At 28.1% G+C, this 57,671-nt stretch carries 37 protein-coding genes (1 of these 37 only partly in view); 19 read left to right on the plus strand and 18 right to left on the minus strand.

Annotation, left to right across the window (positions count from 1 at the left end; all coding sequences use genetic code 4):
- The 11 genes from MOSC01_RS0102715 to MOSC01_RS0102765 all read right to left on the minus strand — a co-directional run.
- On the minus strand, nucleotides 1–303 hold the beginning of the coding sequence (locus tag MOSC01_RS0102715) for a hypothetical protein (protein ID WP_010321268.1). Its footprint begins 1,182 nt before the window's first position; the window shows 303 of its 1,485 coding nt (coding positions 1–303); it begins with the start codon at nucleotides 301–303; its stop codon lies beyond the left edge, outside the window.
- A complete protein-coding gene (locus MOSC01_RS0102720) occupies nucleotides 293–2,392 on the minus strand; it encodes a S8 family serine peptidase (protein WP_010321269.1) in 2,100 nt (699 codons plus the stop codon). Before MOSC01_RS0102720 ends, MOSC01_RS0102715 begins: the two co-directional genes overlap by 11 nt.
- A gap of 434 nt (nucleotides 2,393–2,826) precedes the next feature.
- Nucleotides 2,827–4,314 carry a hypothetical protein gene (locus MOSC01_RS0102725; RefSeq protein ID WP_010321270.1) on the minus strand — a complete coding sequence of 496 codons (1,488 nt, stop codon included), beginning with the start codon at nucleotides 4,312–4,314 and terminating at the stop codon, nucleotides 2,827–2,829.
- A 474-nt stretch (nucleotides 4,315–4,788) separates the two neighbouring features.
- Nucleotides 4,789–5,274, minus strand: a complete 486-nt coding sequence (lepB, locus tag MOSC01_RS0102730; protein ID WP_029513095.1) for a signal peptidase I — start codon at nucleotides 5,272–5,274, stop codon at nucleotides 4,789–4,791.
- 73 nt (nucleotides 5,275–5,347) lie between these two features.
- Entirely contained in the window at nucleotides 5,348–6,046 is a 699-nt protein-coding gene (locus MOSC01_RS0102735) for a pseudouridine synthase (RefSeq protein ID WP_010321272.1), read from the minus strand.
- The gene (locus MOSC01_RS0102740) at nucleotides 6,033–6,455 is read right to left on the minus strand and encodes an iron-sulfur cluster assembly scaffold protein (RefSeq protein WP_010321273.1); all 423 of its coding nucleotides are present in this window, start codon (nucleotides 6,453–6,455) and stop codon (nucleotides 6,033–6,035) included. Before MOSC01_RS0102740 ends, MOSC01_RS0102735 begins: the two co-directional genes overlap by 14 nt.
- Nucleotides 6,448–7,593 carry a cysteine desulfurase gene (locus tag MOSC01_RS0102745; protein ID WP_010321274.1) on the minus strand — a complete coding sequence of 382 codons (1,146 nt, stop codon included), beginning with the start codon at nucleotides 7,591–7,593 and terminating at the stop codon, nucleotides 6,448–6,450. Before MOSC01_RS0102745 ends, MOSC01_RS0102740 begins: the two co-directional genes overlap by 8 nt.
- On the minus strand, nucleotides 7,586–8,299 hold the full coding sequence (locus MOSC01_RS0102750) for a TlyA family RNA methyltransferase (RefSeq protein WP_010321275.1): 714 nt from the start codon (nucleotides 8,297–8,299) through the stop codon (nucleotides 7,586–7,588). The genes MOSC01_RS0102745 and MOSC01_RS0102750 overlap by 8 nt, the downstream gene beginning before the upstream one ends.
- A complete protein-coding gene (locus MOSC01_RS0102755; protein ID WP_010321276.1) occupies nucleotides 8,300–8,761 on the minus strand; it encodes a hypothetical protein in 462 nt (153 codons plus the stop codon).
- Nucleotides 8,727–9,521 (minus strand): transcription antitermination protein NusB, encoded by a 795-nt coding sequence (locus tag MOSC01_RS04570; protein WP_010321277.1) that lies wholly within the window; start codon nucleotides 9,519–9,521, stop codon nucleotides 8,727–8,729. Before MOSC01_RS04570 ends, MOSC01_RS0102755 begins: the two co-directional genes overlap by 35 nt.
- A 205-nt stretch (nucleotides 9,522–9,726) precedes the next feature.
- Nucleotides 9,727–10,923 carry a phosphopentomutase gene (locus tag MOSC01_RS0102765; protein WP_010321278.1) on the minus strand — a complete coding sequence of 399 codons (1,197 nt, stop codon included), beginning with the start codon at nucleotides 10,921–10,923 and terminating at the stop codon, nucleotides 9,727–9,729.
- A gap of 75 nt (nucleotides 10,924–10,998) precedes the next feature.
- Between MOSC01_RS0102765 and MOSC01_RS0102770 the strand changes: the two genes are divergently transcribed.
- From MOSC01_RS0102770 to MOSC01_RS0102820, 9 genes are all read left to right on the plus strand, one after another.
- The gene (locus MOSC01_RS0102770) at nucleotides 10,999–13,038 is read left to right on the plus strand and encodes an Mbov_0121 family peptidase domain-containing ABC transporter (RefSeq protein WP_010321279.1); all 2,040 of its coding nucleotides are present in this window, start codon (nucleotides 10,999–11,001) and stop codon (nucleotides 13,036–13,038) included.
- On the plus strand, nucleotides 13,010–13,393 hold the full coding sequence (locus tag MOSC01_RS0102775; protein ID WP_010321280.1) for an MAG1140 family protein: 384 nt from the start codon (nucleotides 13,010–13,012) through the stop codon (nucleotides 13,391–13,393). Before MOSC01_RS0102770 ends, MOSC01_RS0102775 begins: the two co-directional genes overlap by 29 nt.
- Nucleotides 13,394–13,413: 20 nt before the next feature.
- A complete protein-coding gene (gene ybeY, locus MOSC01_RS0102780; protein ID WP_029513097.1) occupies nucleotides 13,414–13,866 on the plus strand; it encodes an rRNA maturation RNase YbeY in 453 nt (150 codons plus the stop codon).
- Nucleotides 13,866–14,261 (plus strand): cytidine deaminase, encoded by a 396-nt coding sequence (gene cdd / locus MOSC01_RS0102785; protein ID WP_010321282.1) that lies wholly within the window; start codon nucleotides 13,866–13,868, stop codon nucleotides 14,259–14,261. Before ybeY ends, cdd begins: the two co-directional genes overlap by 1 nt.
- Before the next feature lie 2 nt (nucleotides 14,262–14,263).
- Nucleotides 14,264–15,148: a GTPase Era gene (gene era / locus MOSC01_RS0102790; RefSeq protein ID WP_010321283.1), complete on the plus strand. Its 885-nt coding sequence runs from the start codon at nucleotides 14,264–14,266 to the stop codon at nucleotides 15,146–15,148.
- Between the two features lie 254 nt (nucleotides 15,149–15,402).
- Nucleotides 15,403–16,764 carry a dihydrolipoyl dehydrogenase gene (locus tag MOSC01_RS0102795; RefSeq protein WP_010321284.1) on the plus strand — a complete coding sequence of 454 codons (1,362 nt, stop codon included), beginning with the start codon at nucleotides 15,403–15,405 and terminating at the stop codon, nucleotides 16,762–16,764.
- Between the two features lie 1,093 nt (nucleotides 16,765–17,857).
- Nucleotides 17,858–19,678 (plus strand): GDSL-type esterase/lipase family protein, encoded by a 1,821-nt coding sequence (locus tag MOSC01_RS04245; protein WP_010321286.1) that lies wholly within the window; start codon nucleotides 17,858–17,860, stop codon nucleotides 19,676–19,678.
- Nucleotides 19,679–19,961: 283 nt separating this feature from the next.
- A complete protein-coding gene (locus MOSC01_RS0102815) occupies nucleotides 19,962–21,398 on the plus strand; it encodes an MFS transporter (protein WP_318023786.1) in 1,437 nt (478 codons plus the stop codon).
- Nucleotides 21,391–22,125, plus strand: coding sequence for a glycerophosphodiester phosphodiesterase family protein (locus MOSC01_RS0102820; protein WP_010321288.1), 735 nt, complete (start codon nucleotides 21,391–21,393; stop codon nucleotides 22,123–22,125). Before MOSC01_RS0102815 ends, MOSC01_RS0102820 begins: the two co-directional genes overlap by 8 nt.
- Before the next feature lie 787 nt (nucleotides 22,126–22,912).
- On the opposite strand, the gene glyA is transcribed toward MOSC01_RS0102820, so the two are convergent.
- Nucleotides 22,913–24,169 (minus strand): serine hydroxymethyltransferase, encoded by a 1,257-nt coding sequence (glyA, locus tag MOSC01_RS0102825; protein ID WP_010321289.1) that lies wholly within the window; start codon nucleotides 24,167–24,169, stop codon nucleotides 22,913–22,915.
- A 133-nt stretch (nucleotides 24,170–24,302) separates the two neighbouring features.
- On the opposite strand from glyA, the gene secDF reads away from it, so the two are divergent.
- The 3 genes from secDF to aspS all read left to right on the plus strand — a co-directional run bounded on the left by secDF (nucleotide 24,303) and on the right by aspS (nucleotide 29,983).
- Nucleotides 24,303–26,897, plus strand: a complete 2,595-nt coding sequence (secDF, locus tag MOSC01_RS0102830; RefSeq protein WP_010321290.1) for a protein translocase subunit SecDF — start codon at nucleotides 24,303–24,305, stop codon at nucleotides 26,895–26,897.
- Between the two features lie 94 nt (nucleotides 26,898–26,991).
- The gene (hisS, locus tag MOSC01_RS0102835; protein WP_010321291.1) at nucleotides 26,992–28,278 is read left to right on the plus strand and encodes a histidine--tRNA ligase; all 1,287 of its coding nucleotides are present in this window, start codon (nucleotides 26,992–26,994) and stop codon (nucleotides 28,276–28,278) included.
- Nucleotides 28,271–29,983: an aspartate--tRNA ligase gene (aspS, locus tag MOSC01_RS0102840; protein ID WP_010321292.1), complete on the plus strand. Its 1,713-nt coding sequence runs from the start codon at nucleotides 28,271–28,273 to the stop codon at nucleotides 29,981–29,983. Before hisS ends, aspS begins: the two co-directional genes overlap by 8 nt.
- A gap of 1,013 nt (nucleotides 29,984–30,996) precedes the next feature.
- Here the strand turns inward: aspS and MOSC01_RS0102855 are convergent.
- On the minus strand, nucleotides 30,997–32,949 hold the full coding sequence (locus tag MOSC01_RS0102855) for an ABC transporter ATP-binding protein (RefSeq protein ID WP_010321293.1): 1,953 nt from the start codon (nucleotides 32,947–32,949) through the stop codon (nucleotides 30,997–30,999).
- A gap of 973 nt (nucleotides 32,950–33,922) precedes the next feature.
- Between MOSC01_RS0102855 and MOSC01_RS0102860 the strand changes: the two genes are divergently transcribed.
- The 7 genes from MOSC01_RS0102860 (at nucleotide 33,923) to nrdE (ending at nucleotide 52,586) form a co-directional block, all read left to right on the plus strand.
- Nucleotides 33,923–39,844, plus strand: a complete 5,922-nt coding sequence (locus tag MOSC01_RS0102860; RefSeq protein WP_010321294.1) for an MGA_1079 family surface serine endopeptidase — start codon at nucleotides 33,923–33,925, stop codon at nucleotides 39,842–39,844.
- Between the two features lie 1,134 nt (nucleotides 39,845–40,978).
- Nucleotides 40,979–44,581: a P97 family adhesin gene (locus MOSC01_RS04250; protein WP_010321295.1), complete on the plus strand. Its 3,603-nt coding sequence runs from the start codon at nucleotides 40,979–40,981 to the stop codon at nucleotides 44,579–44,581.
- Nucleotides 44,582–44,608: 27 nt separating this feature from the next.
- Nucleotides 44,609–48,199 (plus strand): P110/LppT family adhesin N-terminal domain, encoded by a 3,591-nt coding sequence (locus MOSC01_RS04255; RefSeq protein WP_010321296.1) that lies wholly within the window; start codon nucleotides 44,609–44,611, stop codon nucleotides 48,197–48,199.
- Nucleotides 48,200–48,320: 121 nt separating this feature from the next.
- Nucleotides 48,321–48,650 carry a hypothetical protein gene (locus MOSC01_RS0102885; protein WP_010321297.1) on the plus strand — a complete coding sequence of 110 codons (330 nt, stop codon included), beginning with the start codon at nucleotides 48,321–48,323 and terminating at the stop codon, nucleotides 48,648–48,650.
- A gap of 264 nt (nucleotides 48,651–48,914) precedes the next feature.
- Nucleotides 48,915–49,967 (plus strand): class 1b ribonucleoside-diphosphate reductase subunit beta, encoded by a 1,053-nt coding sequence (gene nrdF, locus MOSC01_RS0102890; RefSeq protein WP_010321298.1) that lies wholly within the window; start codon nucleotides 48,915–48,917, stop codon nucleotides 49,965–49,967.
- A gap of 1 nt (nucleotide 49,968) precedes the next feature.
- The gene (nrdI, locus tag MOSC01_RS0102895; protein WP_010321299.1) at nucleotides 49,969–50,424 is read left to right on the plus strand and encodes a class Ib ribonucleoside-diphosphate reductase assembly flavoprotein NrdI; all 456 of its coding nucleotides are present in this window, start codon (nucleotides 49,969–49,971) and stop codon (nucleotides 50,422–50,424) included.
- Complete coding sequence (gene nrdE, locus MOSC01_RS0102900) at nucleotides 50,424–52,586, plus strand: class 1b ribonucleoside-diphosphate reductase subunit alpha (protein WP_010321300.1); 2,163 nt, start codon at nucleotides 50,424–50,426, stop codon at nucleotides 52,584–52,586. The genes nrdI and nrdE overlap by 1 nt, the downstream gene beginning before the upstream one ends.
- 34 nt (nucleotides 52,587–52,620) lie before the next feature.
- Here the strand turns inward: nrdE and MOSC01_RS0102905 are convergent, their stop codons facing one another.
- The 5 genes from MOSC01_RS0102905 to MOSC01_RS0102930 form a co-directional block, all read right to left on the minus strand.
- On the minus strand, nucleotides 52,621–53,130 hold the full coding sequence (locus tag MOSC01_RS0102905; RefSeq protein ID WP_010321301.1) for a dUTP diphosphatase: 510 nt from the start codon (nucleotides 53,128–53,130) through the stop codon (nucleotides 52,621–52,623).
- A gap of 678 nt (nucleotides 53,131–53,808) precedes the next feature.
- A complete protein-coding gene (locus MOSC01_RS0102915; protein WP_010321302.1) occupies nucleotides 53,809–54,981 on the minus strand; it encodes an NADH-dependent flavin oxidoreductase in 1,173 nt (390 codons plus the stop codon).
- Between the two features lie 2 nt (nucleotides 54,982–54,983).
- Entirely contained in the window at nucleotides 54,984–56,015 is a 1,032-nt protein-coding gene (locus MOSC01_RS0102920) for a lipoate--protein ligase (protein WP_010321303.1), read from the minus strand.
- 2 nt (nucleotides 56,016–56,017) lie between these two features.
- Complete coding sequence (locus MOSC01_RS0102925; protein ID WP_010321304.1) at nucleotides 56,018–56,881, minus strand: deacetylase SIR2; 864 nt, start codon at nucleotides 56,879–56,881, stop codon at nucleotides 56,018–56,020.
- A complete protein-coding gene (locus tag MOSC01_RS0102930; RefSeq protein ID WP_010321305.1) occupies nucleotides 56,862–57,194 on the minus strand; it encodes a glycine cleavage system protein H in 333 nt (110 codons plus the stop codon). The genes MOSC01_RS0102925 and MOSC01_RS0102930 overlap by 20 nt, the downstream gene beginning before the upstream one ends.
- Between the last annotated feature and the right edge of the window lie 477 nt (nucleotides 57,195–57,671).

A 57,671-nucleotide genomic window follows, 5' to 3' on the forward strand; every position in this document is an offset into this window, starting at 1 on the left:
TTCAATTGTTATTCTACTTTGTTCGCCAAGGAATAAAAATTTGTCTCGCTGCTTTTCGGGTTGATTGTAAAACAGATTTAAGGCTGAAAAAGTTCCGTTTTTTGCATTAAATTCTTCATAATGCTTTGCTAGTAAGTTTAAAAAATAGTGAGAATTGTAATTTTGGGTATTGTTAATTCCGTCATCTTTGTTAAAAATTTGCTTATTAATAAAATGAATTAAATTTCCGCAGGAAGTTAAAAAAAATGTCGGAATTAAAAGGGTTGTTCCCAAAAATTTAGTGAGAATTAGTTTATTTTTCATTATTAACCAAATAAGAAAGTGCTAATTTATCTTCAACAGAATTATCAAAAATTACAGATTTAAATTTTTTGACATAAAGCCGGTAGTAGCCTGATTTTTCTGCTTTAAAATTGATTAATTCATCATTGCTTTTAGAGCTTGTTGACCAAGAAACATCAACTCAATTATTATTCGAATCAAGTTTTTGCAAATACAAATCATAATCTGAAATAAAATCGCCATTTTGATTTTTTTTAGTAGTTTCTAGCTTTAAACGTTCAGAATTGATATGTGTTTCTGACCATTTGTCAAAGTCATTTTTATGTTGGTTCATCTTAGATTTAGCATCTAAAATAGCAGCGGCGCCTGCAACAGGTAAACCAATCGGAGTAAAAGGTGTTAAAAATCATCATCAACTTACGTAGTTGCTCTTGTCAGGAGCGGCTACTTTATTTTTTAAAAGACCAGCGTTAAACATTCAAGATAAAGAAGCTTTAATTCTGTCGTTTGAATTTACTCAGAATGGTTCGCTAGTAAAAATTGTTTCACGGTCTGATTTTTTTTGGTCTCTAATAAAGTAGGTATTTTCACTAGCTTTTAACATATTTTTAAAATCGGGAGTGCCTGAGCCATATTTTTCAAAATAACCACTTCGTTTTATAATTAAATCACTATGATCTGGGGAAATTGCCGAAGCAGATAAAATTGCTTTTAATGCTATTAGTCTATTATCATCATTATCTAAATTTGGTTTTTCTCTTAGGAATGTTGATATTAAACCAGTGACAATAGGGGCAGCAAAACTAGTTCCTCTAACAAAACGATCCTTAAAATTAGTAACAGGATTATAAATCCGTCCGGGAGCGACGACTAAAGGTTTAGCCAATTCATAATATTTTTGATCAGTTTTATAATTTGAATAGTCAGCAATTTTGTTTTTGGCAATTTTTCAAGGCTCAGAATTATCATCGAGTGCACCAACAACTATAGAATTTAAAGATAAACTTTTCTTATCTATTCAAGGGTGATCCACAATTTTCCCATCATTTCTTTCCATTGCACCATTACCCGCCGAAAAAACGTTAATAACACCATATTTTCTTGCTAAAAAATCAAGAAAAAAGGCGTCTTCTTTATAATCGTAAAAATCTTTTCCTGCGCCCCCATAACTGTGATTTATTACCCTAACATTATTGGTTTCAACCATTCATTCAATTGCTTTTTGTCATTGGCTGTGAGTAGTATATATAGACAAATAGGAAGTTGACTTGGTATCAATGCCTAGTTTACTACCTAATATTAATGATACTAAAGTTGAATGATATGGTTCGTTTTCATCATACTTCGTTGTAATTGGTTTAATTCACTTATTAGTAGATCCCAAGTCGTTAATATGAATGTTATTATCATTAAAATAACTCTTAAAATTATAGTTAAATTCATCCTCAACTTCAATTGCACCAACTTTTGTTTGTGGTGTTTTATAAGTTGATTTATCCTTTTTAGCCTGTTCTTCAAAATTAACTATCTTAATATTTTTTGACATTGATTCTTTAAACTTGTCAATTCGACTTTTAGGTCAATATTTAGGTAAATAAAAGTTGTAACCATTTAGAAATTGATCATTATAATGAAACCAACTTAAAGGCTTTATTTTTTTATCTCCTTCATTTTTATATACGATGTAACGACTAATGGACGAGTTTTCTATTGAATTTTTTACAAAAAACTCTCTATCATTCTCGGTATCAAAATAAAACCATACAATCGGTAATATTTCACTGCTCTTAGCTTCTTTGAATTTTAATCTTGATTTTTCTATTTTTTTAATAAATTCAAGATTAAAATTACTGATTTCTTTAGAATCAGTACTCAAGAAATCAGGGTTTAACAATAGTTTTAATTCGAATTGATTATCAAAATCATCAATTTTTGACGAGCTACTTAACTGTTTGGCAAAAGGCTCTCTTATATCAATTTTATTACTAAAATTTGAAGAATATCAATATTTTTTAGTATCAAAATTTATAAGAAAAGAGTGATATATTAAAAAAATTGATGGTCAAAACAGCAATAATAAAATTATTTTTTTAAATTTGGCTAATTTCATTTTTCGCACCTAATTAAAATTATTTATAAAAATTATAACATGTTTTTGCTTTTTAATTTAATTATATTCGTTTTGTTATCACTTTAATTTTTTTATTGAAAACCCGACTTCTATTTTTAAATAAATATTTTATCATTATACTTTTATTAACAAATTATTACTAATAATCATGACCTTTATTTATTAATAATTTTCAATATTCTAAAAAATTTTAAAATTCTCACAATAAATTATTGACCTTTTGCCATAAAAAAGAAAATAAAATTAAACCAGGTCCTTAAAAGTTACTTATCATATAAAAGCGCAAATTTTATATTAGGTAAATTATTTATCCAAATCTTTTAAAATGAACATGAGAGAAAAAATCAGCAAAAGTGGTGCGGTCAAAATCATAGAAAAAAATTATTTGTCTGATTTTTTCTACTAATTTAAACTTATACGCGGTTTTTTTCTTTTGGGTCTTCTTTTTCTTTTTCTTCATATTTATCTAAATAATTGTTTTTTAAATCCTTGATTAGTTCAAGTCGGTTAACGTTTTTATCAAAAACAATATTCTTATCCTTAGGAAAAGCCAGGATTTGGAAAGCAACTTTATCAAAACTAGATTTAGGACTTCTAGCAAAATTTAGTGTTAAATCCGTTTTAAAAATTGGTGTCAAAAAAATATTATTATCTTCTGTTTTTCTAAGAAGTAATTTTTCTCATTCAACTCTTTTTGGATAATTATTAGGATCTGGTATACTATGGGGAACCCATCTTCAAAATGATTCATAACCAATTCGCTCCCAAGTTTCGTAAATAAAAATATTATTATTTTTTAGAAATTCATCAAGTTTTTCGCCGTTTAGAAATTTTTGTTCAAAATCAGAAATTAGATCATTTTGGTCAAGTTTTAATTTAGGATCCAATTTTGAAATTCGGTCAATAATTGTTGTCTTAAATTCGTCAATATCTTTAATAATTGCGTGTTTTCTGTGTAAAAAACTGTTAGATCAAGGATTAATTTTATCTGTAATTAAATCAAGAATTTTTGGCTTTAAAGTTTTAATATTATTAATTTCTTGGCTAAAATCGATAATAATAGACATAAAAGAGGGGGAAGAAGTGCTAATCTTGTTTTTTGGCAAATTGTACTTTTTTGCGAGTTTATTATAAATTTTTCTAGCTTCTCTTTCAATTAATATTTTCAATTCTTTCTGTTCTTCATAATCTATAATGTTATCGCCGGTGTAAATTCCTCCGTCAATCTCCCTAAAAGTGATTGTTTTATTTTTAGGGTAGACTATAACATTAAAAAAAGGCGAATCATCAAAAACAACATCAGGTTGAACTAATTCTCCTTCTATAATATAATCTGGTGTAAATCTTGTAGCTGTAATGTTTGAAAAACCATTTTCTTCAAAATAATAGTAGGTAACACGAGTTGACATTCAATAGCTGCCAGCTTCTGCTATTATAATATTGTTTTTTTCTAAGACTTTTTCAAGAGGCTCTCGCTTTAGAAATTTGTCTTCAAATTCTGACTTGAGTTCAGCGCTATTAACATTGGCAAAATTAGGATTATTTTTTATAATTTCTTCAGCTCTATCAATAATATTTTTTTGAAATTGTTCTAAGTTTTCAATTGTTGTTTCACCTTCTTTACCAAGGAATAAATATCTGCCCCGTTGTTTTTCGGGTTGATTATAAAACAGATGTAAGGCTGAAAAAGTTCCGTTTTTTACATTAAATTCTTCATAATGTTTTGCTAGTAAGTTTAAAAAATAGTAAGAATTATAATTTTTTGGATTGTTAATTCCGTCATCTTTGTTAAAAATTTGTTTAGTAATAAAATGAATTAAATTTCCACAGGAAGTTAAAAAAAATGCCGGAATTAAAAGGGTTGTTCCCAAAAATTTAGTAAGAATTAATTTATTTTTCATCATTAACCAAATAAGCAAGTGCTAATTTATTTTCAACAGAATTATCAAAAGTTGCAGATTTAAACTTGATATAAATTCGATAGTAGCTTGATTTTCTGTTTTAAAATCAATTATTTCATTTTCTGATTTTTTTGGTCTCAAATAAAGTAAGTATTTTCACTAGCTTTTAAGATATTTTTAAAATTAGTAGCGCTTGACCGATACTTTTCAAAATAACCAATTTTGTTTTTGGTTAAATTACTATGATCTGCAAAAATTGGAAAAATAGATAAAATTGCTTGTTACCTTCATTAAATTCTCCTTATAATTTGTTCTTATATTTTTAACAAATTATATCATGATCTTCAAAAACAAGAAAGTAAAAAATAAAAAAATATAATTTCACCATATTTTGTAAAAAAATTATATTTTTTTTATTTTAACAGATGTCTATATTTATAAATTAATAAATTTATATAGAGAAAGAATTAACCCCTATAAAATTCCAATGACATCATCTAGATCAAAAAAACCAAAATCTCTGCTGTCGCTACTGTTTTCCAAATTATCACCAACAGCAAAAAATTTATTTTCAGGCACTGTTCCATCGAATAAAAAAGTCGCGCTTTTAATAAAATCTGCAACTTTTTTATCATTTATGTAAATTTCATTTTCTTTAACAGTTATTTTATCGCTCGGAAGCCCCAAAATCCTTTTAATTAAAACTATTTCTTTGTAATTAAAAGCGACAATATCGTTTCTTTTTGGTGATTTTACCCTATTAATAAAAATTTTTTGCCCGTGTTGAAGAGTTGGAAACATCGAGTTACCTTCAACATCAACTAACCTAAAAATAAAAGTAAAGAGAATAAAAACTGTTAGGGCAATTGAAAAGACTAAAGCTGACAAACCAAATAAAAGGGTTTTTTTATTAAAAAATTTTTTCTTTGGTTTATCAGTTACAATGTTATTTTTTTCCATAGTTGAATCATTTTTCATTTAAGTATTATACGAATAATTATATATAATAGTTGCTTAGCTAAAATTTATTTTGTTAAAAAAGATTCTTTAGTGACAAAATTTCGGCTTGAGATAGTTTACGTTTTTCGCCTGGCTTTAAATTTCCAAGTTCAATAGTTGCAAAACTTAGTCTTCGGAGCATAAGTACTTTTTTGGAAACAAAGATAAAAATTTTTTTAACATGATGGTTTGAACCTTGCCAAACTTTGACAATATATGTCCGGGAAGCAACTTTTTGAACTTTTTGAACAGATTTTACATTATCTAAATAAATTTCATTGTTATTCAAAAAGTTAATTTCTTCATCATTCAAATTAAAATCAGTTTTGACTAAATATGTTCTCTGAATTTTTGAGCTAGGATGAAGTAATTTATTGCTAGTTTCACCGTCATTTGTTACCAAAATTAGCCCGGTTGTTTCAAAATCCAGTCGTCCTACTGGAAACAAATAGGAATTTTTATTAAAAAATTCCATTATTGTCGGCCTATTTTGTGGATCAATTCGACTTGTAATATAATTTTTTGGTTTATTTAGTGCATATCAGACGATTTTTGGTTTTTTATTTATTTTTTGACCGTCAAACTCAACAACATCCAGGTCAGAAATTTTTTGGCCTATTTGTGCAAATTCGCCATTAATTTTTATTCGTTTTTCATTGATTAATATTTCGGCTTTTCGTCTGGAGGCAATTCCCATTTGTGATAAAAATTTATGAATTCTAACTGTTTTCATGATTTTTAATTTGTTTTTGCAACAAAAACAAAGGAAGACTAATACAAATTACTCGGTTTGGGTGACTTTTAACCATAAAAAGTGCATTTAAATCTTCTAAAATTGGAATAATTTTTTGAGTTTTAATCATTTCTTCATAATTTTCAAGCAAAATTTGTGCTTCTTTTATGGTTTTATTAATTAAAATTTTTTCAAATAAATAACAACTTGCGAGCAAAAGAGCACAACCTGAAGCGCAAAATTGTATTTTTTTAATTTTTTTGCCGATAATTTCTAAGTCTAACTGCGCCCAATCATCGCAGTTATTATTCATTTCAGAGTTTGTTGACTTACAAATTCGTCGCTTTTCTTTGAATTTTTCATTAGCTTCGACAATAATATTTCGTCGAATAATAAAATCATTATACAAAATCTAAAAACCTCTTTTCTTCTAAGTTGGTAATCAAGTTGTCAATATCAGCAAAATCATTATAAAAACCAAGCGAAACTCTGATGAAACTATCATTTTTTAGCACTTTTTTTAGTAACGGAACACAAAAATTTCCGCTTCGCACATAAATATCGTTATTTCCTAGGTATGAAGCAACATCTTGAGCGCTAAAACCTTTAATATTGAAAATTATAATATGGTCGCCTTTTTTAGAAAAAATTTCAATATCATCAATTTTTTCTAATTTTTCATATAAATAATTGGCCAAAATTTTAATTTTTTTATAAATTGTTTCAATCCCAATTTTATTTATAAAATCAATAGCGGCATTTAAGCCCCAAATTGCAGCAAAATTTAGTGTCCCTGCTTCAAATTTGCGATAATCATTATAAAAAAACAAATTTTTGTTGTCAAATTTTCTAATTATTCCCCCTCCAAATTTTACAGGTTCTAGTTCTTCCAACAAATAATTTTTTATTGCAAGCACACCTAATCCAGTTGGCCCGTAAAATTTATTAGAACTAAAAGCCAATGCGTGACAAAATTTCATACTAACTTTTTGAAAGTTTATTGATTGTGTTGCATCATTTATTACAAAAGCGCCGTTTTTTAAAGCTTTTTCTCAAATTTTAGCTAAATCTAGATCAACTAAAATTGAATTATTTGCCTGACTTAAAGCAATAACACCTGTTTTTGGTGAAATTTTGTCAATTAATTTTGTGCTATAAACAATTTTTGCGCCCACCTTTTGAGCAATTTTGACTCAAACAAGTAAATTTGAAGAATGATTTAAAGGTGACAACAAAATTTCATCTCCCTTTCTTATGAATTTTTTAATCATGTTGGCAAAAAGATTTATCGATTCTGTTGTTCCAGAAGTGAAAATAATTTCATCGGGAAGACCATCAATTAATTTTGCAATTTTTTCACGAGTTTGATTTAAAATCTGTAAATTTTCAAAGGCGATTTTTGAATTTGATGAATGCGTATTAACAGCACAATTTGTGTAAAAATGGTTAATTTTTTCAATTACAGATATTGGTTTTTGCGTCATTGCTGCAGAATCTAAATAAGTTACCTTATTTAAAAAAGGGAAAAACTGTTTATAATTAGTCATTTTTCTTGATAAAATGCAAAAAATATTCTATATTTTTTGATTTTAGTCCTTTAATTGGTGATTTAGTCGAATTAACAAAATCAAAGTCGTTTTTAGCAAATTCAACCAGTCTGTTAATTAAAAACTCATGAAATTCAGGCGAAACATAACCGCCTTTTTGGACATATTTTGAGCTAGCCTCAAATTGAGGTTTAAATAAAGCAATAAAACTTTGCCCTTTTTTTAACAAATTTTTTACAACACTAACAACAATTTTAAGACTAATAAAGGAAACATCGCAAACAATTATGTCGATTTTTTCATCAAAAAAATCGCTTGTAACATATTTAATGTTGGTTTTTTCTTTTACTGAAACTCTAGGATCAATTCTTAAAGAATAATCTAATTGGTTCAAACCTGAATCAAGAGCATAAACCTTTTTTGCACCTTTTTCAAGGCAAATTTGTGTAAAACCACCTTTAGAAGACCCAATGTCTAGAACAATTTTGTCATTAAAATCAAGTCCAAATTTTTCGTAGGCTCAAAGCAATTTTATGGCACCGCGGGAGACATATTTTTCCTTTATTTCAACTGTTACTTGGTCTAAATTTTTAATTTTATATGCTGGTAAAAGGCATATTTTATTATTAACTTTTACATGACCAGTTTTAATTAATGACTCGGCTTTTTCAAAACCCATGCTTAGAATTTTACTAAGTAGGTTCATTTATTTTCATCTCCTTAAAATTTCAATGATTTTGATATTAAAATTTGGATCACTTTTTATTCATTCAAGCGATAAATTGTTAAAAGCGTCTCTTCGACGGTCTTCAAAGTCGAATAATTTTTGTCTGAATTTAAATCTTTGTAGGTAAATTTGTCAACTATAAAACAAAAAAATTGCTAAATTTTTATGAATTCTTAGGTTGCTGAGTAAATTTAAGTTTAAAAACTGCTTCATGCATGAAATTCAATTTTCAACTTTGTAAATATTATTAATTAATCTTAAATCAAGTTGAGCACATTGTTGATTTGAAACACTAATTTCTAAAATTTTTGAAAGGTTATAAAATAAAAATTTAAATTTTTTTCCAAGTATTTTTTTATATTTTCAAAATTTAACCTCAATTTTGATATGATTTTTTATTTCATGTTTATTTTTGAGGTCTAAGAAGATTCTTGTTTTCATAATAATTGTATACTTTTTGCAAAACAGCATTTACAAAGCTAAATTCATCGCCACCTTCAATGCTAAAAATTTTAGTGATTTCAATAGCCTCATTAAAAATAATTCGGCGAGGTTGGAAAAATAATTCAGCAGCTCCCAAAAGCAAAATTGATCGAATTAATGGCAATATTCTATCTCAACTTCAATTAGATTTTAACTGTAAAGTAATAACTTTTTTCAAAAAAACATAATTTTTCTTGACAAAAGTAAGAATTTTTAACTGATCAAAAGTCACTTCAAAATATTTATTTTTTATTTCATCAATGTCGATATTTTTATCAAAAAGTTGTGAGCCATAAATAATTGAAATATTAGCCATTCTTTTGATTCGTTGTTTGGATAGACTTTGAAACTCAAGACACTGATTTTCATCGTCGACTTCAGAGATTTTAGTATGCTTATTTTGGTAATTTATTGATTGACTATTTGAGCAAAAAGCTCGATTTTCATAGGTTATTTTCGTTAAATTACTGTTATGTTGACAACTTTGGGATCTCAAGTTGCCTGAGTTTTTTAGCCCGTCTTGAGTTTCATTTTGGCTTGAATTACCAAGTAAATTTTTAGTAATATTACAGTCGAGCGAACTTTCAAAAAGAGAGCGTTGCTTTTGTAAAACGTGCGCAAATTCCTTTGCTTCTTGATCAAAATAAGGATGAGTATTTTTTTTCTTATTCCTATATTTTTGATTTTTTGGTGAATATTTTTTGTTTAAATGATTCATTTTATTTCACTTTTTTTGCTTTTGCTGGCTAGATAATTGAGCTTAAATCTGACTAATTATAAAAAAATAATAAATTATACTTTAAATTTAATAAAATTTTATCATTTTTCAATATATTAAAAAGAACTTATAACAAATTATTTAGCCCTTTTATTGGAAAAATTCTGAAGTTAAAATATTTTAAAATAGTAAGTTCAGGGAATAATTATTCTAAAGAGTCAAAAATATCTTCACCTATTTCTGCTAGCTCAACTTGAAAATTTCTGGCAATTATGTTTCCGATAGTTGCAAGTGAATCAACAGGATTTTTTAATTTTTTTGACTTTGATGTGAATTTTTTTGAAAAAATTGTTAGTGGTAGTGCCTCGCGTGTGTGATTTGTGCCAGGAAAACAAGGGTCATTTCCGTGATCAGAAGAAACAATTAATAAGTCATCATCTTTTAAAGTATTTACTAATTTTGCTAGTTTATTGTCAAAATTATTTAAATTTTGACAATATCCCATAATATCACGACGGTGACCATAACTTGAGTCAAATTCAACCAAATTCACAAAAATAAATTGATTTTTTGTGGATTTGGAGGCAATATCAATTGCGATATCCATATTGTTTTCATCACTGTCAGGCCCAAAAATTGTATCAAGCCCCTGTTTTGAAAAAATATCACCAATTTTACCGATTCCTATTGTTTCAATTCCTTTTTGTTGTAATCTATCAAGAATTGATTTTGGCGGTGTATTTGCATAGTCGTGTCTATTAAAAGTTCGTGTAAATTTTCCGTTTTGGCCAATATAAGGGCGAGCAATAACGCGAGCAACGTTTCATTCTGGCTTTGAAGAACAAATTTTTCTTGCAGCTTTTGCATAGCGATATAGATTTTCTAGTCCTAATTTTTCTTCATGACCACAAATTTGTAGAGTGGAATCAGGTGAGGTATAGACAATTATTTTGCCCTCATCGATAGATTTTTGTCCTAATTCTGACAAAATCACAGTCCCACTAATTGATTTATTACCAATAATTTGTCGATTATCAAAGACTTTTTCGAGCTCTTTTATTAGTTCATTAGGAAAACCCTGATCAAAATTTGGGTTAGGCTTAAGAGTTTCAATTCCCATCATTTCTCAATGACCCGCTAGTGTGTCTTTAGCTTTTGATTTTACGATAATTTTTGAAACATAAGCAAGTGGTTCTTTATTTATTTTGCCACTATTTTCAATTTTAGCCACATTAGAAATTCCCATTTTTTTTCAAAAAGGAATTTTTAATTCACCAGTTTTTGAAACACAATATAAAGTATTTGCGCCCGAATCGCCAAATGAGTCTTGAAAACCATCATCACCAATTCCAAGCGAGTCGGTTATTATTAAGAAAATGCGATTAAATTTGTATTGTTCCATAATTTTTTGTTAGTTTTTCCTAAATTTTTTTATTTTTTAATATTTTAATAAATTTTACAACAATTAGAGCAGAAGATGAAAGTATTTTTGCAAAAGGATTTAAAAGATTGTGGATTGGCGGTTCTTCAATCAATTTATCATTTTTTCTATGATAAAAAAATATCAATAAACTCTTTAAAAACAAAAGTTTTTTATTCAAATGACGGGATAAACATCGCTAATTTAGAACGATTAGCAAAGGAATTTGGAATTATTCTTGAATCTTACGGGGGCCCTTATGAGAATTTAAAAACCTTAGAGATCGTAAAACCAACGATTATTCTAATTAAAACAGGTGATTTAAATCATTATGTTTTATTGACAAAAGTAAAAAAATCAAAATTTGAAATTATTGATCCCTTAAAAGGAAAAATAAAAATTAAAGCTGAAACAATGGCAAAAATTTTCCAAAATGTTGTAATTTTTGCCCAAAAGGATCCTGAGTATAAAAGATCAAAAGTAAAAGATAAATCATGAAATAATTGGTGGTTTTTCCTTGAGTCAAAAAGTAATTGGTATCTTATTTTTTTATTTTTTATAACTGCAGTTAGTAATTTTTTATCTTCATTATTCATGAAAACAATTATTGATAAGGTTTTGCCACAACAAGATATTGGCCTTGTTATAAAAGTGAGTATTTTCTTTGCTTGGATTGTAATTTGGCGAATTTTACAGGATATTATTAAAAAAATATATATTCACAAAATTGAACTAAAAATCGAAAAAGATATTTTTGACCGTTTTTTTAATGCTCTAAAAACAGGTAAAAATTTTCAACTTTTAAAATTAGACAATCATGATTATATTAGGAGAATTAATTTAATTCCAAGTTTTGCGGCTTTTTCGGCCAGTTTTTATTACCATATTTTTAATGAAGTTATTACTTTTTTAATTTCATTTTTTATATTGTTGTGGATAGATATTAAAATTTTGGGCTTAATTATTGGAATAGGCATAATTTACCTTTTTATTAGCATAATTGTGCGAAAAAGTATTTCAAAAAATCACCAATTTTTAATGGAAGATCAACTAAATAGTTTGACAAGCACAAATGACATGATTTTTTCGCTTGAAAATTTAAAGCGCGATGATGTTTATAAAAATTTAAAACATCAATTCGATGAAAAATATTACCGTTATAAAAAAACAGAATTCAATATTTGGAAAAAAGAAAGTTATTTATCAAGTTTTAATAATTTTCTTTTTTCAATAGCACCGATTTTAATTGTAGTTATTTCCTCTTTTTGAATTTTTGATAAAAAATTATCAATTGGTGAATTACTGCTTTTTTTAAGTTTTTTTAGTTTTTTTATTAATCCGCTTTCTTCATTTGTTAATATAGTCACCAACTTGCCAATTTTTTTAAAGGAATTTGAGCTTTTAAATTTTGTGCTTAATATTGAAAAAGAGACAACCGGTAAATATCACCAAAAAATTTCAGATATAAAATTAAAAGATTTAAGCGTGAGTTATTATAAAAATAAGACGCTTTTTTATATAGAAAAAATGCAAATAAAAGAAAATTTGCACATAATTGGAAAAAACGGAAGCGGAAAGTCTACATTTTTACGACTTTTAAATCAGGAAATTGTTTATAACGGTGATTTTTTAATTAATAATCTTGATTTAAAATATTATGACCAAAACGAGTTGCGCAAACGAATTTGCTACATAAAATCACAAAATTATTTCCCTAATATTAGTGTTCTTTCTTTTATAACAAATGAAAATCCTGAAAAAATTCAGAATTTGATTAATAATTTTCAACGTTTTGACATTCAAGAAATGCTTTATGAATGACAAATTTCCCTTGATTCAAAATTTGTTAACAATGGCTCAAATTTTTCAAGTGGACAAAAGCAAATAATTGCAATTTTGCAACTTTTAACTAAGGATTTTGACTTAATTTTATTAGATGAGGCTTTTGAAAACATCGATGAAAAAAATTTCGAATTTTTAAAGAAAGTAATCTCAAATTACCAAAAAAATGCAATGTTTATCGAGATCTCTCATTCAAAAAGATATGTAATTGAACAAGGAGAAACTTTTGACATCAAAGATATATCAAAACAATAAGATAACAATAATAATTAGTGTCTTTTTGCTAATTTTGATGGGTGCAAGTTTTTACTATTTTTTTCAAATAAAAACTTATAGGACCGTTAATTTTATTTTAGAAATCGATGAAAAACACAAAACATTTGCAACAATAAATTCAGACATATATTATTTAATGGATAAAGATTCATTTGCCCAGTTTCAATTTCATGACCGAGTAGTTAGACTTGAAATTACAAAAATTGTTAATGTAAAACAGAATGAATTTGTTGTTGAGTTCACAAAATCACTATTATTAAAACCAAAAACTCAACTGCCAGCCGTTCTTTTTTTAAAAAATACAGGTAATTTTTTAGATCTTTTTACAAAATAGAATAAAATTAAATATAAATGGTGAAAATTCTAATTAATTTTGAGAACCAAAGTAAGGTTAAGTTTAAATTTTTAAAGTTGTTTAAAAAAATTTTTGAAATTTTTGCAAAAAATGAAAATTTAGAAGGTGAAATTAATCTAGATTTGATGCTAATAAGTGAAAAAAAAGCCCAAAAACTAGCCCTTAAATTCAAAAATAAAGATTATGTTCCTGATGTTTTATCATTTCCAAGTGGTTTGAAAATTCAAGAAAATAATTTGCAAATTCATTTTTTAGGCGAAATTTTTATGACACCATCAAAAATTCAAAAACAAGCAAAAGACTATAATCACACCCAAAAGCGCGAATTTTCATACCTTTTTGCTCATAGCCTTTATCATTTACTAGGTTTGGATCATGACAATGATGAAAATAATAAATTTATGCACGAAAAAGTGGAAAACATTTTAAAAAATTTGGAGATTTTTCGCTAATGGAACAAATATTTGAATCCCTAAAAAAACTAAGCAAAAATTCCTACTGTCCTTATTCTAATTTTCCAGTAGCCTCAATTTTACTAACAAAACAAGACCACACTTTTGAAGGTATTAATGTTGAAAATGCCGTTTACCCCGCAGGAATTTGCGCCGAAAGAGTAGCGATATTTCAGGCAATTGCCCAAGGAGTTAATCCTGAAAATTTTAAAGAAATTCACATTTATAGCCCAAAATCTAGTAAATTTATTGTCCCTTGTGGTCAATGTTTACAAGTTTTTGTTGAATTTTTTTCTGAAAATGTTAGTATTTTTCTTTATAATTCAAAAGCAGAATTTGTTGAGAAAAAATTAAATCAACTTCTCCCCTTGCAATTTAAAAAGGATTTTTTATAAATATGGAAACAAAAACATGTTTTGTTGCAGTTATTGGCCGACCGAATTCAGGCAAATCTTCACTAATAAACTCGATTGTTCAATTTCCGGTTTCAATCGTTAGTCTAAAAGCTCAAACTACCAGAGATGCAATTAACGCAATTTATAATAAAGATAATCTTCAAATAGTTTTTGTTGACACTCCCGGTTTTCATAATAAAATTAATAATTTAAGTAATTCCCTAAATTTGGCGATAAATTCAACACTTGAGGGAATAGATCTTGTTCTTTTTTTGCACCCAGTCAACGAACCAATTGATGAAAACACACAAGCATTTGCTAAAAAACTTTCAGATATTAAAAACAAAATCGCAATAATTACTAAAACTGATATTGAAGATGACGAATTTAATTTCGAAAGTCAGTCACAAAAAATGAAGGAATTTGAATTTGAATTTGATAGCATTTTACCTTTTTCAACTAATTTTGATGATTTAAGAACCAATTTATTAGCCCAAATTGAAAAATATGCCTATCCCTCAAATCATTTTTTCAATAATTTAGATGTTACCGATCAAAGTTCACGTTTTTTTGCAAAAGAAATAATAAGAAAACAAATACTTTTGAATGTTGATGATGAAATTCCGCACCAAACCGCTGTTGTCATTGACAATTTTGACGAATCAGAAAAAAATTGTATTCGAATTGATGCAACAATTTATGTTGGTAGAAAATCACACTTACCAATAATTATTGGTAAAGCTGGCGCGGTTCTTGGACAAATTGGCACTAACGCTCGCAAAGAACTGGAAGAGATTTTTGGTAAAAAAGTTGTTTTAAAAAACAGAGTAGCTGTTGCCAAAAAATGGTTTAACGACCCTAAAATGATTAAGAAATTTGGCTACTAAAAATTTAAATTTAGTATAAATTTTCTCTTAAATAATTAATTTGGCGACTATGCTAAAAAAGTATTTTTTGTTGCCTAAAATTACTAAAAAAAATTAAAAAATTTATTAAAAATAGACTTTAATTTTGAATAAATTAAATATTTTACAATTTTGCTGTAAAATATTTAAATAAGCAAGCATGCTTTTTGAAAAAATTATTTAAAAAGTTTGCTGCTCATAATTTATTAATTTTAATTTGAAAAAAGGAGTAATATATGGAAAAATTTGATATTGCAATAATTGGGGGTGGCCCAGGCGGATACTCTTTGGCAATTATTTTAGCTAAAAACGGCAAAAATGTTGCACTTTTTGAATCAAATTCTTTAGGCGGAACTTGTGTAAATAGGGGTTGCATCCCAACTAAAACAATTTTAAAATCTGCAAAAATAAGACAATTAATGTCTAATTCACATAAATACGGTTTTGAATCTAGCCACACATTTAATTTAGAAAAAATCTTTGAAAATGCACGCAATAATAGTAAAAAATTGCAACAAGCAATCAAAGGCGCCCTAGAAGGTGCTGGTGTTTCTATTTTTAACCAAGAAGCAAAATTACTTTCTAAAAACATAATTAAAGCTGACAACAACGAAATTTATGCCGACAAAATAGTTCTTGCAACCGGAAGCAGTCCAAGAAAAATAAAAATTGAAGACATTGAAAATGCAAATGTTTATACTTCTGATGATTTGATTTTAGATTATCACGATTTTGATGAACTAACAATAATTGGTGGCGGAGTTATTGCTCTTGAGTTTGCTAGTTTCTATGCCAACTTTGACAAAAAAATAACTATAATTGAATCAAATAAACAATTATTTGGCAATTTTGATGAGTCAATAAAAGACGCTGTTAATTCAATTATCCAAAGAGATAAAATAAATATCATAACAAATGCAAAAGTTTTAAAATACGAAACTGATGGTCTACTTATTCAGCAAGGTGAAACTATTTCTAAACATAAAACTCAAAATATTTTACTTGCAGTTGGTAGAATTGTTAATAATGATTCATTTTCTGAGTTAAATTTAGAAAAATATGACAATGGTGTTTTAAAAGTAAACGAATTTTTTCAAACTTCTGAAGAAAACATTTATGCAATTGGTGATTTAAACGCAATTATGATGTTATCGACGAGTGCATATAAACAAGGAGATGTTGTTGCAAAACATATTTTGCACCAAAAATCTGATGAAAAATTTGTAAAATCCAATGTTCCGTTTGCAATTTATACAAATCCAGAAATTTCATTTGTTGGAAAAAGTGAAAAAGAGTTAGAAAGTGCAAAAATTGAATTTGAATCAGCGCAAATTTTTGCAAAAAATTTGCCAAGAGCGCATGCTAACTTAGATTTTGAAATTGGTTTTGTCAAAATTAATTACGAAAAAAACACTTATAAAATTCTATCAGCAACTATTTTCCTTGAAGATTCAGCGACCTTGATTAACCAAATTGCATTAGCAATAAGCAAAAATATGACAATTTTTGACCTTCAAAATTCAGCTTTTACCCACCCTACACTTGCTGAATCTGTTTATTATATTTCAAGAAATATCGCTTTTAGTAAAAAATCCTAATAATTACTGTTTTTCAGACTAAAATTTCAGTTGAAATTTTAGGAAATTAGTTTCTTTTTTAAATTGGTTAATTCTAAAACCGTTGTTTTTTGCTAAAATCAATTATAATTTAGTTTCCTTTAAGGAAAGATCTGGCAAAATAAAGTAAATTAGCATATTCCCGAGTTTCCCAGTTTGATGAGATAGTCTTAAACAAGTGTCCTGGTTTAGTTTTGGGCACTTTTTTAACTTTTTTGGCAAACTCAAGAAAAATAACTATCAAGGCAAAAACTCTAAATTTTAAATCTAACACTCATGAATGCAAAATCTACTTATTAACCAAATAAAGCAAACTAAAAAAGCTAAAATTTTAACTTAAAAAGCAAAATTATAAAATATTTAAACTACTTTTTTTAGTTTAAAACACTGGCAAAAATCAATTTATGATGAAACAACAAAAATCATAAAAAAATACAACTACTATTTAAACTCAATGCAAATAGAAAACTCGTTGTTATTTAAATTGAGCCTAAAAAAACATATGAAGTTTTGAAAGAACAATAATTAAAAGCCATAAATTTATAGATTTCTAAACGGTCAAATTTAAGGCACTCCATCATATTTAAAAATATAATGGGAAATTCGCATTTTCTGATTTTTTTATGACAAAAACATAACTAATTCCTCCTTAATTCAATATCAAATTTATTAATTCATTCTTAGTGAGGTTTATTATAACATAATTTTATTTTTGACCAAACATTTTTTTTTTTTTTTACAAAAGGTTAGTTTAAAATAATAAAAATTAAGATTTTAGCGGTCAAAAAACACAGATTTACGGCTATTTTTGCGTATTTATATTCACTAAAAAGTGAATTTTGCCATCAAACTGGCAAACTCAGGAAAAACTTATTTTTGGGCAACCTTTGCTAGAAATTAAGTTTGGTATTCTAATAAAGCTAAGAATAATTTTGACTATAAAAATTACATGCAAAAATAAAAAATAATCTTCTTTTTGATAAGTTAATATACTAATTTACATTTTTTTGTTTCTTATCTTTTCTTTTTTTTAGTATAATTTTAAATTTATTAAACTAAAATCGAAAGGAACAGTATGAAATACAAAAATCTTCAAAACTATCCCGTTAGAAAAAGATTAAAATTTATATCATTAGGTTTATTACCAATAGCTACTACAGTAACGTTTGTTGCATGTATCTCATCACAAGAATCAACACAACTTTCAAGATTTAACTATTTAGCAATTGGTGATTCTGTTACCGCCGGATTTAATCAAGATACATATCGCGATTTTCAAGGTAAACTTAACTCAGGAAGCGTAAGTGGTCTTTCGTATCCTTCCTTTTTTGCACACTTTTTGCAAAAATTAAACAAAGATTCGCTTGTTTCATATGATAATTTGGCCTTTTCTGGTGCAACAGTAAAAAATTGACTTAATTTAATTAATCCTACAAAATACCCAGCTGGAAAAGTCGCTGATAATCCTTTTGTTCCTAAAAATAACGATCAAAATACAAAATTCAATGATTTATCTACCGTTTTTGGCAATTTTAATAAATCAAGTTACCCTGAATTAACTCAAAAAATTAAAAGCGCTAATCTTTTAACAATGACTCTTGGCGCTAATGATATTTTCTTAGCTGCAACTAAATTTGGTCCACTTTTATCACCTGAAACATCTGGAATTAAAGAGGAATTGGATAAAATTACTGTAGAAACTGCTCAAGAAACAGCTCCAGCTGATCCTAAGAAAAAAGAAGATTTAAAACCAAAAATAGCCAAATATATTCAAAACGAAATTTCAGCCAAAATAACAGAATTAAAATCAGATTTAGAAAATCTTTTAAAAGAATTAAAGACAATTAATCCTAATTTGCATATAAATTTACTTCCATATAAATTGCCAAACTCACTTTTAGTGCAAATTTTAAGCAACCTTTTTGCTAATGATTTTGGTTTAGAAAAAGATTATTTCCAAAAAGTTACAACAGAAATTAATACCGCAATTCGTGAAACAGCACAAAAAGTTAATGTAAATTATGTTGATCCATTTGATTCAGAAATTTGAAATGATTCTGATACAAAATTAGGAGCAACACAATTTGATATTCACCCTCAAATTAAGGGGTATAAAAAAATAGCTGAACAATTATTGCTAAAATTAGCAACCGATCAATCTCAAGCTGGTGCTGTTGTTGATAATATTAAAAAATCTACAAAATTCAGCGACAATGCTTCAGGAAATTTAACATATAAACGTGTTATTGATCTATCAAGTGTTGCAAAAACCAACGAAGAATTATTGAAAAAAATAAACGATAATAAATCCGAAACTGATTTCATTAGTGATGAGTCTGAATTTGAAAAAGCCCAAAGTTCACTAATGAGTGCCGATAAAAGAGATTTAGCTGCTTCAATGTTATCAGTTTTAAGTTCAGACATTTTTGGGAAATTAGATTTTAAAGACTTAGTTAAAAAATCAGGAAGCTTTTATGCTAGATATCTTGTTAGATTTATCCCTGAAACAGCATCAGAAAAATCTCTAGCAGAAATTTTAAAATCACTTGGAGAATTTGCTAAACCTTATTTAAATAAACCAGATACTGATATAGTTAAAGCTGCTCTTGATAAAGTAATAGCTGATCTAGAAAAAAATGTAAAAGATCCTAAAAACCACTCAAAAATCAAATTTCCTTCAATAATTGGTAGCATCATTTCTGCCTTTGTTTCAAATCTTAATTTTACAAAGGTTTTAGCGGATTTACCGAAGTTAACAGGTAATCAATCATCATCAACTCCATCAACTTCAACTTCAACACCTTCACCTTCAACCTCATCAACTCCATCATCAACGCCTTCTTCATCTTCAACCCCATCAGCTTCACCTTCAGCAGGTTCAACCTCCGGTTCTTAATCTCACCCTTAAAACACGTTATTAAAAATTAACACTTAAAAAACATGGCATTTTTTAATGTCATGTTCTTAAACCGAAAATAAAAATGCAACAAATAGTAAAACAATATTATCGTTGCATTTTTTTTATTTCCATTTATGAAATAATTTAGTAAATTTGTGCTTTTTTAATAAAAATTACGAATATATTTCATATTTGCTTTTTTTGGCCGGAATTTTAAAACTTTCTTGCAAATTTATTATATGATTATTAATATAGTAAATTTAATTTTTTGAAAGGAGAAATCATAGTTAAAACAAGATTTTTTAGTAAATTTAAAGATTTTACTTGATCACAAATTTTTGCCTTAATAATATTAGCGGCTGCTGATGTTTTTGTTATCGCTGCCCCTTATTATTTAAAAAATATTGTGCCGAATTTGCATACATATTTAGGAATTCGTGAAGACCAAGTAGCTTCTTTGACAGCCATTATTGGTTGAGTTACACTTGCAACTCAACTACCGGGCGGATTTTTATCTAACAGAATTAGTTCGCGTTGACTCTTATTTATTGCTGTTTTATCAACAGGAATTATTACATTTTGATTTGGTATAACCATCAAAAATGCTCAACAATTAGGTGAAGAAAGTGCTTTGACTCAATATAAAATTATTTGAGGTCTTTGAGGAATCACATCAACCCTAATCTTTTGAACCCCGCTTTGAAAACTAGTTTCACAGCAAACCGACCAAAAAAATCAAGGTCTTGCTTACGGAATTCAAGGTAGTGCAAACGGTGTAGTTGGATTTTTCCTAGTTTTTGTTATTGGCTTAATTATTACTTCAGTTTATTATCCAGACAATCAAAATACTAGAGAAATCAATTCCACACCTTTTGCCGCTTATACTTTTACAATTGGTAGTTTTTTAGTAATTACTTCATTTTTAGTTCTCTTTTTTGTCAAAGAGAAAAAAATTGAACGTTATACTAACAAAATTAGTTGAGAATCTATCAAGAAAAATATTAACCAAATTTTTGTCTCACTTAAAAATTGGAAACTATGAATGCTTTCAATTTTTGTAATGGGAATGTATACTTTCCAATCAGTTTTTGCCTATTACTTAGTTCAAGTGTTAAATAATGTCTTTTTAGCACCTACAATTTTAGTTACAATTCTTGGTGGAATTAGAACTTATGGACTTCGAGGTTTAATTAGTTCTTATGTTGGTTACTATGCTGACAAATTTAGAAGCTACATTCTCATTTTAGTTTTAACAGCAGTGACAGGAATGTTTGTTATTTTAACTATTTTACTTCTTACCTTAGCTGGAATTCAAGAACCTGGAACTCCACTGTTTATCTTCTTTATAATATTGGTTACAATTTTATTCTTAATCGCAGGTTCTCTATCATGAGTAATGGTAACTCTTAGATTTACTCAAGTTGCTGAAATTGAAATTGGTAAAAATAACTATGCAAGTTCAGTTGGAATTCTTTCATTTATTGCATTTTCGCCAGATGCTTGATTTTATGAATTATCAGGATATGTTGGAAAAGTCTATACAATTGAAGGACAAACAAATACTTCGCCTTTAGGTTACCAATTAATTTTAACAATCGCATTAGGTGTTGCCTTATTTGGAACAATTTGTGGTCTAATAGTCTTTTTACACAATCGCGCTGAACTTAAAAAGCTAGGCAAAACAAATTATCGCTGAAGGGAATTAGATAATGCCTAAAAAACAATTGTTAATAGCGCACCGTGGTTATTCAGGAATCGCACCTGAAAATACCAAACTAGCTTTTGATTTAGCATATGAATTTAATTTTGATGGAATCGAATTAGATGTTCATTTAACTAAAGATAATAGAATAGTTGTCATTCATGACGAGGATACTAAAAGAACAGCTGGTGTTGATAAAATAATTGCAAATAGCACTTTATCTGAATTATATAATGATGACCATAGTTTACATTTTCAACTTGAGACTCGTAAGCAAAGGATTTTAACACTTGAGGACTTTTTAGATCTTTATCTAGATAAGTTTGAAGTAATTAATGTTGAACTTAAAACTGACCAAACTGAATACATTGGAATTGAAAGAGTTATTGATGACTTATCAGTTAGATATGGGAAAGACTTTTTTGACAAAATAATTTTTTCATCTTTTAATTTTTCAACACTTGTTCGTATGTTTAAATTAAACTCTAAATATCAACTTGGTTTTTTATTTTGAACTAAAACTCAACTAATAAGTGTAAGTCAACAAGAAATTAAACAAATTTGCAAGTACCTCCATCCTTGAATAGATTTATATGACGAAGAACAAGCGATGATTGAAGCTTTTGGTCTACCACTAAACTTATGAACTCTCAAATCAAAAGCCCGCTACCAAAAATATTTAAATAACAAACATGTATATAGTCAAATAAGTAATTACAAATATACCAAAGATAATAACTAAAATTCCAGTCAAACAAAACCCGAGTTTCCCAGTTTGATGAGATAATCTTAAAAAAGTGTCCGTTTTTTGGGCGCTTTTTAACTTTTTTGGCAAACCTAGAAAAATAACTATCAAAGCAAAAACATTGAATTTTAAATCAATCATCACGAAAGAAAAATCTACTTATTAATAAAATAAGGCAAACTAAAAAAGCTAAAATTTTAACTTAAAAACCAAAATATGAAATATTTAAACTACTTTTTTAGTTTAAAACACTGGCAAAAATCAATTTATGGATAAAACAACAAAAATCATAAAAAATACAACTGCTATTTAAACTCAATGTAAATAGAGAACTCGTTTTTACTTACATTGAGCCTAAAAAAATATATGAAGTTTTGAAAGAACAATAATCAAAAGCCATAAATTTATAGATTTCTAAACGGTCAAATTTAAGGCATTCCATCATATTTAAAAATATAATGGATAATTCACATTATCTTATTTTAATACGACAAAAAACATAACTAATTCCTCCTTAATTCAATATCAAAAATTTATTAATTCATTCTTAGTGAGGTTATTATAGCATAATTTTATTTTAGACCAAACATTTTTTTTTTTTTTTTGCAAAATGTTAATTTTAAAATAATAAAAATTAAGACTTTAGCATCAAAAAACACGGATTTACCGGTATTTTTTCATATTTCTATTCAATAAAAAGTGAATTTTGGCCATCAAACTGCCAAACTCGGAAAAACATGAATTTTTTAAGATCATGTTTTATTAAAAAAATAATTTATTCTTTTTACACTCAGTAACTAGACTTAACTGGAAATTTTTTTGTTAATTCCTGAATTTTAAGTTTAATTTCTTCAATTTCACTAGGGCTTAAATTTTTCTTTTTTAAGACAAAATCAATAATTTCAGCAAGAATAGCAAATTCTTTTTCCTTAAAACCGCGCGAAGTCATTGCGGGAGTGCCAAAACGAATTCCTGAAGTTACAAAAGGACTTAGAGTATCATTTGGAATTGTATTTTTATTTGTAATAATATTTACTGATTCAAGCAAGATTTGTGCTTGTTTGCCTGTTAGATCATAGGTTTTTTTAACATCAACAATAAAAAGGTGATTTTGGGTTTTTCCTGATACAATTCTTGCACCTTTTTTTACAAATTTGTTTGCAAAAAAAGCGGCATTTTTAACGATTTGTTGACAATAGTCTTTAAATCAAGGCTGTAGTGCTTCGTTAAATGCAACAGCTTTTGCGGCAATTGTATTAAAAAGTGGACCACCTTGAATTCCAGGAAAAACAATTTTGTCGATTTTATTTGCAATTTCTTCAATATTTGTTAAAATCAAACCACCCCGAGGTCCGCGCAGAGTTTTTTGGGTTGTTGATGTTATTATATGAGCAATTCCAACTGGTGAAGGATGGACGCCTGTTGCAACAAGACCGGCAATATGGGCAATGTCAGCTAGCAAATAGGCTCCGACTTTGTCGGCAATTTGTCGAAAACGGGCAAAATCAATCAAACCTGAATAAGCTGAATAGCCACAAATTATTAAATTTGGTCTAGTCTCAAGAGCTATTTTTTCGATCTCATCATAATCCAGCATTTCATTTTTGTCAAGAAAATAGCTAATTCCCGTGTAAAAAATTCCCGAAAAATTAACTTTATATCCGTGAGTTAAATGGCCACCTGAGCTTAAATCAAGACCAAGAATTTTGTCTCCAGGTTTTAAAAGTGCAGCAAAAACGGCTGAATTTGCACTTGAACCTGAATAGGGTTGAACATTTGCAAATTTTGTTCCAAAAAGTTGCTTTGCACGTTCAATTGCGATTAATTCAATTTTGTCAATGAACTCACAGCCACCATAATAGCGTTTTCCGGGATAGCCTTCGCCATATTTATTGCTCAAACTTGTTCCATTTGCGCTTAGAACATCTTGAGAAGCATAATTTTCACTGGCAATTAGCTCAATTTGGTCGTTTTGCCTTTGACTTTCTAAATTAATTAGCTCAGAAATTTGTTGATCTTTAATATTAATTTTCTTGTACATTTTTCAAAAAACATAAAAATTATACAATAAAAATAAAGAAAACTCTAAAAACGAGCTGATTTTTTGCAAAAATTTTTTTTGCTTTTGCTAAGCAAAACATGGTATAATTTTTAATTTATTAGAAGGGAAAGCCATGAAAATACGCAATTTTTTTGTTAGGTTGTTTTCGCTTAATAGTTGAAAGCGTTTTTTTCTTGCTTTTTTAACATTTTCTTTTCTTGGAAGTGGTGTTTTTCTCGTTTCAAATTACTATATTTCACAGAACATTAATCGCTCAATTGAATATGGTGGTGGTGCTGAAGTTTTAGTTCAAGTTAAAACTTTGGACGGGAAAATTCCATCTTCAAAAGTTGTTCAGGAGGCAGATTCAGCTATTTTTCAGCGCTTAACCGGCGGGGCTAATTTGAATGGCACCAACGTTTTTACCGAAGGTGAAGGTAGAATAAGAATTTCACGTAATAAAATTTCTAATAACCGTGAATTAGATCAATTTATTGAAGAAATAGTCAATAAACCAACACTGACAATTACAGATATTAACACAAATCCCCTCTTTTTTGATGGTAAATTCGAAACAAACCTTAGTCTTGAAAATGGTGATGAGTCAAATTGGCTAGTTCCATTTGCTCCTGGTTCTGCCCTTTCACAGCCAAATCCCCAAAATCCATCAAGTAATCAAGTATTAATTGAATTAAAAGACAACAATGCTCAATTAGAGTGAACTAAAGCCACTGAATATATTTCAAAATTACCTCAGGGTCAAAACAGAATTTTAATTTGATCTAATATTTCTGAACTTAAAAAAATTGCCCAAGAAAAATTCCCGCTTCAGTGGGAAAATGCTAATAAAAATATATATAATTTTTTGCACGTTGGCGAAAAAACTACCCCTGATTTTTTGCCAGACCAAAAAATTTTACAACCTTCACTTAAAAAATTTCAGATTGATGCAAAAAGGTATTTAATTTCCGATGCAACAGTTAGTCAAGCTTTAAACGGGCAATCCTTTGTAATAACAGGTAATTTTTCTCCTCAAGAGGCAAAACAATTAGCATTAGATATTAATTATGGGACTGCTGATTATAAATTAGATTTTTTGTCAGCTTCGTTTGTTAGCAAAACTAAATCTGATTCGGCCTTTATTGCTGGATGAATCGCAATTGGTCTAGCCATTGGGATAATTTCGTTATTTTTGATTGTAAATTACGGTCTTTTAGGAATTGTTGCAACAATTTCACTTTCACTTTATGTCTTTTTGACATTACTTTTTTTCACAATTGTTCGAGGTGAATATTCTCCAATAACCATTTCAGCGCTTGTTGTTGGAATTGGGATGAATATTGATGCAAATGTGATTAGTTTTGAATTATTTAAATCGAGAATTTATGCCGGTAATTCGGTAATAAAAGCAAATTCGCAGGCTAATCGCACCTCTTTTAATGCAATTATTGACTCAAATGTTACAACACTGATAGCTGCGCTTGTTTTGTTCTTTTTTGGAACCAAAAATGTAAAAAGTTTCTCAATTACTCTTATTTTTTCAATTGTCTTTACACTAATAGTTACAATTGGATTTACAAAATTTTTCACAAGCTTTATTCTTAAAGCTGATTTTTTACAAAAAAAGAATAGATTTTGACTCTTAGGTATAAAAAACTTTTACTTCAAAAAATATGAACGCGGTTACCAATCGGTTTATTCACGAATTAATTATGAAAAAATTTATAAATATTCTAGATGAACCCCGCTTGTTTTGTTTTTAGGTTCCTTAGTAGTTTTTGCAACATTTGCCGGAATTTACAAGTCTTTTGGTTCAGGCTTTAATTTAGCTATTGACTTTAGTGGTGGTACAAACTTGCTAATTGAAACATCAAATTCAAGTTTTGATTTGATAAACCAAGAAAAAGCTAATAAAATAATTGATTTTTTAAATTCACATAATATTAATAGCGCAAATTCACTAATAACTTTAAATCCTTTAAACGAATCATCTTCTGTTTTTAATATTGAAGTCAAAACCCAACTAGACTTAGCTTCCAAACTTTCGAGTCTTAATTCGGAAATTCAAAGCAATTTCTCGAATATTAGAATGACAAATTATTCAATTTCAAATGAAGAAGCGCAAAAATTAATTTTTAATGCAATACTCTCAGTTGGTTTAGCGCTTGTTTTTGTAAGTATTTTTACACTGATTAGATTTAAATGAACTTTTTCATTTGCAATTATTCTTTCTCAATTATTTAATGTTTTAATGGTCTTTTGTGCGATTATTATTACTCGAATTCAAATATCTCAAAATTTGGTTGTTGCAATTTTAACTCTAATTGGTTATACTGTAAATGATACAATTGTTGTCTTTGATCGTATTAAGTCAAAATTTAGCGAAACAAATCACGTTGATGTTTACAAAAGTGAAAAAATTAACCAAATTTCATTAGAAGCAATTAAAGATACAGCTAAAAGATCTATTTTTACATCTCTAACAACAATTTTTACAATCATAGTTTTGATGATTTTCTATGAATCAATCGACGTAGTTTTCAGTTTAACAATGCTTATAGGTGTTATAATCGGAACATATTCTTCATTATTTGTTGCAACTAGAATATGAAATAAATTAGAAGCATATCGAAACTATAAAAAACAAAAAAGAATTAACGCTAAATATTGAAATGTTCAGAAGGTTCATGAACAAACATTTGCAAGCATTAATGACTATGAGAAATAAATAACCAAAAATTAAAATAATTACTAAAAATATCTATTTTAATTTTTGGTTTTTATTTTGTTAAAATTTTCTATGTTTAAAATTAAAGGTAAAAATGAAAACATTCTTAAATTCAAGTCCTAAGGGTACTTATGATATTGTTGAGCAAGAAAGTGAAATATTCCTAAAAATCCGTAATATTTTTTTTGAATATGCTAGAAAATTTAATTTCTCATATATTGAAACACCAATTTTTGAGTATGCAGAAATTTTCGAAAAAACTAGTCAAATTTCAGATATTGTAACCAAGGAACTCTATAAATTTTTAGATAAATCAAATCGACAATTAGCTTTAAGACCCGAGGGAACTGCGCCAATCATGCGGGCAATTTGACAGCATAAATTACACCAAGTTGAAAAAAAATTTTTTTATTTTGGTCCAATGTTTCGCTATGAAAAACCACAAAAAGGACGTTTTCGTCAGTTTAACCAAGCCGGATTTGAAATTACTAACTATAAACCAGAGTCATTTTTTTTACAGATTTTAGAAGTTATTCTTTTAGTTACTAAAATTCTTGAAAATCTTAAAATTCAAAACTACCAACTTAAAATTAATTACCTTTCAAATTCACAAACAAGACAAGAATATTGCAAAGCTTTAACTCAATATTTTGAAAAATATATTGATAAACTTGAACCTATTTCTAAATCACGCCTTGAGAATAACCCTTTGAGAATTCTTGATGACAAAGTAGAATCCTCTAAAGATTTTGTTAAATCATCCCCAAAAATAAACGATTTTTGATCAGTTGAAGACAAAAAAAATTTCAATTCAATAATTTCAATTTTTGAAAAATTTAAAATTAATTACGTGATTGATTATTCTTTAGTTCGAGGACTTGATTATTATGATGAATTTGTTTTTGAATTTATTGATAATGGCAAAATTCTAGGTTCAAAATTAACTTTTGCTGGTGGAGGTTGTTATAATAATTTACCACAAAAATTTGGTATGCCTAATTTTAAAAGTATCGGGGTTGCCTTTGGAATTGAGCGTCTAATAGAAATTTTCAAATCTAATTGCCCCATTAAATTAACAAATTTAGATTTTTATTTAATCGGGTTTAGTCAAGATGAAATCCTTAAAAACTTTGAACTCGCAATTTTACTTCGCGAGCAAAATTTTCAAGTTGATTTAAATAAATCGCCCCTATCAATTAAAGATGGATTCCAAAAAGCAAAAAAATCAGGCGCAAAATTTGCTTTTTTCTTTGAAAAAGATGAACAACCTGGCCAAATATCAATTAAAAATCTGCAAACATCTATTAATAAAGTCATTTCACTTTTAAATATTGATTTTAAATTTTTAAGAACAATTATAGACGGAGAAACTCATGTATAATTCAAAAAATTTATCCAAAGATCAAATTGGTAATATAGTTTCAATTCAAGGTTGAGTCCAAAATATTCGTAAAATTAAAAATAAAACCTTTGTGGTAATCCGTGATTATCACGGAATTTTTCAAGTAATTATTGACCAAAATACCAAAAAAACTGATAAATACTCAAAAGAATCTGTTGTGCGTGTTGAAGGTATTTTATCTTTAAGAAGCAATCCAAATACAAAAATTCATAACGGTGATCTTGAAATAAATGCAATAAATTTTGAAACACTTTCATTTTCAAAGCCAATCCCGTTTGAAATTCATAATGAGGCTCACGCTAATGAAGATTTACGTTTGGAATACCGATTTTTAGATTTACGCCGAGAAGTAATGCAGAAAAATTTGACTTTTCGTTATAGAGTTTTTCACTATATTCGTTCCTTCCTTTTTGAGAATAATTTTATAGAAATTGAAACCCCGATTTTGTCAAAATCAACACCTGAAGGAGCGAGATCTTTTTTAGTTCCTACTCGACAAAAAGGAAAATTCTTTGCCTTACCGCAGTCACCTCAAATTTATAAGCAACTTTTAATGGTTTCTGGATTTGAAAAATACTTCCAATTTGCCCGTGTTTTTCGTGATGAGGATTTAAGAAAAGACCGCCAATTTGAATTTTGTCAACTAGATCTAGAATTTGGCTTTAGTAATTTTGAGCAAATCTCCAATCAAATTGAAAACCTTATAAAATATTTGTGAGAAAAAATTTACTCTAATTCAGAAATTGAATTTCCGCAGCTTGATTATGATTTTGTAATTGACAAATATGGAACCGATAAGCCTGATTTGCGATTTGAAAATAAATTATTTTCTCTTGATTTTCTTGATGGTCAAGACCCACTTTTCCAAGGCAAAACGCGCGGTATTTTTCTTGAAAATGTTTTAATTTCAAAAGCAGATTACCGAATTTTTTCTGAAAAAATAAGACAACATAACGCAAACAGACTTTTGTATATTCACATTGAATCTGGAAAAATTTCGTATTTTTCTTTTAAAACTGATGAATCCGCCTTGAAATCTAAGCTTGAAAGTTGACTATTAGACAATAATTATCAAAATGGAACTTTATTTTTAATTTCTGATAATTATCAAGAAACATCATTAGCTCTTGGGGCTCTACGAAATTTATTAGCACAAAAATACGACCTTATTATTAATAAAAATGAGTTTAAATTTGCCTGAATTATTAACTGACCGCTTTTTGAGCTTGATTCAAATCAGCAAATAACTTCCGCTCACCACCCATTTACGGCACCTGTTGCTGAAAATATTGAATTTTTAGATACTTATCCTATAAAAGTTCGCGCTCAATCTTATGATCTTGTGCTTAATGGTTTTGAACTTGGTTCTGGTTCAATAAGAATTAATAATTCTGAATTACAAAGCAAAATTTTTAGAATTTTAGGTCTTAATCAAGATCAAATCAACCTTCAATTTGGCAGTCTTTTAAAAGCTTTTAATTTTGGAGTTCCACCTCATGGAGGATTTGCTTTTGGCCTTGACCGTCTAATTATGATTTTATTACAAACAAACTCAATTCGTGATGTTATTGCTTTCCCAGTAAATTCAAAAGGTTTGGACTTATTACTAAATTCACCTTCATCAATAAATCCTGAATTATTATCTGAATACAATATCAAAATTAGTGACACAGATAAAGAATAATTTCTAAAAAGTTGACAAATTTTGAATAAATAGTACAAATTAGAATATTAATTTAAGCAAAAAGAAACTAATTTTTGCCGAGTTTCCCAGTTTGATGAGGTAATTTTAAAAAAGTATCGAGTTTATTTTCCGCGCTTTTTTAACTTTTTTGGCAAAAGTTAATTACAATTTTTATTAGTGATTTATTAAGATATCAAAGTAAAAATCATACCTATTTCAAATATTCGGATCACTAGGAACACCATCAAAGTGCCAAACTCAAGAAAAATAACTATCAAAGCAAAAACACTAAATTTTAAATCTGACACTCACGAAAGAAAAATCTACTTATTAATCAAACTAAAAAAAGCTAAAATTTTAACTTAAAAAGCAAAATTATGAAATATTTAAACTACTTTTTTAGTTAAAACACTGACAAAAATCATAAAAAAATACAACTACTATTTAAACTCAATGTAAATAGAAAACTCGTTTTTACTTACATTGAGCCTAAAAAAATATATGAAGTTTTGAAAGAACAATAATTAAAAGCCATAAATTTATAGATTTCTAAACGGTTAAATTTAAGGCATTCCATTATATTTAAAAACATAACGGAAAATTCGCATTTTCTGATTTTTTTATGGCAAAAACATAACTAAGTCCCCCTAATTCAATATTAAAATTTATTAATTCATTCTTAGTGAGGGTTATTATAACATATTTTTTTCTTTGACCAAGCATTTTTTTCTACAAAGGGTTAATTTTAAAATAATAAAAATTAAGATTTTAGCTCAAAAAACACGGATTTACGGGTATTTTTTCATATTTGTATTCAATAAAACGTGAATTTTAGCCATCAAACTGGGCAACCCAGAAAAAGCAACTAATTTTCACCTTTAAAACAGCACAAAAATTCCTAAAAAATTAAGCCTTGAACAGCTTTAAATCTTTAGGAATTTATAATAAATAACAAAGAGATTTTGCAAATTTAGATAAAATTTAGTCTTAACTATAAACGTAAAATCCAAAAATTAGAATTGCTCAAATTTTAGCAATTTAATTACCGGTTTACGATAGCTTAGTCAAGAAATTATTAGGTAAATTACCGAAATAGACGCGAACATTATCAGTCATATTATTATAATTAAAGTCCCAACTTGGTTTAGTGAGGGCAGCAAAATATCTTGACCAATTATTGCGGTATAAATTTTCCCCATTGACGGAAGGAAAACAACTGAATTAATAAATAAAATAAAGAGTGAAATTATAATAATATTTAGCCAATGGTAAAAGAAAATTTGTCAAGTTTTAGCACTTAGTGCCTTAAGAATTCCAATTAATTTCATTTTTGAATCGCTCAGATTTTTGGCATAAAAGACTGTTTGAATTAGTAAAATTATAATAAATAAAACTAAAATAGCACCAATAACTATATTTGTAAATGATTGTGTATTTAATATTGTTTTTGATATACCACCTAGAGACGATTGGATTTCAAATTCTTTGTTGTTTTTAGTAAAGTTTTCAATATTATTGGCTAAATCATCATCAATATTAAAATACAGTTTCAATATTCATGGGTCAATTTTTTCTGGCTTATTGTTGTCAAGATTTTCATTTGACCCGTTGTTTTTTTGTACAGGTTTTGCTAGTTCAAAAAATTTATGATGTAAAAAGCTAAAATTTAATCTATCTAAAGTAGCCAAATTACTTATACCAACTACTTTTAGATCTACGGCTGTGTTTCGAAAAATAGGAACACTAATTTTTTGATTGTTTGGTTCTTCTATATTAAATTTTGTTGCCAGCGATTTTGAAATTATTATTTCATCTTTGTTTTCAATATTTCTTCCTACTAAATTTTTGTTGTCAAAAACAAATCTGTTTTTAAAAAAATCACTTTCATCAATATAGTCAACAGAAGAATCAAAGTCTGTCTTATCGCCATAAGTGAAAGTAACCTTAGGAGAATTAAAAAAAGGAACAATTTTTACAATTTTTGGGTTATCTTCTTGAAGTTTTGTGATTTCATCGGTAGAAAATGTGCCTATTTCTCCATTTGGTTTTTTGGTTATTACAACCGAATCTAATTGATATTCAATCGTGTTTTGCAAATTAGTGCTGCTAATATTTAAATTTAAGACTCCAAATAATAGTGTCCCAAAAAAACTGGTTAAAAAGAGCAATATAAATAAAATACTTGAAGTAAGTTTTGATTTAAAATCTGTGACTGTTAATAAAAAACCTGTTTTAAATTCCTGTTTAATTTTTGAAAGTTTTGAATTTTTAGCTGTTTTTTGATATTTTAAATTGCTGTTTTTAGCAATTAAGGACTGATTTTGGCTATTTTTGTCAAAAATTTCCTCAGTAATTTTGTTTTTTTCAATATAAACAATTTTGTCGGCATATTTTTTTGCTAAATCAAGGTTATGACTAACTACTAAAATAGTTTTGTTTTTGGCAATATTAGCTAAATTTTCAAATACAATTTTTGCATTTTCAATATCTAAATTTCTTGTTGGTTCATCAAGCAATATAAAACTACTATCACGTGAAAGTGAACGTAAAATTGCAATTCTTTGCCTTTCACCCCCAGATAAATTATTTACTTTTTGTTCAAGTTGTTCAGTTTTTATCGACATTAAATTTGCATTTTGATTTAATGCATTTTTGTCTAAAAGTTTATTTATTACATTATTTCCTATTAAAATATTGTCATTAGATGTAATTTTTTCAATTAAATTAAAATCTTGAAAAACAACATCAACTAATGGTTTTTTAATTTCAGAACCATTTTCATCAAAAAAAGAAATGTTTCCACTATCTTTTTTCGTAAAGCCGGCAATTAAATTAATAAGAGTTGTTTTACCGATTCCTGATTCGCCAACTACAAAAGTTACTTTGTTCGAAGGAATTTCAAGATTTAGTGAACTAAAAATAAATCTATCATCAATTTTTTTTGTTAAATTTTGAATTTTTATCATCTAAATAAACCTCTTGTTTGGAATTAAATAATTCAATAGGAACTTTGCTCATTTTTTTAGGTCATGTTACGCTATTTTGACATACGGGTTGCTCCTTGGGTAAAAACTCCGCTATATTTTGTTGACCGTTAAATTTAAAAGAAGGACTAGCATAAACACTAATTCAATAATTAACAAATAGTTTTATTTTATCTACAGTATTATCTGTATTATTTTCTCATCAATATGAATTTCTTTTAGACCAGATTTTATCTTTGCCCTTCCACTCAACGTTGTCTTGTCTAAAAACCCACCATGATACACAAATTTTTTTAGTGCATCTATTTTAATATTGAGTTCACCGTTGTTAGTTTTTAATATTTTGTGTTGTTGTTTCTTTTATGTTTTAGCAGTTATTGCGAATATTGAAGAGGATGTAATTATTAAGATAGTAATTTGGATTTTACTTACCTCATAATATACCTCACTTATTATTTTTAAATAAAAAAATTATAACAAATTTTTAGTTTTTTAAATACATTTATTTATTAAATGAAAAAAAATTTAAAAAAATAAAAAAATCAATTATCTTTAAAATAAATTGTAGAAAAAATTCGGACAATTAGCTTTTTTTCAGTGATTTTGATTGTAGTGCTTTTATTTATATTTTTTGCATTTGGTCTTAAAAAATGTGAAAATAATTTGCCTCATATAAAAACTTTGCTTTTATATGAAATGTGACTTTAAAGTCTTGAATTGTTATACAAATTAATAAATGAACTTATTTTTTAGAAGCAACAGTTACATTTTCAAAATTTTGGTGTTCAACATTGATTAATTCTAGTTGCAAAGAGCTATGAGAATCTAATAGGATTGTTTAAAAATAAATTAATATACTAATTAAAATCACAACTTATAGGTTTTTTAATTATTTGTTGTATAATTAAATAATTAAATAATTAAATAATTAAACTCTCACGAAATAGGAAAAATTATGAACAGAAAAAAAGTAAAAACCAATCCAATATTTTTATTTGGGGTTGGTATTGTTTCGCTTGTTGTTGCCTCCTGCTCAACCTCAACCTCAAATTCATTTCAAAATTACATTGACCCAAATCAAAGTCTTCAAAAAAATCAGGTAGATAATTTTTTTCTCCAGTATCCTAATTTTCTTGAAGCTATTAAAAATAAAATAAAAGATAGCTTAAACATTTCCTCACAAAATTTTTCAAATTCAGAATATTTGCCCAAACTTTCTCAATTTGTAGAACAATACTCATCAACATTAGATTTATTTCAAAAATTCGAGTCGAATTTTAAATCTAAAACAATTGATAAGTCTTTTAGTGTTAACGAGGAGAAATACAATAATTTAAAAAGTGAAATTGAATCATTTAATAAAAAAATTCTAAATTCATCTAATTTTGAAACTAAATTTGATGAGTTTTTAACCAAAATAAGCGAATTAAGCGCGGAAATTACTAAAACCAATAACACCCTGAGTCAGGAACTTTCAACTTATAGCTGATTTAACACGATTTTAAAACATGCAAACCTTGTTAATCTTAAAACCTTAAGTGAACAAATTAATGACAAAATTACCACTTTATATAAAAATGATAATAAAGAAGAAATTGAAAATTTCACCTCAAATTTACTTATATTAGAAAATATTATTGCTCAAATTAAATCAATAAAAAATGAATATTCAACTGAGAAGAATGAAGTTTTCAATAATTTAATTACAAATTTTAATTCAAATATAAATTCTGGTAATTTAATTAACAATGTCACTGATTCAATTGAAAATCTTAAAAATATCCAAACTAATTTAGAAAAAATTGTTAATAAGTCAGCAGAAAAAAACGAAAAACTACAAGAATTAAAAAAATCTGCTATTTTAGATGTTGAAAAAGCCGCTAATTTATCCCAAACAGTTCAAAGTAATTTTAAAGAAAAAATAGAAAACTCAATTACTGAATCACAAATTAGTCAAATTAAGGAATTTATTTCAGAATTAGAACATGTTGCATCGCTTCTATCTTCATTGAAAACAGAAAAAGCAAAACTAGAAAATGAGCCTAATTATTTAAATTCTGAAAATAAAACAGAATTAGATAATTTAATGAGTTCCTTAAATTTATTAGATCAACAAAATAAGCTTGTATTAAATGATGAGATTTCCACTAATACAAAATATTTTTTATCTAATGTTTTAACACTCCATGAAAATGTAAAATCAGAAATAGCACGTCTTAATGGCGATGTCAAGCTAAACGAAGCTAAAAAAACTTTGGAAAACCAATTATTATCAAGCAAATTTAGCCCAAATTTTGTTTCTAATATTAAAGCACTGACAGATTCAAAAAAATTAGTTTCTGATATTAAACATATAAGTTCTTATATTTTAAAATTAGCAGATTCCCTTGATTTGTATAGTGTTGAAGTGAAAAATTTTCAATTTTTGTTGAAAAACTCAACTACATCTACAACAAATAAGCAAGAACTTGAAGAAAAAAATAACAAAATTAAAGAAAAATTAGACCAAAATCTCCGACTCAATGTAATTGATAATGAAAATTTACCCACATTTGTTGATGAATTTGCTAATTTAGTCACTTCATTTTCGCAAACAATTTTAGATTTAAAAACGCAAAATGACCAAATTGTGCAAGAAAAACCACCAGCAAAAATTGTACAAAATTTATCAGATTTTAAACAACAAGCCCAGAATGTCCTAAAAATTAGTCTTGATGACCAAGGACTTGACCATCATAGTATAAGAAAATATCTTACTTCTGCTTCTTTTAACTTTCAAAATGCGAATCTTTGGTTAAAAAAACCACAAAATGATGAAATAAATTTCAAATTATTAGACTTATCATTAGATAGTAACAACAGAAATATTTTAGTTCTTAAATATCAAGCGACTTCAATAAAAAATCCCTTAGATTCAACAATTTTATCCACCCAACTTTTAATTCCTAATGATAATGTTGACTTAAATGCGATAGTCTCTTCGTTAAATATAGATTTTCTTGATGACTATTTTAATATTAACTATAATTCATTTCTTGATTTTGAAAAAGAAAGTTTTTATAATCAGGACGTAAAAAAATTTATTTCAGAAAATTTTTCCCAATCAAAACAAACAATCGAAAAATTTTTTCATGTTGCATTATCAGACCAACCTGAATTAACCTTTTCCAACGATAATAAAATATCATTAAATTTAGATATTAAATTTAATAACCAAGTTATTAAAACAGTCAGTGTTAAATCCAAGAAAGAAGTTAGCTTTAAAGAAAAGGATAACTTGCCAGTAAAAATTGGATATACTCAAAACTTTAAAAACACTAGTTTTTATAATCAAACCTACCTTAGCGATTCTGAATATATTGATTTTGATTTTTCAAGATCAAATAATCCATTAGATTATTATTGGCAAATTGAAGAGCCTTCAGGTGCTGGCGGGGTTGGTAGTTATTGATTTTATAAATATTTATTAAAACCAGCTTTAGAATCATTGCAAAAAACAGGGGAAATTCCTGCAAATAAAAAATTTAAAACTTTTAAAGAAAACCCAAAAGTTGTAAAAGTTTCAGAAATTGGTTCAGAAAATCCAGCGCAACCAGATGAATTAAGCAAGGCCGAGCTTGACAAAATTTTTGATAAAATTTTAAAAGATCAACAATTTTTTACCTACGAAATTCCTGAAAATGCCACAATTTCATTTTCAACTTTTGATGTTGATAAAGAAAAAAGAAGAGTTTTAACCTCAAGTACCACTCAAACTATCTCCCTAAAATTATTAATAAAAAATGACCAACACACTAGAGAAGAAATTCTACAATTTGCGCCTAAAGATTACTTAAAACCAATTTTATCACAGCGTGATAAAGCTGATTTAGCGCTAATTGAAGAAATTTTAAGTGATTCTAGTGGTAAAAAATTATTTAAAAACACAAAAATTAACGATATTGATTATACCCACGGTCAAATTTCACTAGCCGGAAAAACGAATTCAGAAATAATTGACTCACTTAACAAGCTTTATACATTTGCTAAAATCGGTAAATTTGAAATTTTTGCAAAAGATGTTATTTCTATAGACATTTTAAAAGGTCAAGCAAAAATTTTCTTTTGATACAGATTTAACGGCCTAGAATTTCCGCTAATTGTTGAAGGAATCAAAACTTCTGAAGAGTTCAAAACTGAAAAAGCCATTAGTTTTTCAAATTGACTGCCAGCCACTTATAGTGATATTAAACCTAAAAACGGTTCTAATTTCACCAGCGAAGATTTTTCGCCAGTTGTAGAAAAAACAACACAAAATGGCAAAGAAATCTTAATAAGCAATGAGATTTCCGCTGATGACAAATCAATAATTGATAAAATTAATAGTCGCCACTTTGATTATCGTTGAGTAAGCGGTGAATTTTATAAAAAAGCACAAAAACACGTAAAATATAGACTAATTGACCCGGCTGATATTGTTGAACAAAAAGCTGAATCAAAGTTAAATTATTTACTTCAAATTAAAACTAAGAATGAAACTGCTAAAAATAGTGATTTAGATAAGTTTAAAAATACAGAAATCAAACCTGAAGGTGAAGACAAAAAAACTGTACAAAATAGTGAAAAATTACCAATAATTGTCGAAAAGCAAATATTTTTTAATAATGATCCTGAAGTTCCACTTGATACTTCAAAAATTTTAAAGAATTATTTTGTATATTATTATGATGTTAAAACCACTAATATACCAGGGGAAATGACTTTCAAACTTGGTTTTATTAACAAAAATAACACAAATATCCGCTATAGTTCTAACAAAGACATAAAATTACAAAACTTAGAAAATGATTATAAAAACAAACTTTATCCTGAAATAATTCTAAATAGAATCAAATATTCTGATTTTGTCCACAAAAATAATAGATCACTAACACAACAAGCGTTAAATAACAACAATTTTAAAGATCTTTTTGACATCAAAGAACAAGCTCTTAGTTATAATAATTTTAAAATCTCAAAGGAAAATTTACAATTTCTTGAGACAAAAAAACATAATAATAAATTATATTTCCGTCTAAAATATGTTAATGGATCACATATTGTTGAAGGATCAACTTGATATTTTTTAACAAATATAAATAACCAAAATATTCAGACCAATATAGATTTAGACACACAAAAGCCATTAGTTACTTTATTTGATTCTGGAAATGAAGTAACTAGAAGTCGTGAAATTGAACCTTATTATAAAGATTTATATTGAAATTACGATAATTCTACAAAAACAGCTAAATGAACATTAAAAGAAAAGTATTTTTCTGAAACATTCTTAAAGAATGATCCTAAAAACCGGAAAATAAAACTACAATTATTTGCAAATGCTTTAGTTCAAAATACCCAAAGACTTACCCGAATCACCGGTGGAACTGACTTAATCACAAAAAAACCAATTAAAGGCGGTTATGATTTTAGTTTTGACTTTGAAAAATTAGCAAGTGGCCAAATAATAGTAATTACTGAAAAAACCAAAAATGTATTTTTTGAAGATCCAAACAAAAAATTTGTGGATTTTAGTTTCAATTTAAGTGCTCAATATATCAAAAATCAAGGGATTGAATTTAAATTATGACTAAATAATTCAGACCTTGGTTTAATTGTTGACAATGTTCTTGATCATGTTGAAAAAGGACTTGCCTTTTATAATACCCCAAAATTTGACACTTTTGATCCAAAAAAAGCCTTTATTATACATAAAGCCGGAGCAAGAGTTCATATTGAATACACAAACTCGCTTGAAAATGAAGATTTTGGTTCTAAAACAAATCAATTTGACTATAAAAATATTGACTACACTAATGAAGAACAGCCAATTTCATTTTTTACCAATTCAGAGGCTTACAATTTAGAAAAATATAATCCAAACCAAAATGTTTCTTATAAATTACATGAAGGATATTTACAAGATTTAGACTTTTTACATAAATCTTGGGATACTAAAAATTTCCCACTCGCAAAAAATTTATTATCTAGAACGTTTGGCTTTACTTTTGGAAGTGCAACCATGCTTGCAAAAGTAAATGATGATCCTAATGATGGCAAATTTTACATAATCACAAATAATCATGTCGAAGGCGGCGGAAAATTTGATTTAAATTCTCTTCTTGGTCAAGATTTAACTAAACTTTTATCAAATAATCGTTACATGGCTATTGGAAGTAAATATTATTCTAATTCAATTGATGGCGGTTATAGTTACTGAGGTGGACAAAACAGTGTCAAAAATGTTCCTGCTTGACTAGTTTGAACAGGCACTAAGCAACCGGATGTAAATCAAAAAAACTCAAAATTTGTTGACATAACTGTTTTAATAGTTGATATTAAACCTTTAATTCAAGCAGCTTATGAAAAAGGTGAGTTCCAAAAAGCGGCCTGATTATTGAATTGATATAAATTGCCTAACTTAAAATTAAATACAAATGGTCAATCAGATTTAACATTTTTTGGTCCAAATGTTAAACATTTTGGAATGAATGGATTTCCTTATGCAAAACAAAGTGGTTATATAATTAATAGAGCTAAATCAGATCAACAAAATATTTCTATTTCAAATCAAAAAGGCTATACTCCTACATATTTTAATGCTGGTAATTCCGGAACTGGAGTATTAGGGCTAAATGATGAGTATATATCAACAATTAATGCAGGTTCACCACTTACATTTTTACAAAGTTGGAATTATTCAACAGCAAGTCATAATTATTTTGGAATAAATTGACAAAATGAAAAACCGCTTGAACTAAAAAATAAATTTAGTTTGTCTGCGATGATAATGAGACTTAATGCTCAAAATCCGCTCGAATATAATCTCCCGTGGTTTTTCAAGGATTTTGAAAAATAAAATAATTTTAAGGTCTACAAATTAGTTTATTAATTTAGTCTATTTGCTTGAAATTTCCTATTTTTGCTGATTTTATTGAGATTAAAATTAAAAAGTTCAAAATCCCGAGTTTCCCATTTTGATGAGATAATCTTAAAAAAGTGTCTGGTTTTAGGCGCTTTTTTAACTTTTTTGGCTAACTCAGGAAAAAATAACTATCAAAGCAAAAACACTGAATTTTAAATCTAACAATCACGAAAGAAAAATCTACTTATTAATAATAAAGCAAACTAAAAAAGCAAAATTATAAAATATCTGAGCTACCTTTTTTAGTTAAAACACTGGCAAAAATCAATTGATGAATAAACAACAAAAATCATAAAAAATACAACTACTATTTAAACTCAATGTAAATAGAAAACTCGTTTTTACTTACATTGAGCCTAAAAAATATATGAAGTTTTGAAAGAACAATAATTATGAGCCATAAATTTGTAGATTTCTAAACGGTTAAATTTAAGGCATTCCATTATATTAAAAACATAATGGAAAATTCGCATTTTCTGATTTTTTTATAGCAAAAACATAACTGATTCCCCCTTAATTCAATATTAAAATTTATTAATTTATTCTTAGGTGAAACTAATTATAACCTAAAATTTTTTTAGACCAAGCTTTTTTTTAAAAATTTTTTGCAAAAGGTTAATTTCAAAATAATAAAAATTAGGATTTTAGCATCAAAAAACAAGCATTTACGGCTATTTTTGCATATTTATATTGACTAAAAAGTGAATTTTTGCTTCAAACTGCCAAACTCGCAAAATTCGCGTGAATATAATCTTCCTTGATTTTTCAAGGATTTTGAAAAATAAAATAATTTTAATGTACAAAAATTAGTTTATTAATTTAGTAACTCGCTTAAATTTTCCTATTTTTGCTGATTTTATTGACATTAAAACTAAAAAGTTCAAAATCAATTTAGTCTAAAAAGTCACAAAAATTTGCCAAAAATAACTAAAAAAAGAGTAAAATTTACTTTTAAAACATAAAATAAAGTAAATTTTACTATTTTATTGAAATAAAATCATAAAAAATGCCTTTGTAGTGCTATAATTTTAAATATTTGATTAAAAACCATATAGAGGAAAAATATATATGCCTAAAAATACTAATAGATTAGCAATAGCATTGACCGCTGTTGGCGGTATTGCTATTTTTGCAACAACTATTGGGCTTGTAACTCGAATTCGCTATACAGGAGAAAATCCCCGAGCTGAGTTAGAAAATTTAGTTTCTCGAGTCCAAAATGTTGCCTTTAAATCTGATGTCTTTGATGATTCTACCACATATAGTCAAATAAAAGCACAACTTTTTGATAATAGTGGAAAATTAATAGCTGGCACAGATTTAAATAAATTTATATCCTTTTACACACAGGTCAACTCCAAACTACGTAAATTTGAGCCAACTTTTGCACCAAATAAGCCATTTTTAGAATTTATTGACTTAATTCCAAATGATAATGATCAAAGTTTTGAGCTTCGTTTTCGTGCAAAGCACCAAATTGACAACAATCGCACAGCATTTTCAACAATTATTTCTAAAAAAGTTTCATTTGCACAACGTTCACAATTTGCTCTTGCTGAATTTAATTCAAATCTGGAAAAAATAACCAAAAGCTTCAAAGAAAATATCCAAAATTTAAGAAGAACAGATTTTAGTTCTAATTTTTCAAGTTCAAATTTAACTGATCAAAAAATTGCATCTTTAACTCGTGTTGAAGATTTTGCTGCTGATATTAATAGAGCTGGAACTCAACTTGAAGCTGTTGAAAAAATAAGTCAATATTTCCCTGATTTTCAAAAAATAATTAACGAATTAAACTTTGATCAAAATAATTCATTCCCTTTTAAACAAGGAACAATTTACAATTTTAGTTTAGAAAAACACCCTGGAACTAACAGTTTCATCTTAGTTGGTCCAAATTCAGTTCCAAGTTTTTTAGTTAAAGCTGAATTAAGTGATGAAGCAAAATTTGAGCTTAAAAATTTCAATATTGAAGATGCCCAATTGCTTGAAAAAATTGATTTAGTTCCGCAGACTAGTCCAACTTCAGAATCAAGCCAAAATCAAAATGAACAAACAACAACTGATCAGACTGCAGAAAAACAAGCAAAACAGCCAACTTATTTTGCTGATTTAGACGATATTTTGTCTAAAATTTCAATCAGAAAATTAAATTTTCTTGATTTTAAAGTTGGAAGTCAGCCAGTTACTCAAGCTAGCTTATTAACTTCTGAAAATCCGGAAATTAGACAATTAGTTCAAGTTGCCTCTGATCTTACCCAAAGTCAGAGCCAACCTCAAACTGGTCAAGAAGTGCAACAAACCACCACAGGAGAAGCTACAGCATCAGCTGGTACAGGAGGAGCAGGAACAACCGACTCAAACACACAATCAACCGGAACAGATGTAGCATCAACCGGAGCAACCACAGAACAATCTAACGGACAAACTGGTACAGATCAACAATCTACCGAAACTCCTCCAGCTCAACCTAAAGATGAAAAAGCGGAATTAGTCAAATATCTCGAAATTTCAAATCACACTATAAATAGCTTTTTAGGTAGTTTTAATAACAAAATATATTCTTCTATTAGAGAAAAATCTAAAGAAGTAATAGATAAAATAAATTCTGAATTATTAATTAAGCCAATTTCTCTTGATTTTGGTGATTTTAATCCATATTTTGCCCAAAGACAACCTCAAGGCGTTGATTTTTATTTTGATCTTTCTAAAGCACAAGAAAAAGATGGTGTTAATGCAGAAAATTCAAATCTTGAAATTCCGGTTGTTATTAATCTTTATTCCAGTTTTTTTGGTGACTCTGAAAACAAACTTTTAAGATCTAAAACTTCAATTTTTGAGCTTCCTAATTTCAAAAAAGTTACCCTAGCACAATCAGGACAAACAGGAACAGATATTGCTTCTAATTTAGATCCAGAGCGAAAAACATACTACAATCTTGACGGACTGCCTACAACATCTTCTCAAGCAGCTACAATTTCTGTTTCAACAGCTGCAACAGCAGCCACCCAAAATAAACAAATTAGAATTGGTTCAACAACAGCTTATATTTCTAAAACTGAATTAGAAAATTTAATTGGCGATACTAGTCAAACTGGTGAGCAAACCGATCAAACTACTGAATCAAAAGCTCCTAAATTTGAAGAAATTAAGAAAATTATTGGAAATCCTTTCCAATATGCCTATGATTTTGATGCAAATGAATCAATGTTAAAAGCTTGAGTCGGGCAACAAAAATTCCCTAAAATTGAAGATTTTGCTAGTTTTATGCAAAATAATTTAGTTGCATCAAAATTCAATATAAAATCATTAAGATCTGATAAATTTTTCAAAAATGAATATGATGTTGCTTCCTTTTATGCGTATTTAATCCAAATGGAACCTGCTGCGGTTTTAAATTATCTATTTGAAATTGCTAAAGCAAATGGTTTAATTGATAAAAACGATTCAATTAATCTAAGTGATATAAGAAATAACAATATTTTCAGTATTGCTGCAGATGTTAAATTTAAAACAACTGACCCAGTTTATTCACTTGATTTTAACAACCATTTTTTAGGTTTTGATTCTCGTGGTTGAATTTCTAATCTATTTTTACCAAAAACTGTTTGGGAAAAAGTAAAAGATTTTACCAATGACAGTGATATTTTTAACCAATTAAACAAATATTCAGCTGTAAAAATTGACTCAAGTTCAACATCTGGTTCAACAGCAATTGCTAGTTCAGGAACTGATGAACTTTATAAATCATTGCAAGACGCTGCTAAAAAAATTAAAGAAAATCTAAAAACACAAAGTTCCACAATTTTAAAAGCCGGAGCTAATGGGAATAATTCTGGCGGCGGCGGTGGTGGCGCTGGAGGTGGTTCGGGTTCAGCCGGAGCTTCAACCCAACCTTCTTCAATCGAAGCTGAAATTAAAAAATTCTTCCAAGAAAAAACACAACCACTTAGCACCTTAAAAGATTTACTGCTAGCATTTTACTATAAAGCTAAAGAATTAACTAAGTTTAGTGCTTGATCAAAATTAGGCAATGATCTAGATTATAAAATTGTTTTTGAAAAACAAGGTGCAGTGGCTACAGCTGTCTCAGTTTCAACTACTTCAGGAACTACCGAAAGTCTTCGTACACCTTTTGGAATTGAGGACTATAAATTAACTTATTATTACAAAGTTTTTGACAAAAATACTGGTGTTGATAAATATCAAAGTCCAAAAATTGACTTACATTTATGAGTTAATACACAAGATACTCAAAAAAGTGAAACAGATGAATTAAATAAGGCCGTTTTGAGTATTCCGCCATCATTTTCGCTATTTTTCCTCAAAAAAGCGGATTTTGATAAGATCAAAAAAGATCAACCCGGAAACCCTGATAAACCTGAAGAATCTCAAAAATCTAATCAAGAGAGCCATAAAAGTTTTGAACAAACCGAAGTTTTCAAAGAAATTCAATCAAAAATTCAAGAAAACAATAAAGATCTCAAAATTTCAGTTGTTTCAATAGATGAAGATAAAATTAATCCTCAAAAATATAAAGTTGTGAATTTGCAAGTCGAAAAAAGTACACCAACCACCGAAACCACCGAAGGTTCTTCAACCGTTAATTCAATTAAATCAAGTCTAAGTTTCCAAGTTAGAATTGCGCTTGACGATTTTAATCAACAATAAAAATTTCTACCATTTTAAAGGAGAAAAATGCTTAATAAAGAAAATAAAGTAAAAAGTATAAAAACAATAGTTTCAACAGGTTTTTCGATCACCGCAATTCTTACAACAATCGTTGCAGTTCCAATTGGTCTTACAATTTTTGAGCGCTCATATAGTTCACAAATTTTTGGAAACGTTGATAAAAATCAGGTTGTGGATTTAAAAACTCAATCAACTTTTAGCGAAGAAGATTTCATTAATGCCCTTAATAATCTAAAATTACATGACCAATATAAAAATTTATCAGCAAAAACAGCCCTTGCCTTAGCTAACAATCCTTCATATGCTTTCAATTTTTTAAAAGCATATGACTTTAGTCCAATTACTAAACACAATTTTAGGGTAGTTTTAGATATTGAAAAAGCAAGCGCTTCTGGTAGCGAAGTAAAAAATGTTGTAGTTTATGCTCATTCAGACCAATTCAAACTTACTTATTCAAAACAAACTGACCTTAAAGGTTTTGCTCAAAGTGATAAAGCTGATGGTGATTTAGTTGGATTCCAAATTGACCTTGAAAAGTCAAAATTAGAACTTTTTGGAACAAAAAGTTCTAATTTAACAGCTTCTGAAGTTGCTTTTAAACTTGATAATGATTTTCAAGCTTCTTATAAAAGAACACGTTCAAAATCACAAGCTTTTTCTGATGCTTTATTCGAAAATGGATTAGGTTATAATTTAGTTAACACCTTAGGTTTACCTTCAATTTTGGAAAAAGGTTATGTTTTAGCGCCAAAAACTGTTGAAAATCAAAAAGCTAAACAAGAAAAAATGGTTATGATAGGTGAGTCGGACACCAAAAGAGTTGACAGTCTAATGAAAGTTGAAAACTTAGTTTTCAAAAATCTTGATGACAAAGCCGGAACTCTTTCAATTTCTTTTGAACTAATGGATCCAACTGGCAAAGTTATCAAAGAATTTGACTTTCCAATTTTAGGAATTAAAAAATTAAGTGTTGATGTCAAAACTGTCGAGCAACAAATTCTTTCACAATTTAGTGATTTTGTTCAATTAAAACCTTTTGTTCAACTTGCACTTGTCAAAGATAATTTAAGTTTGGCCCAAAGTATTTACAAAACCGATAATAACCCCGTTAATCTCGCCAAAGTCTTGAGCAGAATTGCGCAAAACTCACAACAAAATGGACGACAGAGCCAAGTTTCAACCCAACTTTTCCAGGATTCAGACCAAAATTCACAAGCTAATAATGCCAAAGTTGAAATAAACCGTCAAGATTTTAGTGCTTTTTTCAATTTAAAGCCTGAGAGAATCCAAGTTCCTGGTATGGATGGTTATTTTGTTGAAATTAATTCAATTGATTTAGCAAAAAATTTATCCCAAGAGCAAAAAGATAAACTTTTAAAAGAAAATAAAGTTTCTTTTGATGTTGATTTTCAAATAAAAAAACAACTAAATATTCAAGCGCCTTACCTTGAGAGTGAATTTGTTAAGTCAAATTATCCGCCAGTTCTTGAATCTTCACTTGCCAGATTAGGAAAAGGAAATAATTCTAAATTTGTTTTAGTTGATCTTGGTTCATCAAAATCTAGTTTTGAAGTTCAACTTGATTATGATGAAAATCAGCGAAAAGTTATAAATGCTGTTTTAAAACAAAATTCTCAAATTGACTTTGAAAATTTAGACAAAATTGATTTTGCAGATCCAAAAATTCAAAACTTTAATCCTCTAGCTAAAACTTTTGAATTCAGAAAAAACCCTAATGGTCCAAAATTAACTTTAGAATATGTTAAATCTCTTGTTTCAGAAGTTGTTGATGATGCTAAAAAACAAAAAACTTTTGATCAAGTTGCCAGAAAACTTTTCTTTTTAGATTTAGGAATGGAGCCCGAAAGTGCCAGAGCACTCCAAGATTATATAGCTAGAAACAAACCAAGATTTGAACCATCTACTCCTACAGATAAAGGCAGTGAAAAACCAGCAGAAACTGAAAAAAAACCAGAAGGTGATGGATCCCAAACACCTGAAAGCGCACCAGCAGAATCTCAATCTCCAGCTGCTGCGCCAACTCCAGCTCCAGCTACACCTTCATCTCCAGCTCCAGCCGCTGGCGCACCTGCTGCCGCAGCACCCGCAGCCGCTGGCGCTGCCGCAACAACCACAACTTCTTCAGAAACAGGAACCCAAACAACTTCAGCAACAGCGTTCCAAGATGATCAAATTACTACTAAAACTGATACTGAAACAAATGAAATTTCAACTTTCAATGGTTTAGGTGTTGGGCTTTGAGGATTTTTACAAAAATCTAATTATTCTGAACTTGGTCAAACTGATTATCAAGCGCAAATAGTTAAAAAATCTGATAGTCAAATTGATGTAATTCTTAGTTTTGGCCCAACAAATGAAACAGAACAAAAAGATGCAAACCCTAAAGCTATTTTCTCAATTACAAAATTAGTAGATGATACTGATTATGATGTTTTAAGAAGTTTTAATCCAACTGTATTTTTTGATTTTCGTGAAAATCAGAAAATAGATATAACTGGTCAAATTACAAAAATACAACCACTTAACCGTGGAGATGTAAAAATTGATCTTGTAAAAGGTGAAGATCATGTTCCTAGTCAAGATGGATTATTAGTAAGTAAAGCTGTTGAAATTAGTCATGTTTCTGCAACTTCAGGTCAGAAGACAACGCCAACAACACCCGCAAGTACAACTACAACAGAAACAACAGCACCAACAACCACGACTACAACCGGGACACCAACTCCAACTCCTATAACAACTACAGCCACTAATACTTCCAAAAAACAAATTCTTGAATCTGGAGTAATATTTTTGGCTTTTCAACCGCACAATATTAACAACAATAAAAAACATTATTTAATTGCATCTGAAGACGGCAAAGGTATTTTCATTAAGAAAACCAAACTAGGCGATGGAAAAACCGAGAAATTTGTTTTAGGTCTTGATGAAAATCCGGGTTACACTTCTTCTAGTGGAAGTACACAAGTTGACTCAATTGTCGCTTTAATTTCCGGCGCTGATGGCGAAGCTGACACAAGACTCCAATTTAGTGAGCCAAGTTCAACTCCTGGTTCTGGTGGTGGCGGTGGTGGTTCAAGCAATGGGTCTACCGCTGAAGCAACAAACATAATTCAACTAATTTTTGGATTTACCCCTCCAGATCCTTTCAGACAAACTAATGTAAACAAAGGTGAAGCTGATGACTTTGACTTTATTAAAGATGGAGATTTAATGTTCTTAACTTTATTAAAGAATCAAAATAAATGGACAATTTGACTTACTTCAGCAAAAGCAAAAAACCCTTATACTCAAAGAATTTCTAGTGTTTTAGACCTAAGTTTTTCACGGGTTGATCATGCTAAAAATCTAACTTGAACTCATTTAGGTCCTAAAGTTGAAGCAGGTTCTACAGCTGCATCTGGAACATCTGGAGCATCTGGCGGATCTGCAACAACTACAACCCAAACCCAAACCGCCTCTCCAGCCCAAATCTTGCTCAAAGGTTTTGCCGTTTATGACTCACCTACTTTAGCAACAAATGTTGAGGCAGTTTCAAGTTTAAATAATCATTTTATTAAAAAATTCATTAATTAATTTTTTAATAAAATAAATGAGAATCAAAAAAGTAAACTTTTAAAGACAAAAGTTTACTTTTTTGTATTAATAATAATACTTTATATTAAAATATAAAATAAATCATTATAATTATTATATTATGCAAACAAATCCTTTTTATTCTGGAATTAGACTAATAGATCTTCCACAACCGGTTTTAATTAGTCTTTCTGTTATTTTTTTTGTTCTTGCGATAGTTTCAATTTCATTTCACAAATACACAAGAAAAAAAATTCAACAATACAAAGAACTTCAAATGGAAGATTGGAAAAGAGAAAATCCGGGCAAAAAACATTTCACTTACGAGCAGACAAAAATGTTTTTACCCGCTTGACAAAGAGCAAAATACAATGCCCACATTTTTTTGTCTGTAATTTTCGTTGTTGGCGGTTTTGTTTTTGCATTTGGCAACACACTAACAACTTTATAAGTCTAATTTTTGCTGTTTTTGTCGATAAAATTATTTTTTCTTAGTTTTTCCCAAAAACTTAAAAATTGACAAAAAAATTTTTAATCTTTTCAGACCCCAAATACAAAAAAATCCTATAAATTCATAGGGTTTTTTTATTTTTTGCGCATAAAAAAAGTAAAAAAATAAATTTAAAAATAAAATTTTTTAAAAGCCTTTTTATTTTTGGTAAAATTATAGTCCATTTAATTTTAATTACTTAAAGAGCTATTTAGAGGTGAAAAAATGAGTCAAGAAAACAACAACTTAAACTTAAAAATTAAACAAAAAAATGATTACTATAACCTTTCAGTTTCGCCTCTTGAGTATGCCTATAACAATTTTTCGGGCAAAATGCGGGCAGTAAACTGAAATGTCATCAATGATCCTAAAGATTTAGAAGTTTGAACACGTGTAGTTCAAAATTTCTGAATTCCAGAAAAAATTCCGCTTTCAAACGATTTAGAATCATGAAGAACTTTATCGCCAGAATGACAACAACTTGTAACCCGAACTTTTACTGGTCTAACTTTGCTTGATACAATTCAAGCAACAATTGGAGATGTAGCCCAAATTGGTCATTCTTTGACCGATCACGAGCAAGTTATATATGCTAATTTTGCTTTCATGGTAGGAGTTCATGCTCGTTCTTATGGTTCGATTTTTTCAACTTTTTGTTCAAGTGAAGAAATCGAAGAGGCACACAATTGAGTAATAAATAACGAAAAATTACAAAAAAGGGCAAGAATTTTAATACCTTTTTATGTTGGAAAAGATCCTTTAAAATCAAAAGTTGCTGCCGCACTAATGCCTGGTTTTCTACTTTATGGCGGTTTTTATCTCCCTTTTTACCTTTCTTCGCGTTCAAAATTGCCAAATACTTCTGATATTATTCGTTTAATTTTACGCGACAAAGTAATACACAATTATTATTCAGGCTATAAATATCAAAGAAAGGTTGAAAAACTAAGCCCTGAAAAACAAAAAGAAATGAAAGACTTTGTTTTTGATTTACTTTATAAATTAATTGACTTAGAAAAAGATTATTTATATGACTTATATTCTGAAGTTGGACTTGCTGAATCTGCAATAAAATTTAGTCTTTATAATGCAGGCAAATTTTTACAAAACTTAGGATATGACTCACCTTTTACAAAAGAAGAAACTGAAATTGAACCTGAAGTTTTTAGCCAATTATCAGCCCGCGCAGACGAGAATCATGATTTTTTCTCAGGAAATGGTTCTTCTTATGTAATGGCACTTGCCGAAGAAACAGAAGATGAAGATTGGGAGTTCTAAAATGGAAAACAACAAAAAACCCTATGAATTAAGCGATTATCCTAAACCTAAAGGCGAAATTTTTCTTGTTTATTTCTCTTCAATTTCTAATAATACTCACCGTTTTATTGAAAAACTTGGACTGAAAAATCAAAGAATCCCAATTGATATGGATTCTCAAATCGAAGTTAATCAAGATTATGTACTTTTTTGTCCTACTTACAGCGGCGGAAAAGGTGAAACAAGTGGTTCAGTACCAAAACCGGTAATAAAATTTTTAAATAATGAGCAAAACCGTAAATTTTGTAAAGGAGTTATTGCCTCTGGAAACACTAATTTTGGCGATACATACGCTCTTGCTGGTCCGGTTTTATCAAAAAAATTGAATGTCCCTTTTTTATATCACTTTGAGCTCTTAGGGACTTCTGAAGATGTTATTAATGTTAAGACAATATTAAATAATTTTTGGGAAAAATAATGAAAACACACGATAAAAATCACGCTTTTAGTTCTAGTAGTTCTGAAAGTTATATTAGTCTAAATGCAAAGGCCAAATTATTTTCAAAAAATCCAGATTCATATAAATTTGATATTTTAGCTGCGCAAAAATATATTAGTGAACATATTGAGCCTAGATTTAAAGTATTTAATTCGTTTAAAGACCGAATTAAATTTTTGCTTAGTCAAAATTATTATGACCCTGCAGTCATAAATCAATATTCATTTGAACAACTTGAAGAATTAAATCAAAAAGCTTGAAGTTATAATCATTTTTTCCCTTCATTTATGGGTGCTTTTAAATTTTATTCTTCATATGCCCTAAAATCTGATGATAATTTGACATATTTAGAACATTTTCCTGATCGGGCTTTGTTAAATAGTTTATTTTTGGCTAATGGAAATTTTGAAGATGCCAAACAAATTCTTGAGCAAATAATGTTAGGCAGATTTCAACCAGCCACCCCAACTTTTTTAAATGCAGGAAAACTAAGAAGAGGAGAGTTTGTTTCTTGCTATTTAATTAGAGTTGAAGACAATATGGAATCAATTTCGCGTGCAATTACAACTTCTTTGCAACTTTCAAAGCGTGGTGGCGGAGTTAGTGTTTTGCTGACAAATTTACGTGAATTAGGGGCACCAATTAAAAACATTGAAAATCAAGCAACAGGTGTAATTCCTGTCATGAAAATACTTGAAGACTCATTTTCGTATGCAAACCAACTTGGGCAACGTCAAGGAGCCGGTGCTGTTTATTTAAATGTTCATCATCCGGATATCCTGTCTTTCCTTGATACAAAAAGGGAAAATGCTGATGAAAAAATAAGAATAAAATCGCTCTCTTTAGGCGTTATAATCCCAAATATAACACTAACTTTGGCCAAAAACAACGAGCAAATGGCACTTTTTTCTGTTTATGATACCGAAAAGTTTTACAAAAAACCTTTTAGTGACATTTCAATTACTCAAGAATATTACAAAATGTTAGATAATCCCCAAATTAAAAAAACTTTTATTTCAGCAAGAAAACTATTTCAAACAATTGCTGAATTACAATTTGAAAGCGGTTATCCTTATATTTTATTTGAAGACACTGTTAATGATGCAAATGCTCATCCAAATCGTGTTGTAATGTCAAATTTATGTTCAGAAATTACTCAACCTTCAACTCCAAGTTCTTATTTTTCTGATTTAACATTTAAAGAAATCGGTCAAGATATCTGCTGTAATTTAGGTTCATTAAACATTGATAAAGCCATGGAATCAGGTAAAGATTTTCAAAAAATGGTTCACTATTCAGTCATTGGTCTTGATAGTGTTTCAAGAAATTCCGATCTTTCAGTTGCCCCTTCAATTCAAAAAGGGAATAATTTAAACCATGCAATCGGACTTGGAGCTATGAATTTACACGGTTTTTTGGCCAAAAACCAAATAATGTATGACTCAGAAGAAGCCCTTGATTTTACAAATATTTTCTTTTATTGTCTAGCTTTTGCTGCTTTTAAGTCTTCTTTAGAATTGGCAAAAAAATTTGGTTCTTTTGCTGGTTTTGAAAAAACCACATTTGCCAGCGGCAAATATTTTGAAAAATACACAAAAGTTGATGACTCAACTTTTGTACCAAAAACAGCTAAAATTCAGCAACTTTTTGAAGACTATCAAGTTGACATCCCGACTCAACAAGACTGGATTGAACTTGCTGAGCAAATTAAAATTCACGGAATTGCAAATTCACATTTAATGGCTGTAGCTCCAACTGGGTCAATTTCTTATCTTAGTTCTTGTACCCCTTCATTGCAGCCGGTTGTTGCTCCTGTTGAAGTTAGAAAAGAAGGAAAATTAGGGCGAATTTATGTTCCTTCATATCAATTAGGTCCAAAAACATACGATTTTTATCAAAAAGGTGCATACGAACTTGGACCAATTCCAATTATTAACATCGTTGCCGAAGCTCAAAAACATGTGGATCAGTCAATTTCAATGACATTATTTTTAACTGACAAGGCAACAACTCGCGATTTAAATAAAGCATATATTCATGCCTTTAAAAAAGGTTGCAAGTCAATTTATTATGTAAGAATTCGCCAAGATGTCCTTGAAGATTCAGAAAATTATGAATTTTGCGAGTCTTGTGCCGTTTAATTTTTCAAAATAAAATTATTTTGAAAAATTAAATTTAATATTGATTTTTAATTCTTTCAAGATTTTTATTGTATTTTTCCAAATAAGCTTGAGTCACTTGATCAATACTTCAGTTCAAAATTTCAATAAAGCCAAGGAAATATTCAAACAAATTAACAAGAGTTTCTTTTTCCTTTTTATGCAAAAAATCAGAGGCTAAAATAAAGACTTTTTTAAATTGCTCGTTAATATCTTTGTTTTTGACAAATTTTGTTTCAAAAACTTGTTGGCTTTGAAAATGAATTCCGGCTGAAACAAGAAAATGAATTGCATCAACAAATTCTTCGATAGTTTTATCAAAATTAGACTTTTTGTTAATTTTTCAATATTTAAAGCTTTCAATTTCATTTGCAAATTCAGCAATTTCAACTATCGCAGCAATTATTACCTTATCTTGTCATTGGTGATCAACCTTTGTAATTAAATCATTACCATAACTATATTCAGCAAAAAGTTTATCTAGAATTTTTTGTTTTTCAAAAATTAGTTTTAAATCAACAATCATATTACTTCACACAAATAAATATATAATTAATAAATGTATAATTATATATTTATTTGTTAATTTTTCAAAGAAAAAAAATTATTCTGATTTTCCGATTTTGGCAGTTTGATGGCAAAAATTCACTTTTTAGTGAATAAAAATATGAAAAAATACCTATAAATCCGTGTTTTTTTGACCTAAAATCTTAATTTTTATTATTTTAAAATTAACCTGTTGCAAAAAAAAAAAAAAAAATGCTTGGTCTAAAATAAAATTATGTTATAATAAACCTCACTAAGAATAAATTAATAAATTTGGATATTAGAATTAAGGGGGAATTAGTTATGTTTTTGTCATAATAAAATCAAAAAATGCGAATTTTCCATTATGTTTTTAAATATGATGGAATGCCTTAAATTTAACCGTTTAGAAATCTATAAATTTATGGCTTTTAATTATTGTTCTTTCAAAACTTCATATATTTTTTTAGGCTCAATGTAAGTAAAAACGAGTTTTCTATTTACATTGAGTTTAAATAGTAGTTGTATTTTTTTGTGATTTTTGTTGTTTTATTCATAAATTGATTTTTGCCAGTGTTTTAAAATTGTAATTAACTTTTGTCAAAAAAGTTAAAAAAGTGCCCAAAAAACGGACACTTTTTTAAGATTACCTCATCAAACTGGGAAAGTCGAAAAAAAATTATTCTGTTTTTTTTGAATTATTTAAAATAGTTTTTCGAGCATTTTCAGGTAAAGATTTGCCATATTCAAAATAATGGCCAATTTCTTTAAAGGCATTTTTACTTATTTTTAATTTTTCAAATTCTTCCGGTTCGAGACTTAATTTTATTGGCTGATTTTTCTCAATTTTTTCAACAAAATCAGGATCAGGCACAAATGCTGAAGAAATTCCGACAAAATCAGAAAATTGAATAGCTTCGACTGATTTTTCTAAGGAATTTATTGAACCACTAGCAATAACTGGGATTTTTCCTTGCAATTTTTCATAAACTACATCGGAAATTAAGCGGTTAAAATTATTTGATTTTGACCGAACTTTGTCACGAAAAACGTCAAAACCCCAACCGGCAATTGCAAGGTAAGAAATTTTTATTCCTCTTTTTTCAATTAAATCTAAGAAATCTAGGAAATTTTCGACTGTGTAACCTAAATTATCACCTCTTCGTTCCTCAGGTGTTGCCCGGTAACCTAGCAAAAAATTAGGATTCTTTGATTTTAAAATAGTTTTTTGTACTTTTTCTAATATTTCTACTAAAAACCGAGATCTATTTTCAATATTTTGGCAGCCATATTTATCATTTCGCTTGTTAGTATAATGTGAGAAAAATTCTTGCGGTAATAATTTTTGCGCTGAAGAAATTTCAACCCCATCAAAACCAGCTTTAATTGCCCTTAGACAAGCATCTGCATATTGGCTAACAATTTTTTGAATTTGCTTTTGTGTAAGACGAAAAACCTTGTATTTTACGGGATAATTTCGCTTTTCAGCACTAGGTCCATAGCAAAAACCATCTTTTTCAATTTTTGAAACAGAGTGAGAACCAGCATGAATTAATTGCAAAATTGCGATACTTCCCTTTGATTTTATTGCTTTTGCAAGTTTTGCTAGACCTTCAATATCGCTGTCACTTTCGATACTATGACCATATTTGAACAGACTACCTGATTTACAAACGTAAACTCCACCTGTAATTATCATTGGCGCACTATGGGCTCTAGCGCTAAAAAAATCTAAATCTGCTTGGCAAACTTGGCCCATTTCAGAAAGATTAAGATTAATTGGGCTAAAAACAAATCGGTTTTTTAATGTGAAATTACCAATTTGATACGGTTTAAAAAGTTTGTTTTTCATGTTTAGCTTAAAAGTAAGTTACAAATTTCTTCTTCATCAATTTTTTGGCTAAAATAATCATCCAATTTTGCATCTTTTAGCCGATTTAATAGTTGATCTTGAGTTAATTTTGTCCCAATTAAGAAATTTTCTAACTCTAAAAGCGATTTTTTCGGGAAAAAATCGCCTGAAATTTTAATTTTGCTAATTTTTCCTTCATCAATTTCTAAAGAAAATGTTATTGTTCCAACTTTTGTTCTAATTGATCTGTTGAACGAATAATTCGGACTAAGCCCTCAAACAAAATCCCAATTTTTGTATTTTTCAGCAACCATTTTGTCAATTTGAACTCAATCACTATCAGTAAGTTCGTATTTTTTGAACTTTTCTTCTGAATTTACTTTCAAAAATTCAGCCAAAAATAAGTCTTTCATTTCAAAAATTGAAAAATTTTGGTATTCTTCTGAAAGCTTATTTTTTAAATTAGTTACTCGTTGAGAAACAGATTTTATCCCTTTTGCTTCAATTTTTTTCTGGTTTGGAGTTAGAATTTTGCCAATAAAATCAAAATCTACATCATATAAAAGTGAAAAACCTGCATAAATTCTATCATTTACAAGCGACATTGCCGCACCAGAAACTTTTTTTCCTTCAATTTGAAGGTCATTTTTTCCACTAAATTGCACATTTTTTATCCCTAAGTTTTGCAAAACTTTAATAACAGGATCGTAAAATTGTGCATAATTTCCGAGTAAATTTTTATTTTTTTCATATGGGAATGAAAAACAAAAATTTACTCCATTTCTATCTAAATAAATTGCACCACCACCAGTGTCGCGTCTAACAACTTCAATATTTTTTTGTTTTAAAAGTTCAAGGTTAACTTCAACACTTGGATTTTGAAAATAACCAATTTGTACGTGCGGATCACAAATATAAGGAAAAACAATTGTTTCATCTAGTTTTAAGTTTTTGATTGCTCAATATTGAATTGCGAGCAAAATTGCACCGTCAAAAACTCATTTTCCATTGCGTTTTGGTTCGATTAAGTACATTTTTATTCCTGTTCTGTTATTTTTTGTAGCAGTAATTTAATATCCTCATGAAAAAAATAGGATTTTTCAAGAATATCCTTGTTAGTACGGTATTTTTTCTGATTTATAACTAGATATTTTGCATTTTTGAATTTTTTTGTCATCTCTTGAAACGGCAATTTAATTAATTGCGGGGTTGTAAATCCAACCCCTATTTCAAGAAAAACTAATTTTTTATCTTTATTTTGTTCAATAAAATTATTGTAATTTGCTTTTTGGTTGTGGAAGTTTTGATCTTCAACCATTCCTTTAAACGAAATTCTTTTGTTTATTTCTAAAAAGGCATTACATTCTGGGCATTTTGGCAATAAATTATAATCAACCTTCATATTTTTTTGATTTTCTACCATTTTTAGAATTAGTTCATCATCTTGGTATAAAAAATTTTTACACATTTTTGAGCACTGCATTAAATTATATTTACCCTGGATGTAAAAAATTTTTTGATTGTCAAATCCTGATTTTTCAAAAAAACTATCAGAATTTGTGGTTATTATAAAAAAATTTTTATTTTCTAAAATTTTTTTCAAATTCAAAAAACTTTCTGATTCTTTAAGATCTAAAAAATTAACTTTCGCAAATCTACTATGAAAAGCTCAGTATGTTTCTCATGATCCAAAATCATAAAGCGAAGCTTGAAGCATATCTAAAAAATGATATTTTTCGATAAAATCTTTAAAATTATCACTGAATTTTGATCCATAATAATTATTTCCATCCGCACTTGTTAGTCCTGAACCAACTCCAACAACAATTGCATCAGCTGAATCAAGGATTTTCTTGATTTTTATCGCTTGATCTAGTATACTAAAAGTCCTCAAGTTCATCAAATTCACTTTGGTCTATATCTTTTGCTTTAAAAAGTCAATTTTTGTCTGACTCATGCGAATTCAAAATTTTTGGATCCTTTTCAGCTAATTGATTTAGTTCAATAATTCTACATTTTAAGGGTGTTTTTATTGAAAAAACAGTTTTTGACGCTTCAATTTTAGCAACAACATCATCTTTTTCTAGTTGTTTTTTATTCGTAAATTTTAAAAATCCGATTGTTCCAAGATCATCTTGTAATTCGGCCGTTAAATAGATAGTAAAAATTTCATTTTTTTGTTCAATTATCAAGAAATTAGCAATTTTTTTCATAGCAATCCTCTTAAATTTTTTGTTAATATCTAAAATGATATTACCACAAAAAAGCAACTAATGGCAAAAAATCTATAAATATAAATAAATCAGTTCAAAAATTCAATAAATTAGTATATTAATTTCAAAAAAATCAAGAATACAGTGTCAAATTGAAGGAATGGAGAATCGCATTTAAAAACAAAATTAAGCACTCATTAAATAATAATTTGTTTAACAAATTATAAATTTTAATTAAAAAATCAAGTTAAAATACAAAAATATTTTGTAAAAAATAGTATAATGATAAACGCAAAAAAGCAATGCTAATAGACTAGTAGTGAATTATCAAGCCGCTGGATGGAATTACAAAATATCAGAATTTGGCCAATATGCAACCGGATTTATGATAGATTACTATGAATATAGCTTAATCAAAGCAAATAATCCGCTAATTCATGACAGAACTACAAATTATAAACCCACAACATACCTATA

This window comes from Mesomycoplasma ovipneumoniae SC01, assembly GCF_000218525.1.
Lineage (GTDB): Bacteria > Bacillota_I > Bacilli_A > Mycoplasmatales > Metamycoplasmataceae > Mesomycoplasma > Mesomycoplasma ovipneumoniae_A.